The sequence below is a fragment of the Roseibium sp. genome, assembly GCF_965233565.1.
Classification (GTDB): Bacteria; Pseudomonadota; Alphaproteobacteria; order Rhizobiales; family Stappiaceae; genus Roseibium.
Map to the genome: position 1 here is coordinate 623482 of NZ_OZ247494.1, position 57452 is coordinate 680933.

At 58.0% G+C, this 57452-nt stretch carries 52 protein-coding genes and 1 tRNA gene (2 of these 53 only partly in view); 25 read left to right on the forward strand and 28 right to left on the reverse strand.

Features of this window, described 5'->3' with window-relative positions; all coding sequences use genetic code 11:
* Positions 1-641 carry the 3' portion of a hypothetical protein gene (locus ACO6TG_RS02955; protein WP_422376788.1) on the forward strand. It extends 64 nt beyond the left edge of the window, so 641 of the gene's 705 nt are visible here — the last part of the coding sequence; its start codon lies beyond the left edge, outside the window; its stop codon occupies positions 639-641.
* Positions 642-738: 97 nt separating this feature from the next.
* On the opposite strand, the gene ACO6TG_RS02960 is transcribed toward ACO6TG_RS02955, so the two are convergent.
* Entirely contained in the window at positions 739-954 is a 216-nt protein-coding gene (locus tag ACO6TG_RS02960) for a DUF3126 family protein (RefSeq protein ID WP_094071162.1), read from the reverse strand.
* A gap of 86 nt (positions 955-1040) precedes the next feature.
* Positions 1041-1874 (reverse strand): serine O-acetyltransferase, encoded by an 834-nt coding sequence (cysE, locus tag ACO6TG_RS02965; protein WP_422376789.1) that lies wholly within the window; start codon positions 1872-1874, stop codon positions 1041-1043.
* Between the two features lie 165 nt (positions 1875-2039).
* Here cysE and ACO6TG_RS02970 point away from each other — a divergent pair, with 165 nt between their 5' ends.
* Positions 2040-2852 carry an enoyl-CoA hydratase gene (locus ACO6TG_RS02970; protein WP_422376790.1) on the forward strand — a complete coding sequence of 271 codons (813 nt, stop codon included), beginning with the start codon at positions 2040-2042 and terminating at the stop codon, positions 2850-2852.
* Between the two features lie 70 nt (positions 2853-2922).
* On the opposite strand, the gene ACO6TG_RS02975 is transcribed toward ACO6TG_RS02970, so the two are convergent.
* Both ACO6TG_RS02975 and ACO6TG_RS02980 read right to left on the reverse strand, forming a co-directional pair.
* Entirely contained in the window at positions 2923-3807 is an 885-nt protein-coding gene (locus ACO6TG_RS02975; RefSeq protein WP_422376791.1) for an alpha/beta fold hydrolase, read from the reverse strand.
* Between the two features lie 58 nt (positions 3808-3865).
* Positions 3866-4621: an alpha/beta fold hydrolase gene (locus ACO6TG_RS02980; RefSeq protein ID WP_422376792.1), complete on the reverse strand. Its 756-nt coding sequence runs from the start codon at positions 4619-4621 to the stop codon at positions 3866-3868.
* A gap of 220 nt (positions 4622-4841) precedes the next feature.
* On the opposite strand from ACO6TG_RS02980, the gene ACO6TG_RS02985 reads away from it, so the two are divergent.
* From ACO6TG_RS02985 to ACO6TG_RS03005, 5 genes are all read left to right on the forward strand, one after another.
* On the forward strand, positions 4842-5087 hold the full coding sequence (locus ACO6TG_RS02985) for a zinc-finger domain-containing protein (RefSeq protein ID WP_422376793.1): 246 nt from the start codon (positions 4842-4844) through the stop codon (positions 5085-5087).
* A 15-nt stretch (positions 5088-5102) separates the two neighbouring features.
* Positions 5103-6305, forward strand: coding sequence for an FAD-dependent monooxygenase (locus tag ACO6TG_RS02990; protein ID WP_422376794.1), 1203 nt, complete (start codon positions 5103-5105; stop codon positions 6303-6305).
* Positions 6306-6379: 74 nt separating this feature from the next.
* Positions 6380-7123 carry a competence/damage-inducible protein A gene (locus tag ACO6TG_RS02995; RefSeq protein WP_422376795.1) on the forward strand — a complete coding sequence of 248 codons (744 nt, stop codon included), beginning with the start codon at positions 6380-6382 and terminating at the stop codon, positions 7121-7123.
* A 27-nt stretch (positions 7124-7150) separates the two neighbouring features.
* Positions 7151-7660 (forward strand): xanthine phosphoribosyltransferase, encoded by a 510-nt coding sequence (gpt, locus tag ACO6TG_RS03000; RefSeq protein ID WP_094071170.1) that lies wholly within the window; start codon positions 7151-7153, stop codon positions 7658-7660.
* A 274-nt stretch (positions 7661-7934) separates the two neighbouring features.
* On the forward strand, positions 7935-8609 hold the full coding sequence (locus ACO6TG_RS03005; protein WP_422376796.1) for a L,D-transpeptidase: 675 nt from the start codon (positions 7935-7937) through the stop codon (positions 8607-8609).
* Positions 8610-8625: 16 nt separating this feature from the next.
* On the opposite strand, the gene sfsA is transcribed toward ACO6TG_RS03005, so the two are convergent.
* Both sfsA and ACO6TG_RS03015 read right to left on the reverse strand, forming a co-directional pair.
* A complete protein-coding gene (gene sfsA / locus ACO6TG_RS03010; RefSeq protein ID WP_422376797.1) occupies positions 8626-9330 on the reverse strand; it encodes a DNA/RNA nuclease SfsA in 705 nt (234 codons plus the stop codon).
* Between the two features lie 43 nt (positions 9331-9373).
* On the reverse strand, positions 9374-10798 hold the full coding sequence (locus tag ACO6TG_RS03015) for a TrkH family potassium uptake protein (RefSeq protein ID WP_422378831.1): 1425 nt from the start codon (positions 10796-10798) through the stop codon (positions 9374-9376).
* Positions 10799-11147: 349 nt separating this feature from the next.
* On the opposite strand from ACO6TG_RS03015, the gene ACO6TG_RS03020 reads away from it, so the two are divergent.
* On the forward strand, positions 11148-13283 hold the full coding sequence (locus tag ACO6TG_RS03020; RefSeq protein WP_422376798.1) for an EAL domain-containing protein: 2136 nt from the start codon (positions 11148-11150) through the stop codon (positions 13281-13283).
* 38 nt (positions 13284-13321) lie between these two features.
* Here ACO6TG_RS03020 and ACO6TG_RS03025 read toward each other — a convergent pair whose 3' ends face one another.
* Entirely contained in the window at positions 13322-13789 is a 468-nt protein-coding gene (locus ACO6TG_RS03025) for a MarR family winged helix-turn-helix transcriptional regulator (protein ID WP_422376799.1), read from the reverse strand.
* A 93-nt stretch (positions 13790-13882) separates the two neighbouring features.
* Here ACO6TG_RS03025 and ACO6TG_RS03030 point away from each other — a divergent pair, with 93 nt between their 5' ends.
* The 3 genes from ACO6TG_RS03030 to ACO6TG_RS03040 are packed head-to-tail and all read left to right on the forward strand — an operon-like array spanning position 13883 to position 18615.
* Complete coding sequence (locus ACO6TG_RS03030) at positions 13883-15658, forward strand: N-acetylglutaminylglutamine amidotransferase (protein ID WP_422376800.1); 1776 nt, start codon at positions 13883-13885, stop codon at positions 15656-15658.
* A gap of 60 nt (positions 15659-15718) precedes the next feature.
* Positions 15719-17446 carry an N-acetylglutaminylglutamine synthetase gene (ngg, locus tag ACO6TG_RS03035; protein ID WP_422378832.1) on the forward strand — a complete coding sequence of 576 codons (1728 nt, stop codon included), beginning with the start codon at positions 15719-15721 and terminating at the stop codon, positions 17444-17446.
* On the forward strand, positions 17443-18615 hold the full coding sequence (locus ACO6TG_RS03040) for an osmoprotectant NAGGN system M42 family peptidase (protein ID WP_422376801.1): 1173 nt from the start codon (positions 17443-17445) through the stop codon (positions 18613-18615). Before ngg ends, ACO6TG_RS03040 begins: the two co-directional genes overlap by 4 nt.
* 50 nt (positions 18616-18665) lie before the next feature.
* Here ACO6TG_RS03040 and ACO6TG_RS03045 read toward each other — a convergent pair whose 3' ends face one another.
* From ACO6TG_RS03045 to ACO6TG_RS03060, 4 genes are read right to left on the reverse strand one after another with little or no spacing between them, the layout of a single operon-like run.
* Complete coding sequence (locus ACO6TG_RS03045; protein WP_422376802.1) at positions 18666-19340, reverse strand: class I SAM-dependent methyltransferase; 675 nt, start codon at positions 19338-19340, stop codon at positions 18666-18668.
* Positions 19337-20170, reverse strand: coding sequence for a phosphonate ABC transporter, permease protein PhnE (gene phnE / locus ACO6TG_RS03050; RefSeq protein WP_422376803.1), 834 nt, complete (start codon positions 20168-20170; stop codon positions 19337-19339). Before phnE (ACO6TG_RS03050) ends, ACO6TG_RS03045 begins: the two co-directional genes overlap by 4 nt.
* Positions 20163-20978, reverse strand: a complete 816-nt coding sequence (locus ACO6TG_RS03055) for a phosphonate ABC transporter ATP-binding protein (protein ID WP_422376804.1) — start codon at positions 20976-20978, stop codon at positions 20163-20165. The genes phnE (ACO6TG_RS03050) and ACO6TG_RS03055 overlap by 8 nt, the downstream gene beginning before the upstream one ends.
* Complete coding sequence (locus ACO6TG_RS03060; protein ID WP_422376805.1) at positions 20978-21850, reverse strand: phosphate/phosphite/phosphonate ABC transporter substrate-binding protein; 873 nt, start codon at positions 21848-21850, stop codon at positions 20978-20980. Before ACO6TG_RS03060 ends, ACO6TG_RS03055 begins: the two co-directional genes overlap by 1 nt.
* Before the next feature lie 298 nt (positions 21851-22148).
* Between ACO6TG_RS03060 and phnC the strand changes: the two genes are divergently transcribed.
* From phnC to ACO6TG_RS03085, 5 genes are all read left to right on the forward strand, one after another.
* Positions 22149-22970 (forward strand): phosphonate ABC transporter ATP-binding protein, encoded by an 822-nt coding sequence (gene phnC, locus ACO6TG_RS03065; RefSeq protein WP_422376806.1) that lies wholly within the window; start codon positions 22149-22151, stop codon positions 22968-22970.
* An 88-nt stretch (positions 22971-23058) separates the two neighbouring features.
* Positions 23059-23970, forward strand: coding sequence for a phosphonate ABC transporter substrate-binding protein (phnD, locus tag ACO6TG_RS03070; RefSeq protein WP_422376807.1), 912 nt, complete (start codon positions 23059-23061; stop codon positions 23968-23970).
* A gap of 67 nt (positions 23971-24037) precedes the next feature.
* On the forward strand, positions 24038-24952 hold the full coding sequence (phnE, locus tag ACO6TG_RS03075; RefSeq protein ID WP_422376808.1) for a phosphonate ABC transporter, permease protein PhnE: 915 nt from the start codon (positions 24038-24040) through the stop codon (positions 24950-24952).
* Between the two features lie 2 nt (positions 24953-24954).
* Positions 24955-25818, forward strand: coding sequence for a phosphonate ABC transporter, permease protein PhnE (gene phnE / locus ACO6TG_RS03080; protein ID WP_422376809.1), 864 nt, complete (start codon positions 24955-24957; stop codon positions 25816-25818).
* A gap of 180 nt (positions 25819-25998) precedes the next feature.
* The gene (locus ACO6TG_RS03085; protein ID WP_422376810.1) at positions 25999-26289 is read left to right on the forward strand and encodes a GIY-YIG nuclease family protein; all 291 of its coding nucleotides are present in this window, start codon (positions 25999-26001) and stop codon (positions 26287-26289) included.
* A gap of 182 nt (positions 26290-26471) precedes the next feature.
* Here the strand turns inward: ACO6TG_RS03085 and ACO6TG_RS03090 are convergent, their stop codons facing one another.
* The 8 genes from ACO6TG_RS03090 to ACO6TG_RS03125 form a co-directional block, all read right to left on the reverse strand.
* On the reverse strand, positions 26472-27647 hold the full coding sequence (locus ACO6TG_RS03090; RefSeq protein ID WP_422376811.1) for an alpha-D-ribose 1-methylphosphonate 5-triphosphate diphosphatase: 1176 nt from the start codon (positions 27645-27647) through the stop codon (positions 26472-26474).
* A gap of 206 nt (positions 27648-27853) precedes the next feature.
* A complete protein-coding gene (locus tag ACO6TG_RS03095) occupies positions 27854-28984 on the reverse strand; it encodes a hypothetical protein (protein ID WP_422376812.1) in 1131 nt (376 codons plus the stop codon).
* 99 nt (positions 28985-29083) lie between these two features.
* Positions 29084-29377, reverse strand: a complete 294-nt coding sequence (locus ACO6TG_RS03100) for a hypothetical protein (protein ID WP_422376813.1) — start codon at positions 29375-29377, stop codon at positions 29084-29086.
* A gap of 90 nt (positions 29378-29467) precedes the next feature.
* Positions 29468-30292, reverse strand: a complete 825-nt coding sequence (locus tag ACO6TG_RS03105; protein WP_422376814.1) for a phosphodiesterase — start codon at positions 30290-30292, stop codon at positions 29468-29470.
* A gap of 72 nt (positions 30293-30364) precedes the next feature.
* Entirely contained in the window at positions 30365-31630 is a 1266-nt protein-coding gene (locus tag ACO6TG_RS03110; protein WP_422376815.1) for an extracellular solute-binding protein, read from the reverse strand.
* Between the two features lie 127 nt (positions 31631-31757).
* Positions 31758-32693: a carbohydrate ABC transporter permease gene (locus tag ACO6TG_RS03115; protein ID WP_422376816.1), complete on the reverse strand. Its 936-nt coding sequence runs from the start codon at positions 32691-32693 to the stop codon at positions 31758-31760.
* Complete coding sequence (locus ACO6TG_RS03120) at positions 32690-33610, reverse strand: carbohydrate ABC transporter permease (RefSeq protein WP_422376817.1); 921 nt, start codon at positions 33608-33610, stop codon at positions 32690-32692. Before ACO6TG_RS03120 ends, ACO6TG_RS03115 begins: the two co-directional genes overlap by 4 nt.
* Positions 33610-34764, reverse strand: coding sequence for an ABC transporter ATP-binding protein (locus tag ACO6TG_RS03125; RefSeq protein ID WP_422376818.1), 1155 nt, complete (start codon positions 34762-34764; stop codon positions 33610-33612). Before ACO6TG_RS03125 ends, ACO6TG_RS03120 begins: the two co-directional genes overlap by 1 nt.
* A gap of 116 nt (positions 34765-34880) precedes the next feature.
* Here ACO6TG_RS03125 and ACO6TG_RS03130 point away from each other — a divergent pair, with 116 nt between their 5' ends.
* The gene (locus ACO6TG_RS03130; RefSeq protein ID WP_422376819.1) at positions 34881-35771 is read left to right on the forward strand and encodes a LysR family transcriptional regulator; all 891 of its coding nucleotides are present in this window, start codon (positions 34881-34883) and stop codon (positions 35769-35771) included.
* A 94-nt stretch (positions 35772-35865) separates the two neighbouring features.
* Here the strand turns inward: ACO6TG_RS03130 and ACO6TG_RS03135 are convergent, their stop codons facing one another.
* The gene (locus tag ACO6TG_RS03135) at positions 35866-36738 is read right to left on the reverse strand and encodes an N-acetylmuramoyl-L-alanine amidase (RefSeq protein WP_422376820.1); all 873 of its coding nucleotides are present in this window, start codon (positions 36736-36738) and stop codon (positions 35866-35868) included.
* Between the two features lie 352 nt (positions 36739-37090).
* On the opposite strand from ACO6TG_RS03135, the gene ACO6TG_RS03140 reads away from it, so the two are divergent.
* A complete protein-coding gene (locus ACO6TG_RS03140; RefSeq protein ID WP_422376821.1) occupies positions 37091-37837 on the forward strand; it encodes a hypothetical protein in 747 nt (248 codons plus the stop codon).
* Positions 37838-38299: 462 nt separating this feature from the next.
* On the opposite strand, the gene ACO6TG_RS03145 is transcribed toward ACO6TG_RS03140, so the two are convergent.
* The gene (locus tag ACO6TG_RS03145) at positions 38300-38770 is read right to left on the reverse strand and encodes a GNAT family N-acetyltransferase (protein ID WP_422376822.1); all 471 of its coding nucleotides are present in this window, start codon (positions 38768-38770) and stop codon (positions 38300-38302) included.
* 1138 nt (positions 38771-39908) lie between these two features.
* Here ACO6TG_RS03145 and ACO6TG_RS03150 point away from each other — a divergent pair.
* Together ACO6TG_RS03150 and ACO6TG_RS03155 are read left to right on the forward strand one after the other, a co-directional pair.
* On the forward strand, positions 39909-41963 hold the full coding sequence (locus tag ACO6TG_RS03150) for a sensor histidine kinase (RefSeq protein WP_422378833.1): 2055 nt from the start codon (positions 39909-39911) through the stop codon (positions 41961-41963).
* Positions 41963-43102: a hypothetical protein gene (locus ACO6TG_RS03155; RefSeq protein WP_422376823.1), complete on the forward strand. Its 1140-nt coding sequence runs from the start codon at positions 41963-41965 to the stop codon at positions 43100-43102. Before ACO6TG_RS03150 ends, ACO6TG_RS03155 begins: the two co-directional genes overlap by 1 nt.
* Positions 43103-43111: 9 nt before the next feature.
* On the opposite strand, the gene ACO6TG_RS03160 is transcribed toward ACO6TG_RS03155, so the two are convergent.
* From ACO6TG_RS03160 to ACO6TG_RS03175, 4 genes are all read right to left on the reverse strand, one after another.
* Complete coding sequence (locus ACO6TG_RS03160) at positions 43112-44335, reverse strand: type II restriction endonuclease (protein ID WP_422376824.1); 1224 nt, start codon at positions 44333-44335, stop codon at positions 43112-43114.
* Complete coding sequence (locus ACO6TG_RS03165) at positions 44332-44790, reverse strand: very short patch repair endonuclease (protein ID WP_422376825.1); 459 nt, start codon at positions 44788-44790, stop codon at positions 44332-44334. Before ACO6TG_RS03165 ends, ACO6TG_RS03160 begins: the two co-directional genes overlap by 4 nt.
* Positions 44783-46045, reverse strand: coding sequence for a DNA (cytosine-5-)-methyltransferase (dcm, locus tag ACO6TG_RS03170; protein WP_422376826.1), 1263 nt, complete (start codon positions 46043-46045; stop codon positions 44783-44785). Before dcm ends, ACO6TG_RS03165 begins: the two co-directional genes overlap by 8 nt.
* A gap of 250 nt (positions 46046-46295) precedes the next feature.
* A tRNA-Leu gene (locus ACO6TG_RS03175) sits at positions 46296-46381 on the reverse strand.
* 223 nt (positions 46382-46604) lie between these two features.
* On the opposite strand from ACO6TG_RS03175, the gene map reads away from it, so the two are divergent.
* From map to ACO6TG_RS03190, 3 genes are all read left to right on the forward strand, one after another.
* Complete coding sequence (gene map, locus ACO6TG_RS03180; protein WP_422376827.1) at positions 46605-47435, forward strand: type I methionyl aminopeptidase; 831 nt, start codon at positions 46605-46607, stop codon at positions 47433-47435.
* 9 nt (positions 47436-47444) lie between these two features.
* On the forward strand, positions 47445-48155 hold the full coding sequence (radC, locus tag ACO6TG_RS03185; protein WP_422376828.1) for a RadC family protein: 711 nt from the start codon (positions 47445-47447) through the stop codon (positions 48153-48155).
* 163 nt (positions 48156-48318) lie between these two features.
* On the forward strand, positions 48319-50601 hold the full coding sequence (locus ACO6TG_RS03190; RefSeq protein WP_422376829.1) for a bifunctional diguanylate cyclase/phosphodiesterase: 2283 nt from the start codon (positions 48319-48321) through the stop codon (positions 50599-50601).
* A gap of 7 nt (positions 50602-50608) precedes the next feature.
* Here the strand turns inward: ACO6TG_RS03190 and meaB are convergent, their stop codons facing one another.
* Complete coding sequence (gene meaB / locus ACO6TG_RS03195; protein ID WP_422376830.1) at positions 50609-51565, reverse strand: methylmalonyl Co-A mutase-associated GTPase MeaB; 957 nt, start codon at positions 51563-51565, stop codon at positions 50609-50611.
* Positions 51566-51606: 41 nt separating this feature from the next.
* The gene (gene ppdK, locus ACO6TG_RS03200; protein ID WP_422376831.1) at positions 51607-54279 is read right to left on the reverse strand and encodes a pyruvate, phosphate dikinase; all 2673 of its coding nucleotides are present in this window, start codon (positions 54277-54279) and stop codon (positions 51607-51609) included.
* 369 nt (positions 54280-54648) lie between these two features.
* Here ppdK and ACO6TG_RS03205 point away from each other — a divergent pair, with 369 nt between their 5' ends.
* Entirely contained in the window at positions 54649-56436 is a 1788-nt protein-coding gene (locus ACO6TG_RS03205; protein ID WP_422376832.1) for a tetratricopeptide repeat protein, read from the forward strand.
* A gap of 13 nt (positions 56437-56449) precedes the next feature.
* Positions 56450-57331, forward strand: a complete 882-nt coding sequence (locus ACO6TG_RS03210; RefSeq protein ID WP_422376833.1) for a 4-(cytidine 5'-diphospho)-2-C-methyl-D-erythritol kinase — start codon at positions 56450-56452, stop codon at positions 57329-57331.
* A gap of 115 nt (positions 57332-57446) precedes the next feature.
* Here the strand turns inward: ACO6TG_RS03210 and ACO6TG_RS03215 are convergent, their stop codons facing one another.
* Positions 57447-57452 carry the end of a hypothetical protein gene (locus ACO6TG_RS03215; RefSeq protein WP_422376834.1) on the reverse strand. Its footprint extends 828 nt past the window's final position, so the window shows 6 of its 834 coding nt (coding positions 829-834); its start codon lies beyond the right edge, outside the window; the stop codon is at positions 57447-57449.

Below are 57452 nucleotides of genomic sequence, written 5' to 3' on the forward strand. Positions count from 1 at the left end.
TGGCACTCTTCATTCTCGGCACTGCGCATTTGGCACAGAAGACGCTGAAATTTACTGGAACCTGGGCTCCCTCTTCCCCTGCTCAGATGGCGGAACCGGTCACGGTTTCGATCGGCCCGGCGCATTTTCGCCTGACCGGAGATCTGGTTGCGCCCGGCCACCAACGGTCGCTGTCACGGTCTGAGGTAACCCGCCTGAGCGCACTGCGACTAATTCTGCAGTGGCCAGGCCTCACGGCTGAAGAGGGGCAACTTGACAGGACGGACCAGGGACTCATCGTGATCGACCTGGACAGCAATCCGGGACGGGAGAGCTTGAGGGCACGTCTCGAACCCTTTTTCAGGCGCCTTGCCAGAGGCGGAGAACTGACAGGCCCGGCCGGATTGAAAATCCTCAATCTGTCGTCCCGGGGTGCCCCGGTGACCGATCTTGTTGCTTTTGATCCTGCAAGGCAGGACGGGTTCATTGCAAGGTGCCGGCTCGAAGCACCAACCCAATCCGCCCGGTGTCATCGCGCGCTCAGGCTCGAGGCCGGTCTGGAACTCAGGTACCGGTTCGATCAGTCCCTGTTGCCGGACTGGCGCCGGCTGGACCGAGACATCCTCAAGCGAGTTTCGGACTTGCGCATCGCGATAAATTGACTTCGCCGAACGAGTTTCCCACCTGCAAGTCAATAGTGAAAAAAAGGCGGCCTCCTGGGAGACCGCCTAACACATCCAATTGATCAAACCGCGCCGTTCAGACGTCTTCCAGGTCGATTTCCAGGATCGCCATCTGGAAATTCCAGCTCAGATCCTCATCTTCGTCATCCCGGAATATCACGCCGATAAACTCTTCGCCGATATAGACTTCGGCAGAGTCATCCTTGCGCGGGCGAGCGCGGACCTGAAGGCTCTGCAACTCGAATTTCGAACGCAGATACGCTTCGATCTTGCGGATTTCATCAGGCTTCACGGCGATCTCCTGTTGTAGCCATTGTGACTGGGGCTTTGACTGGCCGGGACCCTACAGGACCGCGCCGCTTTGCCAAAGCCTTTCCGTCAGCTATCCCCGTCTTCCTCGCCAAGAAGCTGGTTCATGCTTCGTGCGGGTTCCGGACACCCTGCTTCCCCGACGATTTTCGCCGGAACACCTGCCACGGTCGTGTTCGCCGGCACATCCTTCAGCACGACAGAGCCGGAGGCAATCCGCGAGCAATGGCCGATTTCCAGGTTGCCGAGCACCTTGGCGCCCGCACCGAGCAGCACGCCGTGGCGGATCTTGGGATGACGATCGCCACCGACCTTACCCGTACCACCGAGCGTAACGCCCTGCAGAATGGAGACTTCATCCTCGATCACCGCGGTGCCACCGACAACAATGCCGGTGCCGTGGTCGATGAAGATACCCCGACCGACCGGAACGGCCGGATGGATGTCGATCTGGAACACTTCAGACGCGCGGCTCTGCAGGTAAAGCGCAAAATCCTTACGCCCCTTGCGCCAGAGCCAGTTTGCCAGACGGTGCGTCTGCAAACCGTGGAAGCCCTTGAAATAGAGAACCGGTTCCAGATACCGGAAGCAGGCCGGATCGCGGTCGAACACCGCCACGATATCAACCCGGAAGATCTTGGCGAGCTCCGGTTCGTCGGCCAAGGCCTCAAGATAGGTCTGGCGGATCAGCGATGCGGAAACGACGTCCCGTCCAAGACGGTCGCCCAGGCGGTGCAGAACAGCCTCTTCCAGGCTGTCATGATTGAGCACCGTCTCATAGACAAAGGACGACAGGGCGGGCTCATCCGCCACCATTGCCTGCGCTTCTTCCCGCAATTGCCGCCAGACCGGATCATGGGTCGGAACTTGTTTCAAGTCGGACTTGCTGATCGGTGCCGACATGGCCTGTCTCCTTTTCAAGCCGTCACAACAGTCTAAACATAGGACTGTCGTCTGATTTTCCAAAATCAAACATGCTGATATCAGATATGAAACCCTTAAATGAACCCGCAAGATTCAAGAATTCCTATCTGTTGCATTTATGATTTCCCAAATCGAGGCTCATACATGACCCTGCTCTCGTCTGATGGTCCATCACCGGACAACCCGCGGCTGACAGTGCGGGGCACCGTAGCGGAACTGATGCTCAATGCGCCTTCGAAGAAAAATGCGCTTCCCCTGGCCGCCTGGCAGGCGCTACCCACCAGACTTGTAGCGCTGCGAGAAGATAAAGACGTCCGTGTTTGTGTGGTGCGCGGCGCGGGTGGCAAGAGCTTCTGCGCAGGTGCCGACATCTCCGAATTCGAAGCCATCCGCTCCACACCCGAAGCAGCAAAACGGTATGACGACATCAATGTCGCAGCCTTCAAGGCCCTGAAAAGCCTGCCGGTGCCCGTCATTGCCGCCATTGAGGGCCCCTGCCTTGGCGGCGGGCTCGGGCTAGCGCTCGCCTGCGATCTCAGGGTCGCCGCACAATCGGCCTTTTTCGCCATACCAGCGGCCAGACTGGGGCTTGCCTATCCGCCGGAAGCACTTGGCGATCTGCTTGAAGCCGTATCACCGTCTGAAGCGAAGAAACTGCTTTTTACGGCTGATAGGCTTTCGGCGCATCAAGCGCTCGCCATCGGCCTGATCAACGAAGTCGTGCCGGATGACAAGCTGGACGAGCGGATCGACACCCTGACGGCCACGCTGTGCGCCAACGCTCCGCTGTCGCTGAAAGCTGCGAAGCAGGCGATCAACCAGTTGGCGGCAACAGGGACTGACGGCAAGTTTGCCGAGCTCCGCCGTGACGCGGAGCGCTGTATCGACAGTGAGGATTACAGGGAAGGCTGCCGGGCCTTCCTGGAGAAGAGACAGCCCCGTTTCAATGGGCTCTAGTGTCTGCAGCCGATTGGATTCACTTTGTCAGGGTATGCCCGCATCCCTTTGAAAAGAATCGCCTTTGACCTCATGCGGGCTCGGCATCAGCCTTCAACGCAATCAGGAAATCTTCCACAGCTCCGGCAAACACGTCGTTCTTGTCACCAGCCACCATATGACCGGCATCGTGGATGTCGGTGAACCTGGCATGTGGCACCAGCGCCTGGAACTCCTTCACGTGGTCCATGGACACAAGTTCGGAGTTCCGGCCACGAATGAGCAGGACAGGAAGTTTCAGATTGCCGGCCGCAACAATCATTTCATCTTGGGCAGCCGCTGCCTGATCCGGATTGCTGTGACGGTCCGTCTTCAGGAAAGCCGGGTCCCAGTGCCAGCGATACCGGCCATCTTCATGAAGACGCAGGTTCTTGGACAGACCCGACAGATCCTTCGGCCGGGCCCGGTTGGGCAGATAACGGGCGATGGCGTCGGCGGCCTCTTCCACCGTGTCAAACCCGACATCCACCCGATCGCCCATGAAGCCCAGGATCTTGCTGACGCCGTCCATGTCGATCCGCGGGGTGATGTCGACCAGCACCAGAGCCGCAAGTCCACCCGGATTTTCGCGGCCTTCCGCCAGCATGCCGGCAAAGCCACCCAGCGACGCGCCGACCACCACCGGCTTCTGGCGATGTAGAGCGCCAACCTGGCGGGTGACGGCCACAAGGTCGCGGGCAAAATCGTCAAATGCATAATTGCCGGACGACACCCAGCCGCTTTGTCCGTGTCCCCGCTGGTCCAGCGAATAGACCGGATGGCCAAGATCGGCGATGCGTCTTGAGGCTGCATCCCAGGAGTGACGCGTCTGACCGCCGCCATGCAGCATGATGACCGGCTGCTCTCCCGCACCATAGCGGTCTGCGATCAGACTGTTTTTCTCCGCTCCCTGGAATTCAACGCGTTTCGGACCCATAAAACCTCCCACAGATCAATGGCTTTGGCAGGTGCTCCTCCGGCACCAGGACCAGCTTCTAAGCGTCTACGTTGTTCAAGAAGGCCAGCACTCCCTGCTTGTGAACCTTGTCGCCAACGGCGACCATATGGTCACGTCCCGGGATTTCCAGAACATCCGAATGCGGGATCAAGGCCGCCAGTTTTTGCGGAGATCCGGCCACGTCGTCTTTGGTTCCGACGGCAACCAGCACCGGCCGCTCGATCCGGGCGACATCCTCTTCGCTGATCTTCTGGCGCGACGACCGCATACAGGCCGCCAGCGCGCGTCGGTCCGACCCCGTCTGCTCGGCAAAGGCACGGAAGGCCCGCCCGGTCCGGTCACTGATGTCCTGCAGTCGTTCGGTCTCAAGGGCGGTCGCAATCGGCTCCGGGTCCCCGATCCCGGTGATCATGCCGTAGCCCAGCCCGGAAAAGACTGCCCGGCGCACCCGGCCTGGATGGTTCAACGTCAGAAACGCTGAAATCCGGGCTCCCATGGAGTAGCCCATCACATCCGCCTGTTCGATCTTGAGGTGATCCAGCAACCGGCGGGCATCTTCCGCCATCACGGGGGCCCCATAGGCGGCAGGATCATAGAATTTCTGACTGTCCCCATGACCGCGATTGTCAATCGCAATGACCCGGCGACCGTCCTTCACCAGGAGGTCAACCCAGCCCGGATACTGCCAGTTTACCTGTTTGTTGGATGCAAAGCCGTGGATCAGAAGGATCGGGTCACCTTCGCCCTCGTCCAAATAGGCGATCCTGACTCCGTCATACTCAAACTGCGGCATGTATAAGCTAACCCTTACGTAAACGGAAAATGCAATTGTTCCCTACCCTAGGCGGTTTACCTCCACTTGGCAAAGCCCAAATCAAAAAGCATCGCCCCCTCGCCTGTGAACCGCGGCACTTAGCCCCTACACAGACCGGGAAGGAGTGGATATGGTCCGGTAGATTTGGTATCGGGGTCCAGATTTGAGTATTGACCCTTGAGAATAGAGGAACGTGACAATGGCGGATCAGGTCATCCCGCACTTTCAGAATTCAAGCGGACATGACTCCGTAGCCATCGGTGCACGAGAATTCATGTGCATCGGTGCGAAACCGCCATTTGACCACCCTCACATCTTTCTGGACATGGGAAGCGAGAACGAAGTGGTCTGCCCCTATTGCTCCACGCTTTACAAGTTCGATGCAACTTTGCAGGCAACCGAGTCCTCGCCTGCTGATTGCAGCTGGGCGCCGGTCGCCGCTTAAGCTATAAGCGATGACATGAGCACGAATGGTGAGGCTGACCACCCGATCGTCATTGCTGGCGCTGGCATAGGCGGCCTTGCGGCCGCTCTCGCGCTGCAGGCGCGCGGTCATTCCATCATCGTGATGGACAAGGCCAAAGCGCTCAGGGAAGTCGGTGCAGGTCTTCAACTATCTCCGAATGCCTGTTCGGTTCTCGACCAGCTCGGTATCCTGGAAGACCTCGCACCTCACGCTTATGCCCCGGACAATTTACGCATCTGGTCAGGGGCGTCGGGACGCCAACTGGCAACAGTGCGCCTTGGAAGTTTCCTGAAAGAACGTCACGGCCACCCGTTCTGGCAGATCCACCGTGCCGACCTTCAACAGGTGTTGCTCAGAAAAGCAAAGTCGGTGACGGGCATTGAGCTCAGACTTGGCTGTGAGATCGTGGACCTGACGGCCTCCCCCTATGACCACTTGTCGTGCATCTTCCAGGACGATCAGGTCACAGGTCATCAGAACTGCAAGGCCCTGATCGGCGCGGATGGTGTCTGGTCAAAGGTTCGACAGCTCGTACCGGGGCATGAGAATGCTCACTTCAGCGGGCAAGTCGCCTATCGCACGACCTTGCCTGTCGACGCTGTTCCCAAACGCTGGCTCGGCGATGCGGGCCTGTGGCTCAATGAAGAGTCGCATCTTGTCCACTATCCGGTCAAAGGCGGCAGGGAACTCAACATTGTCGCGCTGACTTCAGAGCCCTGGCAGGATGAAACCTGGTCCGCACCGGCGGACAAGGAAGCCCTGTTGCACCAGTTCGCCAACTGGCCGACGGATGTCCGCAATCTTTTGAGGTCCTCGGATCACTGGCTCAAATGGGCCCTGTGCAGCGTCAAGGCCACCGCCCCCTGGTCGCACGGTCACATCGCACTCCTCGGCGACGCCGCTCATGCGATGCTGCCATACATGGCGCAGGGTGCTGCAATGGCCATTGAAGATGCTGCGGTTCTTGCCAGTCACCTGCCTGCTGACACGAACAATATCCCGGCCGCCTTGAGAGCCTTTGAGCGCGAACGGAAATCACGCGTGGCACATGTGCAGGACATTTCCTTCGGCAACGCCCGTACGTTCCACTATTCCGGCGCCATGGCCTTTGCGCGCGACATGGTGTTGCGCCTGTCCAAACCCACGTCCCTGGCAAGCCGGTATGACGATATTTATGGCTGGACGCTGGACCAGTAGGCAGCGCTTTTGCTTGAGCCGTACGGTAAGCTGGGCTAAAGCCAATCCCCAATCAGATGTCAGGGAGTTTGAAGATGACCGGTCAGAACGCAGATAACGTTGTAACCGCAGCGTTTCTGGTCATCGGCGACGAGATCCTGTCAGGCCGTACCAAGGACAAGAACATTGGTTTTCTGGCCGACTACCTGACTTCCCTTGGCATCGACCTCAAGGAAGTCAGGATCGTGCCGGACGAAAAGCCCGAGATTGTCGGCGCGGTGAACAGCCTCCGGCAGAAATACGATTACGTGTTCACCTCCGGCGGCATCGGTCCGACCCACGACGACATCACCGCCGAGAGCATTGCGGACGCCTTCGACGTGCCGCTGAATCTTGACCCGCGTGCCGTCGCCATTCTTGAAAAGCACTATCTGCCGGGCCAGTTCACCCCGGCGCGCCAGCGCATGGCACGCATCCCGGAAGGCGCTGACCTGATCGAGAACAAGGTCTCCAAGGCCCCCGGGTTCAGGATCGGCAACGTCCATGTGATGGCGGGTGTGCCGTCCATCATGCAGGCCATGATGGACGCGCTGGCTCCGACACTTTCAACCGGCACCAAGATGCTGTCGGAAACCGTTGCGGCAGATATGCCGGAGAGCCGGATCGCCGAACGCCTGGCCGCAATCCAGGATGCGCATCCCGAAACGCTGATCGGGTCCTACCCGCGGGCCAGCGACGGAAAATTCACCACCCAGATCGTCATACGCTCGCGCAATGAGGCCGTATTGCAGGCGGCTGTAGGCGATGTCGCCGCCGCCGTTGCCGAGCTCACCGGATAATTTGCCGGATAATTTGAAGGAAGAGATATGGAAAACCCCGCCCAAAACAAAGCTTTCCCGGTATCCTGGGACATGTTCCACAGGGACTCGCGGGCCCTCGCCTGGCGACTGTCGAGCGAAGGTGAGTGGAAAGCCATCGTCTGCATCACCCGCGGCGGCCTGGTGCCGGCCGGCATCGTCGCCCGTGAGCTGGGTATCCGAACGATCGAGACCGTTTGTATTGCCTCCTATCATGATTATGACAACCAGGGCTCGCTTCAGGTCATCAAGCCGATCGACCCGAAAGTCGTTGATCTGGAAGGCGGCGAAGGCAGCGGTGTTCTGGTGATCGACGATCTCGTCGACACCGGCAAGACGCTCAAGGTGGTTCGGGAAATGCTGCCCAAGGCCCATTACGCCACCGTCTATGCAAAGCCGGTTGGCGTGCCCATGGTGGATACCTTTATCACCGAAGTCTCCCAGGACACCTGGATCTATTTCCCATGGGACATGGGCTGGCAGTTCCAGCCGCCGCTTTCCAAGGACACGGCCGGCTGATCCCGCCGAACGGGAAAAACCGGCTGCGATCCAAGATGCGGATGTCACCTTGAGGTGACGCAAGCGCTGCGCTTCCGCAGAAAATATCCTGAACAAGCATCCATCGACCGGTCGGACACATGTTTGACCGGCCGATTTGCATCTGCGACACCGAATCGCTGCAAACTGACACGAAACAAGCCAAGGTCAATCGGGTGACACAGGCATACAGTCGCCTATCCTGTGCCTGGACTTCCGCGTGACACTGTGTGTCAGCACGTGAATGGAAATGGGAATGCTGAACCGACGCCAGTTTCTTGCTTCTGCCACAGCGGCATTTGCAGCAGGCTGCCAGAACCAGGCGCAGCTGCCGCCCCGGCCCGCGCGTCCGGGCACCCCTGGCGCCGATGGCGTAAAAGTCTCTTCGGATTTTGCACAGATGTACCGGGCCATGCCCGGGGAGCGTTTCCCGCTTCCGGCGATCGACCTGAGCAAGATTGATCCGGTCTACTACCGCCAGCTGGTGGATTATGCCGCGCCTGAACCTGCCGGGACCATCATCGTCGACACGCCGAACCGGTTCCTTTACCTGACCATGGCGGGCGGCAAGGCGATGCGCTATGGCGTCGGCATCGGCCGCGCCGGATTCGCCTGGGGTGGCCGTGCCAAGATCCAGCACAAGAGGGCCTGGCCGACCTGGACGCCGCCGGCAGAGATGATCGCGCGCCAGCCCGACCTTGAAAAATACCGGGAAGGCATGCCGCCCGGCCTCGACAATCCGCTTGGAGCACGCGCGCTCTACATTTTTGAAGGCAATCGCGACACGCTTTACCGTCTTCATGGCACTGCAGATACTTGGTCGATCGGGAAAGCCGTTTCGTCCGGCTGCGTGCGCCTGCTGCAGCAGGATGTGATCGATCTATATAATCGCGTCCCGAACGGCACCCCGATCGTGGTCCGTCAGGCCTGAACTCTCAGAAGAACACTCAGGCAATCTCGAGCGTCACCGGCCTGATCGCGTCGATCCCGTCAAGCCGGACATCGCAACCGATCGCATAGACCTCCACGCCTGCAGCTCGGGCGGCTGCAAAAGCCGCCGCATAGGTCGGATCGATGTCGCTTGCAAGGCTCAGGCGATCGCAATCGGGCCGCTGGACCAGGAAGACCATGGCAGCGCGATGTCCCTCGGCAACCATGTCCGCCAGCTCGCCCAGATGCTTGGCCCCTCTCGCCGTCACGCTGTCCGGAAACTCCGCAAGCCCCGGCCGGCGCATGAGGTGTACATTCTTGACCTCGACATAGGTCTTTGCCCCGGTATCGCTTTCCAGCAGAATATCGATGCGGGAATTCTTGCCGTATTTGACTTCCCGGCGCAGGGAGGCATAGCCGGACAGTCCGTCGATCCGGCCCGCCTCCAGGGCTTCTTCCACCAGCTTGTTGGGATGCGCGGTGTTGATGCCGACCAGCGCGCCGTCCGCCTCGATCACCTCCCAGGAGTATTTGAGCTTCCGCTTGGGATTGTCCGAAAGCGACAACCAGACCCGGGACCCCGGTTCCTTCAGCCCCAGCATGGAGCCCGGGTTGGCGCAGTGGGCCGTTACTGCACTGCCGTCCTCAAGGACAACATCGGCAAGGAATCGCTTGTAACGTTTCTCGAGCCGGCCGCCGACCAGTGGCGCGGTGAACTTCATGCTGGGCAATCCTCATGCAGGAAGGTGGAAAGACGCTTCAGGCCTATTTGGACCAGAAATCCGGGTCAAGCAGCACCAGAACAGTGAACAGTTCAAGTCGGCCCAGCAGCATGGCAAAGGACAACAACCACTTTGCACCGTCCGGAAGCGGAGCGAAATGACCAGCCGGTCCGATCATGGGCCCGAGCCCGGGCCCGACATTTCCGACGGACGTCGCTGCGGCGGAGACGGCCGTGACCAGGTCGAGATCAAAAAACGACAGCGCAACCGTAATGATGCCGACGGACCCCAGATAGACCACCAGGAACGCCAGGACCGAAAACGACAGTTCCGGTGTCAGCCGCGTGCCGCCATATTCTTCCGACATGATCCGGTGTGGCCGCACCATGCGCCGCAGATGCGCCCTGACCGTGCCGAAGAAGACAAGAAAGCGGAAGATCTTGATACCACCCGTCGTCGATCCGGTGCAGCCACCGACGAACATCAGCAGCAAGGTGATGCCGACAACCGGCGCGCCCCATTGCGAAAAATCGCCGAGCGCATAGCCCGTCCCGGTGACCACCGACACCACGTTGAAAGTGGCACGCAGCAGCGCCTCATCGAAGGGAAATTGCATGTTGATGCCGAGATAGACCGTCAGCGTCAGCGAGACGAGCGCCAGAAAGCCGAGCAGCGCCCGAACCTGGGGGTCGCGCCACAGCAACAGCGGATGGCCGCGCAAGGCCTGCACGATCAATACGAAGGGCAAGGCGCCAACCACCATGAAAAACACCGCCACCCAGCCGGACGCCGGGTTGGTGAAATACCCGAAGGACAGGTCATGGGTGGAAAATCCACCCGTCGCAATCGTGGTCAGCGCATGGTTGAACGCGTCAAACAGCTCCATCCCCGTCGCCAGATAGGAGGCAATGCAGGAGACCGTCAGAAAAAGATAGGCCAGGCCGATCAGGCGGATAAGCTCCACGGAGCGGCTGACGATCTTTTCCGACCGGTCAGAACTTTCACTCTGAAACAGCTGCATTCCGCCGATCCTGAGGAACGGCAAGAGCACGATCGCCATAACGACGATCCCGATACCGCCCATCCACTGCATCAGGGACCGCCAGACCAGAAGACCTGGCGGCAGACCATCAAGGCCCGTCAGAACGGTTGACCCTGTGGTGGTAAAGCCGGACACGGCCTCAAAAACGGCATCGGCATACCCAACGCCCAGCCACAAGAACGGCAAGGCTCCGAAGGCCGGCAGGGTCGTCCAGGCAAGTGTCGTCAGAATGAAGGTCTGCCGTGTGTCCAGCCCTTCACGCAGAGCACCACCCACGGCAATGGACAAGAGCATGCCCACCATGCCCGTCAGCAGCGCCGAAAACACAAAGGCCTGCCAGTCCGCGTTTTTCTGTGCAACGTCGACAATCGCCGGAATCAGCATGGCGGTGGCAAGCCCGACATACAGGAAGCCAAGGACGTTCAATACGGGTCGCAAAGAAATCAAGCGGCACTCATCCCAAAAACCGATGCGGACGGTTTGCGATCAATGGCCCGCTTCAGACCCCGTCCTACCCGTTTTCGGTCGATTTTCCAATGGGGCGCGCGCGCCTTCCCCGACAGAACACAGGCAGAGAGAAGAGACCTGCACAAAAAACCACAAGCTGACCCAGAGTAAGATTGATTTTATTACCGCGCGTTCAGAATTTCGTAGCGATTGGAATTTACTTTTACGTGTCTACCTAAAAACAACGATCTATACGTGAAAATGACAAGGAATTGGTGAGATAAAAAGATTGGGTCTACATACGCTTGTATTCCGGATCAGCTCCATTTTGGTCATATTGGTCCTCTGCAGCATCGGCCTTGTCTCCGGCCTGAGCTATTTTGAGCTCTCCAGAACGACCAAGGAAAACGCCTCAATCCGGATCGACCGCGCCGCGCGGAGCGCCGCCGCGATTCTTTGTTTCGGCACAGACTTTGTTTTCCACCCCGAGTTCGACAGCAACAACAACCCGGTGTCGCTGAGGATTGCAGCCGACGCCACTCCGTTCCTGCTTCAACCGAGCGATCAGCTGAATCAATTGGTCACGGCGATCGGCCGAACCAATCAGGGGGCAGCCAATCTGTTCAAATGGTCCGAGGAAACGGCCACCTTCGACCGGTTCGCAACCACCTTCAAGGCTCCTGACGGTGGCCCGGCGCCCGCTTTTTCGCTTGGCAAGGGCCATCCGGCTTATGCCAGCCTGGAAGCAGGCCATCCCTATATCGGCAATGTGCCCGTGCAGGGCCGCCTCCGGCTTGCCTATCTGACGCCCATCCTGACGGCGGCCGGAAAGGTGGCCGGAGCAGTCGCGGTCGATGTCGGTTGGGTCGATGATCTCACCCATGCGGAGAACCGGTTGAAGACGCGGATCCTGTCGGCGGCGATTGTCATCCTGACGGCGGTTATTCTGATTGGCGGTCTCCTTTTGCGGTTCGAGCTATTGCCCCTGCGCCAGCTTGCCGGTGTCGCCAACGACCTGGCAGGTGGCACCAAGACCAAGAACATTCCGCATACGGAACGCCGCGACGAAATTGGCGACCTTGCACACGGCCTGGAGAAAGTCACGGATCTGCAGGACAAGCTTCACAAGCTTGCCTATACCGACCCTGTCACGACAGCCGGCAATCGCGCTCAGTATTTTTCGGATCTTCGCAAGGCCCTGCTGCGCGCAAAACAGAACAAGGCCTCAGCCTCCCTGATCCATCTCGATTTCAACGGCTTTGCCAAGGTCAACGACACATTCGGCCAGCAGGTCGGCAACCGGATCCTGCTTCAGGCCTATGCCCGCCTGGCCAACATATTTGGCCCCAGGGCCCAGATCGCCCGGATTTCGGCCGATGATTTCTGCATCCTGTTGCCCTTTGACAGCCGTGGAGCCATCGCCGAGGACTACGCCGTCAAGGCGATCGAACTGCTCTCCTCCCCCTTTCACCTGGAAGAAGGGGAAATTCGGGTAGAGCCGAGCATCGGAATTGCGCTCCTTCCAAGGGATGCCGAGGATGTTGAAACGGCCCACCGCGTCGCCGGCCTCGCGCTTCGGGCGGCCAAAAAGAAGGAAGGTCCGCGTTACGAGTTTTTCGCGCCGCCACTCAACGAACGCATCCAGAGGGAAATGCTGACGGAAACGCTGTTGCGTGCCGCATTGAAAACAGACCAGCTGCTTTTGCATTACCAACCGCAAATCCGGCCTGCGGACGGACAGTTGGTCGGCGTGGAAGCACTGATCCGCTGGCCAAGCGAAAAGCGCGGCTTTATCCCACCGGGAGAATTCATCCCGATTGCCGAAAAAACCGGCCTTGTGCTGGAACTGGGTCAGTATGTGCTGGAAGCGGCCTGCAAACAGGCAGCGGCCTGGCGCCAGGAAGGCTTTGAATTCCGCCAGGTGTCGGTCAACGTTTCACCCCTTCAGTTCCGTCAGCCAAGCTTCGCCGATACGGTCCGCAATGTACTCGACACTTACGAGCTGCCACCGCATGTTCTGTGCCTGGAAGTCACCGAGAATGTCTTTTTCGATACCAGCGAGCTGACGGTTCTCGACATCCTGTCTGAGCTGCAGCAGATCGGTGTTCAGCTGTCCCTCGACGATTTCGGTTCCGGCTATTCCTCCCTGATTTATCTTCACAGGCTCCCCTTCCAGGAACTGAAGATCGACCGGGCGTTCCTCACAAAAGCCGACGAGAATTCTCAGAAGCGACAGTTGTTTGAAGCCATTGTCGGCCTCAGCCGCAGCCTCGGCCTCCGGGTGATCGCCGAAGGCGCGGAAACTGCCGGAGAATATGCCCTGACCGCCACACTCGGCTGCGACGGCCTGCAGGGCTTTTACTGCTCGCCGGCCGTTCCAGCCGAAGAAATCCAGGATCGCGTCTCGGCCTTTCAGAAAGCCCTTGCAGGTGATGGCGGGATCTCTCAAAGAAAGCGGGCCTGAGCGACGGATCTCAATTCTTTCCGCGGATCCACGGACCGTCAGTCAGGCAGCTTGCCCGTTACCAGAATAGCGGCGGCATCCAGCTTGTGCGCATTCATCATTTCGGCAATCTGCTCAATGGAGGAAACCAGCTGCGCACGATCGTCCGGATCGAGGGCATCGAACTTTTTTTCGAATTCTTCATGCAGCAGGCCCGGCAGGTCACCCGCAATCGTTTCCCCGTCAGAGGTCAGCCTCGCATGCACGATTCGCCTGTCGGAGACCGACCTGTAGCGTTCGATAAGACCTTTTTCCTCCAGCTTGTCGAGAATTGTCACCACGGTCGCGGAGCTCAGGTCGGAATTTTCGGACAGGGCTTTCGTTGTGACTTCACCAAGGTCACGAACGCCTTGCAAAACAACAATTTGCGGGATCGTCAGACCTGTCTGCCTGGACACTTCCCGAGAGCGCAAGTCAATGGCCCGAACGATTTTCCGGATGGCCTTGACCACTTGCGATGACTCCATCGCCTGCATCGTTACACCTCTACTCATTTGAACTCTAACGATCAGAGTTCTATATAGTCTCCGTCTTCTCAAGGAACGGAGTTATTTGTCAATATGTGCGGCATTTGCGGCGAAGTGGTTTTTGGTGGCGAACAGGCGGATGTTGTCCGGGTTTCCCGGATGGCCGATGCAATGGAAGCCCGCGGTCCCGATGGCATGGGTGTTACCCAGCGTGGCCGGGTCGCTTTCGGCCACCGCCGTCTCAGAATTATCGATCTGAGTGAACGCGGCGCACAGCCGATGACCGACATGGCCCTGGGCCTGTCACTGGTCTTTAATGGCTGCATCTACAATTACCAGGAGCTGCGCGAAGACCTGACGGCCAAAGGTTATGCCTTTTTTTCGACCAGTGACACCGAAGTCATTCTCAAGGCCTGGGCGGAATGGGGCAAGGATTGTTTTGCACGCTTTCACGGCATGTTTGCCATTGCCATTCACGAACATGAAAGCGGCCGCATCCACCTGGCCCGTGACCGCTTTGGTATCAAACCGTTTTACCTGAGCGAAGCCGGCAACCGCCTCGCGTTTGCTTCCTCCCTGCCAGCGCTCCTGGCGGGCGGCGGGATCGATACGTCGATCGACCGTGTCGCTCTGCACCACTACATGAGCTGGCACGCAGTTGTTCCTGCTCCGCGCACCATCTTGAACGGTGTGCGCAAGCTGCCCGCGGCCACGGTCCGCAGCATCGAGGCCGACGGGTCTGCAAGCGACTACACCTATTGGTCGCCGGACTTCGAGAAATCGACAGAAGATCTGACACGCAGTGCCGACGACTGGCGCGATGCAGTTCTGGAAAGCCTGCGCACCGCCGTCCGCCGCCGAATGGTGGCTGATGTTTCGGTGGGTGTGCTCCTGTCGGGCGGTGTCGATTCAAGCCTGATCGTCGGCCTTCTTGCCGAAGAAGGCCAGAAGGGGCTGGCCACCTTCTCGATCGGCTTCGAGGAAGCCCACGGCGAGAAGGGGGATGAATTCCAGTATTCGGACCTGATTGCCGAGCACTACGGCACCAGTCACAACCAGATTTTCATCCCTTCCTCGCATTTGCAGGAAAACCTGCCAGGCGCGATCCGCGCGATGTCGGAACCAATGGTTTCTTATGACAATATCGGCTTCTACCTGCTTTCCAGGGAAGTCTCGAGACACATCAAGGTGGTCCAGTCTGGCCAGGGCGCGGATGAGGTTTTTGCTGGCTACCACTGGTATCCGAAGCTGTCCGGCTCCAATCGGCCCGTCCAGGACTATCGCGCCGCCTTTTTCGACCGGACGGAGGCGCAGATGGCCGAGGCCGTTGCCCCTGACTATCGTTGCGAACGGGACGAAAGCCTTGCATTCGTGGAGGCCCATTTTGCAGGAGCCGGCGCCGAAGACCCGGTCGACAAGGCTCTTCGTCTCGACACCAATATCATGCTGGTGGACGACCCGGTCAAACGCGTCGACAATCACTCCATGGCCTGGGGGCTTGAGGCACGTGTGCCATTCCTGGACCACGAACTCGTCGAGCTTGCCGGACGCATTCCAGCCAAATTCAAGCTCGCTCAAGACGGCAAAGGCGTTTTGAAGGAAGCGGCTCGTCAGGTGATCCCGAGCGCAGTGATTGACCGGCCCAAGGGCTATTTTCCGGTGCCCGCACTCAAGTACATTCAAGGCGACTACCTGGACATGGTCCGCGACACGCTTTCAAGCCGTGCCGCCCGCGACCGTGGCCTGTTCAACCAGGCCTATCTCGACAAGCTCTATGCCGATCCGACCAAATACATCACGCCGCTGCGTGGCTCGGAACTCTGGCAGGTCGCCCTTCTGGAAATGTGGCTGCAGGCACAGGAGGTCTGACCGTTGGCTGAGAACGATCCCACACGCCCCAAGGGCGCCTTTGACCACCGGCTGAAACGCATGCGCGAACATGGCCTGAAACCCGAGTTCAGACTGGAGGAAGAAACGGAAGCCCAGAAAAACCGCTATATCAATTGCGGTTGGGGCCGCCTCGTTTTTGCCAACACCTACCAGGACATGGACAAGCTGGTCGAGGTCCTGCGCAATGAGCGCCCGGACCGGCGCGACATCGCTTTTTACGTCCGCGACCCGCATGTCCTGGTCGGGTCCGCCCCGCAGGAGCTTTTCCTGGATCCGTCCCACACGTTCCGACTCAATCTGGCGACCTACCGCCCTGCCCGCAGCCGGCGCAAGGGCTTCACGGTCCGGCGGCTGTCCTCGCGCAGCGATGCGGAGGCCATCAACGAGCTCTATATCCGCCGCGGCATGGTGCCGGTGCCCCCGGAGTTCTTCTGGTCGGAACTCGACCCCCGGACCACGACGATCCTGGTTGCCGAAGAGGACGACACCGGCAGCATCGTCGGCACAGCCATGGGCATCGATCACAGCCGGGCGACCAGTGGCGCCGATCTGGGCAGTTCGCTCTGGTGTCTCGCCGTGTCACCACAAGCCCGCTTTCCCGGTGTTGGAGAAGCGCTGGTGCGCCGCCTTGCGGAAGTCTTCAAGGGCAAGGGCCTGCCCCATTTGGATCTCTCGGTTCTCCACGACAACGACCTTGCCATTGGCCTTTACGAAAAACTCGGCTTCGAACGGGTGCCCTTTTTTACAGTCAAACGCAAGAACACCATCAACGAGGCTTTGTTTGCCGGACCTGCCCTGGAGGACAAGCTCAATCCCTATGCCACGATCATCGTCAATGAGGCGCGGCGGCGGGGAATCCAGACGGAGATCGTCGATGCGGAAGGCGGCTTCTTCCGCCTGTCCTACGGTGGCCGGTCGGTGGCATGCCGGGAATCCTTGAGCGAGTTTACCAGCGCCGTTGCCATGTCCATCTGCGACGACAAGGCAACCACCCGTCGCATTGTCGAGCGCGCCGGTGTCGAGGTCCCCGACCAGATCCTGGCCGGTAGCGCCGACGACATTGCGCTGTTCCTGGAAAAACACGGATCCGTAGTGGTCAAACCGGCGCGTGGTGAACAGGGCAAGGGCATTGCCATCGGCCTGACCTCTGTCAGCCAGATCATGGACGCCATTGATGTGGCGCGGACCTTTTCCAACGATGTCTTGGTGGAAGAATGTGTTTCCGGGCAAGACCTCAGGCTTGTCGTCATCGACTACAAGGTCGTTGCGGCAGCCTTGCGCAAGCCGGCGGAAGTCACCGGCAATGGCAAGGCCACCATCCGGGAACTCATTGAGACCCAGTCCAGAAGACGGTCGGCGGCAACCGGCGGCGAATCCACGATCGTTATTGACGATGAAGTGGATCGCTGCCTCGACGCTCATGATGTGGCTTTGGACGATATTCTCCCTCAAGGCCAGGTGCTGGCCGTTCGGCGCACCGCCAATCTTCATACCGGCGGCACCATCCACGATGTCACCGGAGAAACCCATCACACGCTGATAGATGCCGCCATTCGGGCCGCGCGCGCGATCGAAATTCCGGTCACCGGCATTGACTTGATGGTCAAGGACCCCCGACAACCGGATTATCGTTTTATCGAGGCGAATGAGCGGCCGGGGCTGGCAAATCACGAACCGCAGCCCACAGCCGAGCGCTTCGTAGATTTCCTCTTCCCCCTGTCGGTGCCCCAGCCCGTCAGGACGACATTGAGCCGGGCCGGATCATGACGCTCTTGAACATCGATATCTCCTATCTGACGGACAAACTGAACGAGCTTTTGCAGATACCCAGCCCAACCGGCTATACCGATGAAATCGTACGGCATGTCTGCAAGGAACTTGAATCCCTCGACGTGTTTTTCGAGATCACGCGGCGCGGTGCCGTCAGGGCGCGGATTGAGGGCAAGAGCCGCAAACCAGCCCGGGCCTTTGTCTCGCACCTCGACACGCTCGGTGCACAGGTCAAGTCGCTGAAGGAAAATGGCCGGCTTGAACTTGTGCCGATCGGGCACTGGTCGGCCCGCTTTGCCGAAGGTGCCCGGACCACGCTCTTCTCCGAGAACGGCGCCTATTCCGGCACCATCCTGCCCCTGAAGGCTTCAGGTCACACCTTTAACGAAGAGGTCGACAAGTTGCCGGTGGGCTGGGACTATGTCGAGCTCCGGGTTGACGCCTATTCAAAGACCCGTGACGATTTGCACCGGCTCGGCATTGATGTCGGTGACTTTGTCGCCATTGATCCGGCACCGGAGTTTCTGGAAAACGGATTCATTGTCTCACGTCACCTCGACAACAAGGCCGGCGTTGCCGTGATGCTGGCGGCCTTGAAGGCCCTGGTTGAAACGGAGATCGAACCGACGGTCGATATCTACTGGCTGTTCACAATTGCCGAGGAGACGGGTCACGGCGCCCAGTCGATCCTGACACCGGAAATCGCCTCGCTTGTGGCCATCGACAATGGCACCACTGCGCCCGGTCAGAACTCCGACGAATTCGGCGTCACGATCGCGATGGGAGACCAGACCGGCCCGTTCGACTACCACCTGACCCGCAAGATGGCGCAGCTCTGCCGCGACAACGATATCAAGTTTCAAAAGGATATCTTCCGGTATTACCGCTCCGACGCTGCGACCGCGATCGAGGCAGGTGCGGATGTGCGCACGGCCCTGATCACCTTTGGTGTCGATGCCAGCCACGGCTATGAGCGTATTCACATGCATGCGCTGCGCTCGCTTGCTGAACTTGCAACGGGGTATGCGCTCAGCCCGGTCGAAATCCAGCGCGACGCGCGCGAGTTCGGCGGTCTGAAGGGCTTTACGAGCCAGCCCACGGCAGATGCCGACCAGACGCTGGCGCCGGAAACGGACGAACCGCTCCCGGAGCCGGCTGTCGACTAGGCGCCTGGACAGGTCCGACGCGGACCTGTCCAGGCCAAGCCCGTTTCGGGTCAGGCGAGCCGTTCCGCCACCAGGTGCCAGTGCCAGGAGCCCGGCTTGCTGTGCAGCTTGTCTTCCAACGAGCGCAGTTCAAAGCCGTCAAAAAGCGCCACCAGTTCAGCCGCGTTGCAATAGAAATGCGGGTGGTCCTTGTCGTCGTCACCTTCGCGCACATAGGTGTCGGGTGCGACTTCGGTTCCCAGTCCGAAATTGCCGTTCCGCTTGGACAGCATGGTGCCCTGGTAGACGCCCCCCGGCTTCAGAACGCGGGTAATTTCCGAAATGGCCTTTTTCACGATATCCGGGTCACCGTGATAGATCACGTTGAAGGATAGAACATAGTCGAACGTGTTGTCTTCAAACGGCAATTCGGTCATCGGCGCCAGTTGCGCCGCAACTTCCACGCCGCCAGCCTTCGCGCTTTTTTCAAGCTCCTGCAAGCCCGCCTCGGACAGGTCGACCGCGTGGGTCTCGAAGCCCGCACGCGCAAAGGCAAGCGCATGACGACCGACACCGCAGCCGAGATCCAGCGCCTTGACCGGTCCGTCCTGCTGCAGGGAAGCGATCAGCATGGCCACATCGTCGGCCGGCTTGAGCCAGTCCGCACGGCCCGCTTCGGTCTGCCAGCGTTTGTCCCAGGCAAAATGCGCCGTATCCGTGCGCTCCAGGGTCTGTGTGTCACTCATTGTGAAGTTCCTTCCAAAATCCGGCTTCGGGCGATGCTGCCGAGCCGTTCAACAAGAAGCACCAGCACGAAGATCATCAGGATGATGGTCATGGCGAGCTGGTAGTCGAAGAAATCCATCGCCACCTTCAGTTCGATGCCGATCCCGCCTGCCCCGACAAGGCCGAGCACGACAGAGGACCGCGTTGCCTTTTCCAGGGCAAACAGCGAGGTGGTGATGAACGAGGGCATGGCCGCAGGGATGACGGCACAGAAGATGGTGTCGGTCCGGCTGGCTCCGGCTGCAGTCAGAGCCTCGCTCGGCCCCTTTTCGACATCCTCCATGGCTTCGGCGAAGAAACGGCCGCAGAAACCGATCGTGTCGACCGCAATCGCCAGCGTGCCGGCAAAGGGGCCGAGACCGACCGAAATGACAAACACCAGGGCCCAGACCAGGTCCGGAACCGTCCGGAACAGGGCAATCAGGAGACGCGACGCCGTATAGACCGATCTGGACAGGATCCCCTGCCGCGTCAGTCCCTTGGCGGCCAATATGGCGAGCGGCACGCTGACCACGACGCCGATGATTGTGCCGGCCAGCGCCATCTGAAAGGTTTCGACCAGCGCACCGGAGAGCTGAGGCAACCGCTCCAGGGAGGGAGGCCAGGCCCGTGACAGGAAGTCGGCCATTGCCGGACCACCGGAGACGAGCGCGGAAAAGGACCAGCCCGCACCTTGAAACGACCAGATCACAAACGCGGCGAGCGCCACATAAGCCGTGAACTTGAAGACACCAGGCCGCTCGAACCGGTCGGGCACCTGGCGGGATTTGATATTTGCTATCTCAGCCATAGTGCTTGCCCATATCGGCTGCGCTCAGCGCACCGCTCGTCTCGTCCAGCACGATCGCGCCCTGCTTGATGGCCAGAACACGGTCCGAATAGTCGAGCGCCTGCTGCACATTGTGCGAGGTGAACAGGAGCGTAATGCCTTCTTCACGGGTCAGCTGGTGAAAGAGATCCATCACCTCTTGCCCGGCGACCGGGTCGAGACTGGCGACAGGCTCGTCCGCCACGATCATCTTTGGCTGCTGCATGAGAGCCCGTGCAATCGCGACGCGCTGAGACTGGCCACCGGACAGCTGATCCGCGCGCTTCAGCGCGTGTTCAGCCAGGCCAACGCGTTCCAGGCAGGCCATGGCCCGGTCTCTCAGGCCGGAGGAGGCCAGAAAATGCGTCCAGCCGCGCACCCCGCCCCTGCGGCCGAGATTGCCGTGAATCACATTTGTCAAAGCCGACACACGCGGCACGAGATTGTGTTTCTGGAAAACAAAGCCGACATCGGCCCGGACGGTCCGGAGCTGACGAAGCCCGGCGCTTGTAATGTCCTGGTCAAAAAGCGAGATGGATCCGGTCTCCGGCTCCAGGAGGCGCAAGGCACACCGCAGGGCGGTTGACTTGCCTGCCCCGTTCGACCCGATCAGGGCGACGGATTCCCGTTGATGAACGGCAAAGGAAACGCCGCGCAACACCGGCCGGTTCTTTCCGAAACTCTTGCAAAGCCCCGTCACTGACAGCTCGCAGGCGCGCGAGGCGATCTCTTTGGCAACGGGAACCACCGGCGCCGGAGCGCCGATGGTCTGAAACTGGGCCTGGGCCATTATTCGCCGATGAAGTTGTCGTATTGCGGGAAGCCGGCGGTGGTATACATGGAACGAACCAGGTCATAAGCACCATCTTCGATGGCAACCAGGTCCATGCCGCCATACTTGTCATTCTCTTCATGCGCGAGAATGCCGGCGATGATCGCATCCTTGTTGTCCAGGATGGCCTTGCGCACGCCTTCGGCCTTGGCCGGGTCGACATGGGCGGCAACCATCAGCATGTCGTTCGGCAGATCGCCGGACCGTGCGATCACGCGGAAGAAACCGTTCGGCACGCTCTCGTCCTTGTTGCGCACGCGCAGCCAGGAATTGTGGTTGGTGCCGATCGCAGCGACGTCGCCCTTCTTGAGGGCTTCATGCGCAATGTTGCGGGACGTGTGCAGCTTGTTGACGTCCTTGACCGGATCAACGCCATAGTCGGCCATCAGCTGCATCGGGCACAGCATGTTGGATGTGGAACCGATGTCACCGAAGGCAACCTTCTGGCCTTTCAGGTCGGCCGGGCGGGTGATGCCGCTGTCGGCACGAACGACGATCGCACAGAAATAGTCCGGACGGCCAAGACCGATCAACGGCGTGGCTTCCGTAAGTTTGTTGATGACGATGTATTCAGCCGGGCCCGTGACGACAAAATCGACGCGCTTGGCACGCAACGCTTCGGCGGCTGCCGTACGGCTGGTGACCGGAAAGAACTCGAATGTGTGGTCGGTGGCATTTTCCAGCGCCTGCTTGAACGGACCCCATTCCAGCTGGAGGCGCTCAAGGCCTTCAACGTCGGTGACGGCAAGTTTGAATGTGTCGGCAAAAGAAGACGTAAGCGATACAGCGAGCGCTGCAGCCGCGATGGCGGCGGTTTTCAAAAAACGCATGTCGGAAGCTCCTGTTGTTGCCGGGTCAGGTCCGGCAAGGCGCGTGGAGCGTAACGATAAGAGCGGCGTCGAAAATGAACTTATTATGTAGAAATGACGACAATTACGACAGTAAAACTGATCTGATTTCCAGCGACACAAAATACAATTTGATATTACGCTTCAGATTCATGATTTTATTTTTTCACCGGCAAACAAATACATCGAGACTGTCGTAAAACTTCATAAAAGTATAATCATATAGACATCTGCCAAGCGCAGATTTTTGCTAGGTCGCACTCCGGTTTTGGAGGGCGTAATGCTTGTCATTGAGCAATTATCGAAGAAATTCGGGGACCTGACCGCAGTGGACGCAGTGTCCCTGGCAATCCCCAAGGGACAGATGGTAGGCGTCATCGGACGCTCGGGCGCAGGCAAGTCGACCTTGCTGCGCATGATCAACCGGCTGACAGATCCGAGCACCGGCACGATCGTCAATGACGGCCAGGATATCACCGCCTTGAAAGGCCGTGACCTGCGCCTTTGGCGGGCCTCCTGTGCCATGATCTTCCAGCAATTCAATCTGGTGGAACGGATGGATGTGCTGACCAATGTCATGGTCGGCCGCATTGCCCATACGGGTTTCCTGCGCTCCATGAGCCGCAGCTTTACCGACGAGGATCGGACACGGGCCATTGAGGCGCTGGATCGGCTGGATCTCGCCCCCCAGGCCCTGCAGAGGGCCGGAACGCTTTCCGGCGGCCAGCAACAGCGTGTCGCCATTGCCAAGGCACTGGTTCAGAACCCGCGCATCATGCTGGCAGATGAGCCCATCGCTTCGCTCGATCCGGCCAATGCCACCCGTGTGATGGACGCGCTGCGTGAAATCAACCGCACAGACGGTCTCACGGTGCTGGTCAATCTGCACACGCTGGATACGGCCCGCGCCTATTGTGAACGCATCATCGCCATGCGCGATGGCCGGGTGCATTTTGACGGCACTCCGGACGCACTCACGACCGAACGGGTCCGTCAGATCTATGGCACCGACACGCTTGGCGCCGACATCGACGAGAGCGTGACTTCTACCTCAATCACAGACGTTTCGTCCCAGCCCGCCAGGCAGGCGGTTGGGGCCTGACCGCGCCAGGCCGGGCTTCCCGATCAAGCGCAACAGGGCGGCATTTGCCGCCGATGAGCCGGATATCCGGCGCAACAGGAGCATCACCATGAAGGCTATCTTCGCAGCAGCAGTTTCCGCAGTCGTTCTGGCCGCCTCCCCGGCCCTGGCTGACAGCTGGAAAGACCAGTACAAAACCCTCAAATTCGGCATTCTGTCCGGCGAAAACGAGAAAGACCGGATCGCCCGCTACAAGCCGTTTGAAGAATACCTTGAAAAGGAACTCGGCGTTGAAGTCGAGATCTTCACCGCAGGTTCCTATGACGGCGTGATCCAGGCGATTGCCGCCGACCAGATCGAATTCGCGTTCCTAGGCTCGTCTTCCTATGCAGCTGCCTACACCGAAACCAATGGCGGTGTCGTTCCGCTGCTGACCCGTCTCAACAAGGACGGTTCCACCGGTTACTACTCCGTCGTGATGGTTCGTTGCGACAGCGGCTATACCTCCCTGGACGATCTCAAAGGCAAGGTCCACGCGTTTGCCGATCCGGATTCCACGTCGGGTTTCGCCGTGCCCTACTTCAACATGGTTCAGCAGGGCTATGACCCGAAAACCCATTTTGCCGCCATCCCGTTCTCCGGTGGCCACGAGACCGGCGTGCTCGGTGTTGTCAACAAACAGTATGATAGTGCCGCCACCTGGCAGAACAACGCCACCGACGGCCGCTGGCAGCGCATGATCACCAAGGGCATGATCGAAGAAGGCGTCGTCTGCCCGATCTGGGAAAGCCCGGAAATCACGAGCGGCCCGTTCACCGCCCGCGTCAATCTGCCGGCCGAGCTGATCGCAGACATGACCGTTGCCGTTGAAACCATCCCGGAAAAAGATCCGGCGGCCTTCAACTCCATGCGCGGCGGCGACGACAGCCCGCAAAAGGGTTGGAAGCGCGTCGACCATGAGCGCTATCAGTGGATCGTCGACATGCGCGACTGGCTGAAAAAGCAGCGCCGCGGCGGCTAAGCCAACCATACGAGAAAGGCGCCCGTCGGCGCCTTTCTTACCCCTTATCCCCTTTTACGGCATTCCCATGACGGCTCTTTCTCCGGCGATCGACCAGTTCGAACGCGACTATGCTGCCGCGCGTAAGTCCGCGCTGCGCGTCAACACGGTCTCGACAGCGCTCTTTGCGGTCTGTTTCGTGGCCGCCGCCTGGATCGGCGGATTTTTCGACATGACCGATGTGACGCTCTCCAATGGCGACCGGGTCTCCATGTGGAAAATCTGGGCCGGTTTGCCGCGTCTTGGGGAATATCTCTACAAGACCTTGCCGGTCCTCCATTGGGAGACGCTCGGATCCGACATTGCCAACTGGTTCTGGCGCTGGAAGGTCTGGCTGCAGCTTCTTCTCGAAACGATCCTGATTGCCTATATGGCAACGCTCTTCGGTGTGGTTGGAGCTTTTCTTCTCAGTTTTCCGGCCTCCCGGAACCTTGCACCCAATCGCTTTGTGCTCAATCTGACCCGGCGCTATCTGGAAATAATTCGCACGGTTCCGGAACTCGTCTGGGCCCTGATTTTCGTTTTCTGTTTTGGCGTCGGTCCACTCGCGGGCGTACTTGCCATTGGCCTGCATGCCACCGGCGCGCTCGGCAAGCTCTATTCCGAAGCCAATGAAAATGCAGACATGCGGCCGCTGGAAGGCATCAAGGCTTCCGGCGGATCCTGGTTCGACCAGATCAGATACGGCATCGTCCCCCAGGTCGTTCCGAACATCATCAGCTACACGTTGCTGCGGTTCGAAATCAACGTCCGGGCGTCTTCCATTATCGGCTTCGTCGGCGCAGGCGGCCTCGGCCAGGAAATCCGGGTCGCCATGTCCTTGCAGGAATACACGGACCTCTCCGCGCTCTTCCTGATCATCTTCGTCACCGTGATCGTGATTGACACGGTCAGTGAAAAAGTTCGCCATCGCATCATCGGCCTGACCGGCAAGGGAGTATGATCATGAACAAGACACCTCTCTCCCTTGACGCTGCCAGGGACCTGGTACCCGGTGCTTTTGGAATGCCGCTTCGGGCGAAACTTGTCAGGATCGCCGCCTGGTCCGTTTTCGCCGCCCTGACCGGCTGGTGCCTGTGGGCGTTCGACTTCTCACCTGGGCGTATCCTGGAAGGTCTGACACGCTTTGGCAACGTGCTCTCCTTCATGTTCCCGCCCCATATCTGGACCACGTGGCAGGACTGGAGCGAAATTCTCAAGGGTCTCGGCGAAACAGTGGCCATGGCTTTCATGGGCACGATTCTGGGGGCCATCATCGCCTTCCCGCTCGCCTTCCTGGGCGCCAAGAACATCATGCCCTTCAGCTGGCTGCGCCTGAGCGCCCGGCGCGGCTTCGACGCCCTGCGCGCTGTTGAGCAGATCATCCTGGCGCTGATTTTCATCCGCGCCTTCGGTCTTGGTCCGCTGGCCGGCATCCTCGCCATTGCGGTCTCGGAAATCGGCACCTTTTCAAAGCTGTTTTCGGAAGCAATCGAGAACACGTCCAAGAAACCGGTCGATGGTGTCAAGGCTTCTGGCGGCGGCAACCTCCAGACCATCCGCTTCGCCATTCTGCCTCAGGCCTTGCCGGTGATCCTGTCGATCATTCTCTACAACTTCGAATCCAACACCCGCTCAGGCACGATCCTGGGCATCGTCGGTGCCGGCGGCATCGGCTTCCTGCTCGCCGACCGCATCAGCGCCTACAAGTGGCCGGAGGCCTGGACAATCATCTTCCTGATCATCCTGACGGTTTACGTGATCGACGGCTTCTCCGGGTTCCTGAGAAAACGGATCATTGGTGGTCAGGAAAACGGACGGCAGGGGTGAGTTCGGAGCAGCCGCTACGGAGAGTTGTAGCTAAGTCCTGAACTAGCCCAAAGGTCACGGCATGGATCCCATGGTCAAGCCATGGGATGACGAAGGTGGGGGCAAGGCCTCAGCCACTATACACTTAGCTACGTCATTGCAGGGCTTGACCCTGCAATCCAGGCCGTTTTCTATCCACTGATGAGACGGTTCTGGGTCTATATGCTCGCCAGCCGGAAAAACGGGACGCTTTACACGGGCGTGACCAACAACTTGGCCATCAGAATTTACCAGCACGAAACAGGACAGGGCTCTCGCTTCGCGGCCCGTTACGGAGCCACACGCCTTGTCTGGTATGAAGAGCACCCTTACGCACCGCAAGCGATTGCGCGGGAGAAAGCGATCAAAAGCTGGCCGCGCAAATGGAAGATTGAACTCATTGAGGGAATGAACCCGGAGTGGTTCGATCTGAAACGCTTTTTGAATTCCTAGGCAAAGACTGATCAGGATTTGAAAAGCAATGTCCTGGATTGCAGGGTCAAGCCCTGCAATGACGAAGTTAAAAAATAACGGCTTCAGGCTTTCACCCTACCATCGTCATCCCATGGCTTGACCATGGGATCCATGCCGTGCCCTCACCTCGGAAACACCACCAGAAAGGTGCCACAGCGTTCCTAAAGCACCCGCTGTCCGGCCCGCCAGGCCTGCTTGACGAAGGGATGACCGTCATGCAGGCCGACATGCAGCAGATCGGCGCGCTGGCCCTGGGCAATCTCACCCCGGTCCGTCAGGCCGGCCACACGTGCGGGCGTCTTTGACACCATGCGCACGGCCGTCGGCAAATCGACGTCGAGGGCCTCTTCGGCTGCGATCATGAAGGCGCTGTCCAGAAGCGAACGCGGAACATAGTCAGACGCCAGAATGTCGACCAGGCTCTCCGCCATCAGATCGCTGACAGCGACATTGCCCGATTGGGACCCGCCGCGGATGATGTTCGGCGCGCCACCGACGACATGCATGTCATGGCGTTTTGCCTTGCGTGCCGCGTCCTGCGTGCAAGGGAATTCCGAAACAGAGATGCCCTCGGCCAGTGCCTCATCGATGTGTTCCAGCTCGGTATCGTCGTGGCTCAGCAGAGGCAGTTTGTGCGTATGAGCGAGGGCGACGACCGCCGGGCGTACCTTTGCACTGATATCGTCTGAGAAGTTCAGCAGTTCCTGTGTCGCCAATTCGACCGCCTTGCGGCTGTCGCCCGTTTCGGCCATCCGCCGCTCGATGTAGCCTTCGATATTCTTGCTCTGACGCCGGCCCGGCAGGTGCTCCATCACCGAGACCATGCGGACAATGTCCTTGCCGATATTTTCTTCTGTCAGGGCGGTTGTTTCTTCATCCGTGATCTCGCAGCGCAGATGCACCAGATGCTCGGATTTGAGCATACCGGCCGCCTGGGCCTTTTCCAGAGCATCGATCATCGGTGCCAGGATCTCTCGCCGTTCCGGGTTCTTGATGGTTGCGCCCACGCACAAACTGTCGAAAACGGTGGTGATGCCACTGCCGATGATCTGGGCGTCATGCGCCATGGCAGCCCGCAACGGGTCCCAGCGTACATGGGCGCGCGGAAAGACGTGTTTTTCAAAATGGTCGGTGTGAATGTCCACCAGACCCGGCACCAGGTAGTCACCCTCCAGATCAAGACCGGATTGCGGCGCTACGCCCGTATCAACGGCAATGATCCTGCCGTCGGCAACGGACAAGTGGCCCTTTACAACTTCATTGCCCAGAACGATTCTCGCGTTCTTCAGAACGGTCACTTCGCTGCCCGTCGGCGCGTGTTTATCGGCAAAGGTCATCAGCTCTTCTCTTGGCGGCGGCATGCCAGGCAGATATCAATCCCGGCACGCAGAATTCAGGTGGAACAGCCTTCTACTCCGTTTCCCGGCCGTCATTGTGACAGTTACACCACGAGACCGTGACAAACTGCGTCGCACTGTTTGTCCGGTCACTTCAATAAGAGCCGCCAACCGGAAAACAGGGCTCTATTCCTGCGGCATTCGTCTTATTTGAGCGCTTTTTGCGTCTGCAGCCAGCTCATGAGGCTGTATTCGACATCCGAGGTCCAGCCGGCATCAAGGATCGAATGGAGAAGATCCAAAAGCGCCTTGCCGTTCTTTGATTTCAAACCGTTTGCCAGGGCTCCGCTCGGATGCTTGCGCAGCACCTTCTGAGCAACTTGAATATAGGCGACAGCCACGTCGTCGGAATCACTGCTCCGCTTCTCGTTCAGATGGAAGAACAGCACATAGACAGATCCGAGATCGCCAAGAAACTCCGTGTGCGCGTCATAGGCAAGCCCTTCTTCATCATTCCAGGTCCAGCCAAAGTGTTTCTGCACCAACTGATTTATCTTGGGATTGACGTTAATCCCACGGGCCTGGAAGTGAATTTCCTCACCCGCATAACTCCCGACAAGACCGCCTACGACCAGACCGATGGCCCCACCGATCGGCCCCCCGAAGGCAAGGCCTGCTGCCGCGAGCGCCCAGGCGCCACCGGCTCCGCCGGCAATTGCAGACACATTTTTGGTCGTTGCAAAAGACTTGTCTTCCGACACGTAGATATCGAGACCTGCAAGGGCGACCGTTAGGATCAGCAGTCCAGCCCCCTGCAATTTCATCTTGGTCGGAGTTATGGAGCCTCTGCTCCCCCCGCCCTTGTCGATAGCCTTGAGCAGAACATCATCAAAATCATCGCTCGCCATGATCTTCTTCAAGGCATCGGCATCCGACATGCCATCCGAAATCTGGATCGAAATCCTGCCCTTCTTTGACAGGTCCTTGGCTGCCTTGACAATTAGCTCGGCTTTGGTGCGTTTCTTTGTCAGCAACTTGGAAATTATGTTCGTCGTCGCGGTCGCCCTGTCTTGCTGCGCATTCCTGAGGGCGATGCGGCGCTCAAAAATATAGTCGAAGAATTCCTTGGCAGCGCTCTTGTTGGCGCACGCCTGTTCCAGAACCGTGTCGGCTTCGGCACGGATCATCCGCATGTATTCGATACGCGTTGGCACGTCCCGGATAAGGTTCGCGCCAATAATCCCGGCTTCGGACACGAAACCGCTCACCTGGGTTTGCACGGTCCTGTAGGTGCCTTCAAGTTCGGACCATGCATCAATTGCCTGTGCTTCCCCCATTTCAAGTCCCCCCAAGACTTTCCGAACAGGCACGACGCGTCATGGGTCAATCAAACAATCAAAACAGCAAAACAACGCGGCGAACGCAATTCGATCGGCTCAAGCCTCTTTCAACCAGAGATAGTCACCCCGGGAAAACATAAGGTGAAAGATTGCAACAAGCAACTTCATGCCGTCAAAGTTGTTGCCACCGACGAACCGGGCGGTCTTGCCGTCCAAATCAAACAGGACCGTGTTGCTGCGGCACCAGTCGATCTGGAGCTGAATGGCGTGCCTGCCTTCCTCAAGCTCGATTTCGACGGTACCGCCACGTTTGACCTCTCCGACACGTTCCCCGTCAATCACGACCTGATAAGCGCGGAACATGTCGATGAGGCCCGTTGTGCGCGACACAATGATTTTTCCCATGCCAACGCAGCCCTTCCAAAGTGCACCACCTTTGCTTGTAGTGAAGAACGGTCGGGCCTGCAATTCAGGCTTTTGTCAGCGCACCATGGTCAGCCGGTCCCAGTCGGCATAATCCGGCGAACCTTCCCGGCGGATCTCGCCCTGGTAGCCAAATTCGACCATATGCACCATGACCGAATTGTCACCGGCAAGGATCACGGCATAGGCCTCCGGCAGGTCTGACGCGCTCAGGTTCCGGTCATTGCCGAAATCTGGCCAGCCCGCATGGTTCGTGCCTCGCGGCGCGCTGAACGGTACCCCGTGAAGCGACCCGCAGAGCGGCAGGTGGCAATGACCGTGAAAGATGTGCCGGATCTTGTCGGCATGCCGGGCAACAAGCTGGCCAAAGGCTTCTGCTTCCTGCAACATGATCTGGTCCATCGGTGCAATGCCGATCGGCACAGGATTGTGATGCATGAACAGGAACACCGGTCCTTCCAGACGCTCCAGCTGCGTTGCCAGCCAGGCTCTGCGCGTTTCGCAATAAAAGCCGGCATGGCTGTTCGGTCCCCAGCTGTCGAGGACAATCCCTGTCCCGACAGGAAGGTCAAAGACCGATTGCACGAAGCCATTGTCGTCTGATGTTTCGGGAAAGACCGACAGGAACACATCCCGCTCATCGTGATTGCCGATGCACAGGTGAACCGGGAACGGAACCGGCGCCAACATCTCCTTGAGCCGAATATAGTCTTCCCGATCGCCCCAGTCAGACAGATCACCCGTGATGACGAGGGCATCTGCGTCGCCATGCAGATGAATGGCATGCGCAAGGGCTTTCTGGAAATTCGCGTTCGGATCCCGGTCGCCGATGGTCTCACCCGGTTTGGTCAGGTGAATGTCAGTGAGTTGAAGAAGTTTCACCGCTTTCTCCAGATTGTTGTTGTGATTGAAAAACGCCGCCCGAAACCGGGCGGCGTTTCCTGGAAGTCCGGATCAGTTGGCGGACGGCAGCAGGTCCTGAACTTCCTCGTGAAGCTCTTCCTGCAGCTCGCTCATGTCTTCATATTCACCGGTCACGACGCCTTCGATGCCGTCATAGATTACCTGGGTGATGGCAAGGCCGTTGTCACCCGGATAGGCCTGCCAGTCGCGCAGCAGCGGCAGCTGGCGAACGGCGGTTTCCTTGTTCGGGTTGTCTTTGTAGAAGTCGGCCAGGATCACCTCGTTGGCAGCCTTGTTCGGCGGCATGTAGCCGGTGGTGCGGGCAACTTCGGCAGCGCCCTGACCGGAAGTGATGAATTTCAGCCACTTCCAGGCAGCTTCCAGCTCCTTCGGATCATCGGAAGTCGAGACCAGCAGAGCGGCGTTGCCACCAGCCGGAAGGCCCTTCGGACCGGTTGCTTCCAGACCCGGGAATTCGTTGGTTTTCAGAACGAAATCACCCTTGGCGCGTTCAACAGCACCCAGAGCGGATGTCGACCAGAACATCATGCCGATTTCGCCGGCGGAGAAGGACGCCAGAGCGGCTTTCCACTCGATGTTCTGCATGTCGCAGCCACGGAACAGGGACTGCATGGTTTCCAGCGACTTCAGGCCTTCCGGAGACGAAATCTGGAAGTCGTTGCCTTCCATGGTCGGCTTGTCCTGGGACCACATCAGTGCCTGCAGGAACCAGTTGCCCGTGATGTTCCAGCCCCAGAACATCGGGTTCTTGACGCCGGCTTCGCGCAGCTTTCCGCAAGTGGCAACAACCTCTTCCCAGGTCTTCGGCAGCTGGTCCGTGGAGGTGATACCGGCCTTGGCCATCACGTCCATATTGTAGTAGCCGACCGGCAGCGAGACGGAGAACGGCAGGCCGTAAATGTCGTCGTTGAACGTGCCCAGCGCCAGCATGGCATCATGGTAGCCGTCCTTGGCGAAGTCTTCTTCCTTCAGGATGAACGGCTCCAGCGACTTGGCAATACCTTTGTCGACCAAGATCGCCTGGCGGTTCAGACCCTGCATGGTCACATCCGGCAGCGTGCCGGCAACGGCTTCGCGCAGGATCGTGTTGGTGCCGTCTTCGTAGGATTCGTAAGCGGCGCGGATTTTCACCTCGATGTTCGGATACTGCTCGTTGAACATCGGCAGGATCTTTTCATAGGTCACATCGAAGAGATGCGAATAGGGATAGGCGAATTCGATGGTGATCTTCTCGTCCTGAGCCTGGGCAGAGCCGGCGGCCAGAAGAAAAGCAATTGCAGTGAGACACTTTTTCATGAAACTCTCCGTGGTGTTGCCACGGGTGCGGCCCGGTCGCCAAACTGTCCGCACCCGGATGATCCCTTGCAGGATCAGGTAACGGGGCCGCCTCCAACGGGCGGTCCCGCCTCAAAACCTCTTGCGGTCATTTCATCCCGCTCAAGGTAATTCCCTCGATGAAGCGCCGCTGCGCGACCAGAAAGGCCACGATCAGCGGCAGGACGATGATGGTCGCTGTCGCCATCATCGGACCGAAATTGTCGCCATCCGCGTCGCCCTTGAACTCGCGCAGACCCAGCGGCGGCGTGAACAGGCTGCGGTCGCCGGTGATGACGATGCGCGGCCAGAAATAGTCGTTCCAGTGCGCCACGACCGAGAAGATGGCAAAGGCCAGGAGTGCGGGGATCGCGGTCGGAAGCATGACGTTCCAGATGATCGAGAATTCACTCATCCCGTCCATGCGCGCCGCGTCGATCAGGTCGTCCGGCACAGTCATGAAAAACTGGCGCATCAGGAAGATGCCGAAGACCGAGATGGTCCAGGGGATGACCAGCGCCGCATAGGAATTGGTGAGACCCAGTTTCGCCAACATGATGTAGAGCGGCAGGGCAATCGCATGCACCGGGATCAGCAGGCAGAACAGCACCAGGCCGAAGACCGCCTCCCTGCCCCAGAAGCGCAGTTTTGCAAGCGCATAGGCGCAAGGGAGTGCAACGAGGACCTGGATGAAGAAGATCGATGCGGTCACAACGACGCCGTTGAAGAGGTAACGCAGCAGCGGCGCCTTCTCGAAGGCCGTTGTGTAGTTGTAGATGACCGGCGTCACCATGCAGTCGGCAACATCCCTGCCGAGCTTGATGCAATAGTCGTCCCGGAACAGCTCCTGAGCCCCGAAGAACCCCCCGGTGTTCTGCATGATTTCCGCAGGGCTTTTGAAGCTGTAGCTGACCATCACATAAAAGGGCAGCAGCACAATGAGGCTGCCGAGGATCAGCACCACATGTTTCAGTGTTTCAGCAGCGGAAAACCGGAAGCTCGGCACGCTCACCGCACTGGGTTGCGAAAGGGCTGTGTCGCTCATGAATAATGCACCCGGCGTTCGACCAGCCAGCGCTGGATCAGGGTCAGGAACATGACGAAGCCAAGGAAGACCACGGTAATGGCTGCTCCAATGCCCATCAGGTTCTGCTGAATGGCCTTTTCGTAGATGGCGAACATCATGACATAGACCGATTTGGAAGGTCCGCCGCCTTGCGGATAGAAGGCCTCGACCGTGTCGAACACCTGGAAGGAGCGGATGAAGGAGATCGTCACCACGAAAACCGTGGTCGGGCCGAGCATCGGCCAGGTCACCAGCCGGAACCGGTCCCACGCCGTCTTGGCACCGTCCATCTCGGCAGCGTGATAGAGTTCACGCGGGACCGATGTCAGTCCGGCAAGATAGAGCACCATGTTGAACCCGAAGCCTTGCCAGACCCCGATAAAGGCCACCGTCCAGATCGCATAGTCGCGGTCGGTGAGCCAGAGCGGGAAGCCCCGTTCGCAGCCATGGGCGAACCAGCCCCAGGCTTCCAGAAATGAGCCGCAGCCGCGTTCCAGCGTGGAATTGACAATGCCGATGGTCGGATGAAACGCGAATTCCCAGACAATCGCCATTGCGATCAGGGCCGCCATCACCGGCAGGAAGTAGATTGTCTTGTAGAGATCGCCGAAGCGTTTTGTGGAGTTGATCAGCAACGCGGCCCCGAGTCCCAGCCCGACGGACAGCGGCACCACCACGAAGACATAGCGAAAAGTGGCGCCGAACATCTTCTCATAGGTCGAACGGGTGAAGATCTTTTCGTAATTCTCCAGCCCAACGAAATCCGCCCCCGGATTGCCGAGGCTGTAGCTGGTGAAACTGAGCGCCGCCGCCACGAGAATGGGCAGCAGAAGGATCAGCACCATCAACGTGAGGGCCGGGCCGACAAACCACAGATGGGCCCTGCTATCCGGCATCAGGCCACCTCCGCCACTTCGTTGGCCGGCTCCGACAGGTCGAGGCGCTTGCCATCCTTGCCGAAGACCATCGCCTGCCCGTGCAATCTGTGAAAGGACCGGGTTTCCCCGATGGAAATCTCTGCACCTTCAACCGGGGAGACACGCACCACCAGCCGCTGCGCGCCATCCAGAACGGAGACATGCAGGTAGATGTCAGCGCCAAGATTTTCCTTGTGCACCACGCGGCCACTCAAGGATTCTGGAGCGCCCATGTCACAGAGCGCGAGATGTTCAGGTCTCAATCCGATGGTAACAGAACCGACAACCCCATTTGCGGCGACACGGGCAAGAACCATCTCCCCGCATCGGGCGTGACCGGCTTCATCGAGCGTGCCGGGCAGCAGATTGATTTTCGGGGCACCGACAAATTCCGCGACACGCATGTCGTTCGGATTGTTGTAGATCTCGTCTGGCGCACCAAGCTGGAGGATGTTGCCGTCCATCATCACGGCCATCCGGTCCGACATTGTCAGGGCTTCGGCCTGATCATGGGTGACATAAACGAATGTGGTCTTGAGCGTGCGGTGCAGCTCGGCAAGCTCCGATCGCATGTGAATGCGCAGCGCGGCATCCAGATTGGAGAGCGGCTCATCCATCAGGAAGGCCAACGGCTTGCGCACCATGGCCCGGCCCAGCGCCGCACGTTGGCGCTGCCCGCCAGAAAGCTGCCCCGGCTTGCGATCAAGCAGATGATCTATCTTCAGGATCTTCGCGGTGTCTTCGACCTGGCTGAGAATGGCGCGATAGGCGCCCCGTGCCATCAGGGGACCGGCAAACGGCAATCGCTGAACCGTCGACAGGTCCCGCAGTTTCAACGGGGTCATCATGTTTTGCGCGACAGTCAGATGCGGGTAAAGCGCATAGGACTGGAACACCATGGCCAGGTTCCGGTCGGCCGGACGCACGCTTGTGACATCCCTGCCCCCGATCTCCACGCGTCCAGAAGTCGGCGCCTCAAGGCCAGCCAGAATGCGAAGAAGGGTCGACTTGCCGCAACCCGACGGTCCGACCAGCGTCAGGAATTCACCATCGGCGATGTCGAGATTGATCCCCTCCAGGACCCTGGTCGTGCCGAAGCTCTTTTCGATTGCCGATAAGGATATGGCTGTCATCTATGCCCCCAATGTCTGGCGGGCACACTAGGGGCACCGGTTGAACCGTCTGTGACGTAATATTAGCGTCGCTAATAGGAGCTACGGTTCGGCAGCGCAGATATTATGGAACTGTCATGAACACCCCTCCAAGCCCCTACCAGGTCAAGGCCTTTACCTTCGCCGCGCGCGAAGGCTCGATCTCAGCTGCCGCGAAGGCACTCGGCGTCACGCAGTCGTCGGTGACGCAACATATCGCCAAGCTGGAAACCCGGATGGGCACACAGCTCTTCATCCGCCGCCGCTCCGGCCTTGAGCTGACCCGTGCAGGAAAGGAGCTGTTTTCCGTGTCAGACCGGCTGGCGACCGTGGAGCAGCTGGTCACCGAAAAAATCAGCGACTACAGCGCCCTCACTGACGGACACATTCGCCTGATCGCCAATGCCCCACGTCCGGCGATGCCGATCATCGCCCAATACGGGCGGCTTTATCCGCAGATCCAGATCGACTTCACGCTCTACAACTGGACCACGGCGATGACCTTGTTGGCCGAACGACAGGTAGATATCGCCATAGTGACCGACCCCGAAGAGAGCCCTGCCCTGTTCACGCATGAGCTCAGACGGTCCAGCTACAAGGCCCATATGCTGAAAAGCCATCCCCTGGCGAAACGCAAAAAGATCTCGCTCGCCGATCTCCAGAACGAGACCCTGGTACTTCCTGAAGATGGCTCTCTCACTCAGAAAGTCGTCCGAAGAAAGTTCCAGGCGCACCAGCTGAACCTGCCTCGAATTCTGCGAACAACGACATTCCCCATGGTCAAGGAAGCCATCCTGCACAATCTCGGTATTGGTCTTCTGTTGGAAAACAGTCTTTTCCCGTCTGAAAAGCTGACAGCTGTTTCCGTTACCGAAATGCCGGAAGGCTATCGCGACTGCATCGCCATCCCTGCCGACAAGCGTGAACTACGCCTGATCAGGAGTTTTCTGGACGTGGCGGTTGAAGTCCGGGCCGGCGGCGGAATGTGAAGATCGAAAGTCAGACAGCTATCGGGCCGTTCGTCCGAACCACCACCCCGATCGCTTCGGCACGCGCTCGCCGACCGGGCTCGCTACCACGCGATCAGGCAGGTGTCTTGGCGACGGTGTCGAGGTCCTTGCCCTTCGCCTTCAAGGCGGCATAAGCATCCTGGCAGGTAAATGTCGTCCAGTAGGGAACAACTACAGCGTCACTGTCTTTCTGAAAATCCCGCAAGGCAGCCTGGCTGAAATTTCCCCAATGCCCGTCATCTTTCCAGCTGCCCAGATCGTATCCGAGCGCAATCAGAACGCGTTGCCGCGCCACAGTGGTCCAGAGCGGAGACCAGATCTCTGGAATGGAATTGTCATCATAGATGGCGCGAAGAAGATCGGCAAAACGCATACCGATGACATCCTGCTTGTAACCCGGGCAGATATCGTGATGACCGTGATGGTGCTGCCAGGGAATGTGCGGCCATTTTCCAAGGATTTCCTTGCCGACGGCAACCATCATTTCAAACTGCTCAGACGGCCAGTCCGGAATGGTCCAGATTGACCTGCAATTTGTGTCGACATAGTCCTTCCAGCCCGGTTGCGCCGGGTGCCCAGGACGCGCATAGCCGATATGGGCCGTTTCAATTCCGATACAGGCACGCGAGCCTTTTGTCGTGTTGGTTGATTTCTTCCCGTCCCAGCGGATTTTCTGCTCAATTCCGGCATGCCAGGAACGATCCGTCAGCCGCACGTAACGATCGACGCCTTCCTTGAAATTCTGACCAACGCAGTAGTGCGCTGAAACTCTGCTTTTGACACCTCCGGCGCCGCCCTGGAGCACACCGCGACTGTCTTTCAAAGTACGCATGGCCGTCCAGTGCCATGTCACGCCCATGGGCTTGTGGTTTGTTGCGGAGGTCCAGTCAGGGCTGACGGCATGCCCCTTGTAGAGCGGAATATAGTAATCTTGATATTTGAACATGAAAATCTCCAACAAAGTAGATATTTGAATAAAGCAAACAAATCCCGGCCCACAGATTCATTTTCCTCGAAATACATTGAATCTGTTTCTCAATTTCCGGTCACGACACACCATTCAGTTTAAGAAAAATCTATTTTCGCCGCACTCGGACCAAGCAATATTTTAAAACTTAACACAAATTAGGAATATGATACAATAACGCTCTCATTTTGATTGCAATTTTCATTGTGCTGGGTCTGAGACCTTCATTTCATAGGGACTGAAATTACACCTCCTTCACCGTCAATGCGCGCCCCTGCCCCGACAAGGGCCCGTAAAACCAGTTTTTACCTCGCCGAGGAGAGCCAACGCTATGCTGAACGTTAAGGCACTTGACCAGATCAAACCCAACTCGGAATTGATATCGCTGACAAAATCCCGTTTGCAGGCCGTCCAGCGCGGTTTGGCCGTTTGCGCTTATCCGGTTGGCGAGGCAGACGGGCTGCATGGCCCCAAGACCCGGAATGCCTTTGCCGAATTTGTCGCGGACAAAAAGCTCGGTGATCCCCGACTGGTGTCAGGAGAAGCCGTCGATTTCCTGAAGGACAAAGTCGCCGAGGTCCTGAAAATTCTCAACGCGCCCGCAAATTCATCGGACCAGGTGATCGAGCGTATCGGTGAAGCCTTCCGGTTTATTGGCCTGCCTCACAAGGCACAGATTGCCTACGGTCTTGCAACGGCGCGTTGGGAAACCAACCATACGTTCGAACCTGTCAAGGAGGCCTATTGGCTGTCGGAATCCTGGCGCCGCAAGAACCTGAAATACTATCCCTATTATGGACGTGGCTATGTTCAGCTCACCTGGGAAAACAACTATGAGCTTTATGAGAGCATACTGGGCTTGGATCTGAAGGACGACCCGGACATCGCACTTCGCCACGATGTCGCTTTGTTCGTGATTGCGCATGGCATGAAAATGGGCAGCTTTACATCCAGAAAACTTGAACAATACATCACCAAAAACAGCACCGATTTCATCAATGCCCGACGAGTCATCAATGGCACTGACAAGGCATCTGAGATTGCCGCTTTAGCAGAACAATATCTCGACGAGATCTGAGCTGGATTTCTCCGTCCGGCAATACGTGGAATGAGACCTTGCCCCGCGTGCACCTGCCTCAAATGGCAGGACATGCGGATCCTGATGGCGCATTCCTTGCAGCTTCCGCGTGGCCACACCCTGGCATCGTTCAAAACCCTGGCATCGTTCAAACCAAATAACCCGCAAAGGCGCCAGGTCGACCGTGGGTGCTTCACGATCAGTCTTCTGAAGGGAAACCTCAAGACACCGTTGAAAAAACCGTCATTTAAACGGCTTCTACGTTTGGAATGGCCGGCACCAGGCCGTAAAGCCCTCCTGGGCTGACGGCAATCGTCGAGGCATGTCAGGACGGCTAGCCCTTCAACAAACGGTCGGTCGATATCGAAGGACGTGCGGATATACTGGAAGTTAGGGGCCGGCCAATCCGGACTGCGAGCCGCCACGGGCGTCAACTTCAAGAACGCCTCCGCGAACAGGCCCTCATGGTGAGGTCTGCGACGGTGGCGCCAATTCCGCAATCATTTCGCCATCTTCGTCGAGACCGACTTCGACAAATCCGAAGCTTGCATAAAAGTCTTTTGCCACAGGGTTTTGCGGGTGGTAGCAGATCTTGATCTTCTTGCAGCCGGGTGCTGACGAAATGTGGGCAATCGTCCGATCCAGCGCCTTTCGCCCGTAGCCCTTTTTCTGATGCCGCTTGTCGGTCATCAGTCTGCAGATCATGTATTCGCCCGCCAGGCCTTCGGCCGCCAGCGACGCAAACATCACAAAACCGACGATCTCGTCTCCGGCATAAACCGCAAAGGGAGTGCAAGCCGTTTCGTAAGCAGCCTCCGCCAGCGAATAGGCATTGGAGGCAACGAAGTGCTCCTGCGCTTCTTCCAGCTCAAGATCGACAACCGTCTCCCAGTTGGTCTTGTCGATTGGTGCCAAACGGATTGCGGGTTTCATGGCATCACCTGAGTAAAAGATCTGAGTTGAAACGCTCTTGATCAGCGTTTGCCGTCAGCCTTGGAAACCGAAAGAATGAGCACCGCATACGCAGAGGAACACCGCCCGGCCGAGGAACAGGATCGATGTGGGCTCGGCAATCAGGGTTTGCAAGCCGATTGGCAAAACAACCCGCCGCAATTCCGGGCGCATGGTCCCGATTTGCGCAAGCGCTCTGCGCTCAAGTAGCTCCAAGCGTGGTCGCGCAAACATTATTTATAGGTTAGCGGAGTGCCGCATCCCGCGCTCAAGAAGGCCAAAGGCCGTTAGCGCAACAAGGGTTGGTGCAGGTGAGCGGAGCGAGCTGGAACCGCGCTCAAGTAGGCCGAAGGCCGATAGCGCAAAAAAGGATGGTGCGGGCGACGGGACTCGAACCCGTACAGCCTAGGGCCGAGGGATTTTAAGTCCTAGATGAAAACTCATAACCATCTGTTTTTGTTTATTTTATTTTAGCAAGTTGTGTGTATGTGTAAGATACTGTGTAATAGTTTTTTCATGAAATTCAGAATGTTGCCGCAAAAAGCGCACGCGGCGCGCGCGCCGCTACTTATCCATTTGCCCTTCCCAAGCCAATCACAGGCACCGGCAGGCAGGGTCAAGGCTTTACCGCGTCAGCGGGGCCGAACGGCCGCCTTGAGGCTGACAACGGGCCCGTCACTTAAAAATCAGGCAAATGACCTCAAACGCTGATGAAGGCGGACGAACCGCATAGCGCGGTTCGGATCGCTTACGTTGGCCGACGCAGCACACCGGAAGCGGTGTGCATTGCCTCTTAGTGAAGAGGTTCGACCAAAAGGGCACACTGGTCCAGACATCTCTGATACTTTTAATCACAATGTGTTAGATACATATCAAGTTCGAAGATCTGACTAATTGCTGTTCTTCTAACCTTCAAAAAGGACTGGAAATTTCTAGCGCTTGCCTGTCACCATGTTACAATCCGGCAACTTATACGGGAGGCGAAATAATAGATAAAACACTAAAATTCAATCCACGTGCGAGAATTATTCGGACGATCGGCGACCAACTGATTAGCGGCCCCGAAGCTGCAATCGTTGAACTGGTTAAGAACGCATACGATGCCGACGCATCGCGTGTAATCGTAAGGTTTACTCCTCCCCTTCACCCAAATGCAGGGACAATCACCGTCTCTGATGACGGGCACGGTATGCCACTGTCTGTAATCCATGAAAAATGGATGGAACCGGCCACAACTTCGAAGCTTCTCAACCGAAAGTCTCCTAGGGGCCGCACGATGATGGGCTCCAAGGGAATTGGTCGATTTGCCGCAGCAAAGCTCGGCAAGAAAATGGCATTGAATTCAATTGTTGAAACTGAAGGTACCAATACCGAAGTCCTTATCCCCGAGATTGATTGGGATGATTTTACCGGAGATCGCTACCTTTCAGATATCGAAATCGAATACCTAGAGCAAAAAACTCAGAGTGGGACCGGAACGCTTATTGAGATCCGCGAACTTCACGACTTTTGGAACAAGCAATCTCTAAGCAGGCTACTTCTTGAACTACGAAGACTAATTTCCCCTTTCGGAACAAGAGAAGAAGACAGAGACTTCCGGATTTACCTGGATTTGTCGGATTGCACAAAAGAAACAACGACGTTCGATGGCAGGGAGCTGGTACAAAGCGCATTTGGCACAGAACCTGAAGAATCTGCGGATCCTCTCGACGCATTCGAGGTCAAACCCTACCCCTTATTGACGGCCTGCGATTATGAACTCGCCGGGCATTTTGACGAAAACGGCAAGTTTCAGGGGACATTTCAGATCCGGAGAGGAGATCAATCGCCTCAGGACATCGAGCTTGAAATATCGGGCAGTGACGATGACCCGCAGCCAGGCCCCTTCGATGTTCATTTCTATATTTTTGACCGTGAGGCTGAGCCACTCAAAAAGAATATGCGCGAAGCCGGTCTCGGGGATTTGTCAGTCGCAGAGGCACGCAGGATTCTCAACGAGGTTGCCGGAGTTGCGATCTACCGGAACAGCTTCCGGGTTCGCCCCTATGGAGATGAAGAAAACGACTGGCTGACGCTTGACACACGGCGCGTTCAAGACCCGTCACTCCGCATCGGTCACAACCAGGTCGCCGGCTACATTACGGTCCAGGATACCGATAAATCGGAATTGGTCGAAAAGAGCAGCCGCGAAGGCTTCGAGGACAACGCAGCATTTCGGCGGCTACGCGAACTTTCTCTCGCATTGCTGTCGAGGGTGGCCGAACCTCGCCGTCAGAAGTTTCGTGAAAAGGCAGGCCTTTCACGTAAACGCAAAGGTTCCTTCAACGATGTTCGTCGCGAGGCTGAACTCGGAAGAATAAGGCAGGCTGTTCTTCGTCTGGTACCGCCGGAGAAACAGGCAGAAGCAGAAAAGATAATCAGCTCTGAAGCAGCCAGTCTGCAGGTACAGATTGACCAGCTCGAAGAACGGCAACGCGTACTGGAGGCAAAGTCATCTCTCGGTGCCATTATCGGGGAAGTCTTGCATGAAGGTGCTCCAAGGGCAGCCTACATCGCCGGAACCTCTCCCAAGATATCCGGCCTCATTGAAAACCTGCTCGCCGATCCATCGCGTACCGAAGTTAAGTCGGACCTGCTTGGAAAACTCAAACACCTTCGCGACAATGCAAGTGGATTGGCAGATCTTTTCCGCCTCCTCAGACCTCTTGCGGGAGGAAAACGCGGCAAACCGGAAAATTTCAATCCTCACGCCCTGATCAGTTCGACAATCGAGATTTTCGAAACGCACGATCCGCAAATCCAGATCGAAAACACCGACAAGGTCCATTTGGTTACGGGGTATCCGGGAGATCTCTCGACTGCGATTATCAATCTTGTTGGAAACGCAATCCATTGGCTGGAGGGGTCCCGGATCGAAGACCCCAGGATCAACATCACCCTGAAACGAGCTTCCGATGGAGTGCGTATTTTCATTACAGACAACGGACCAGGTATTGATGAAGAATTCCACGAGTTGATCTTTGACGTGGGCTTCAGCCTAAAGGAAGGCGGAACTGGACTTGGTCTCAATATCGCGAGGGAAGCTCTTGCCAGATCTGGTGCAAAACTTTTATTTCATCCGGAAACGGAGGAAGGAACCATATTCGAGATCTTTTATCCAAGGGAATTAAAGTAATGTCGAAAGTGCTCAGGATTTTGTTGGTCGAGGATGATGAAGCCCAGATCGATTCTTTCAATGACGCTGTGAATGCATGGAATGTGGCGAACGCGGCGAACGAAAGGAAATTCAATTATCAGGTTGCCGGGAATGTGACAGAGGCCGAAAGTCTCATACAGGGCAGCAGGATAGATTGTGCCCTGATCGACATTCGGATCCCTGCAAGCAAGGAAGAAAAGCCCAAGCACCTCAACGGCAACCAGATTATCAATTCCTTACTCCTCGAACGCGGCCTTCCGATCGGGGTCATTAGTGCAAACATGAGTGAACTGGAGCCCGAAATTGCAGACAAGCAGCACGTTCGCCAGTTTGACAAAGGCGATGAAAATACAGCTGAAAACGCCGTTTGCTGGCTTGCAGAAAACTGGTCAATGATGGAAGTGCTGGATCTGGTACGTCACAGGATGGAGCAAGCCGGAGCCGAAATTTTTGGCAAGAGACTTTGGCCTCAATGGAACAGTCTTCCCGTTACAGATCCGAAACAGACTGCGGAAATCGTCGCCCGGCAATACGCATCCCATCTCGTTGACAAGCTTGGACTTGAGCATCCCGAAAACATCGAGTGGCATCCGTATGAAGCCTATGTATCACCTTCCTTCCATGAAATGCGCGCACATACCGGCGATATTTTCCAACTGGAGGAAGGGCATTTATGGATTGTGGTCAGCCCGCAATGCGATATGGCAACCCAGAAAATCCCCAACGCAATCCTGTGCATCTGTGAGCCAGGGATTGACGGCTGGGACGGACAGTTGAACAAAGCTCAGGATGTGGCAAAGGAAGAGAAGAGAAACAAGGCCCTTGATTGGATCAGAAAAAAAACCAATCAGGAAATGCCGGTATCAAAGCATTTTCTTCCACCGCTTCCAGGTAACTTCGATCCTCTCGTCGTGAACTTTTCTGCGGTTCGCACCATGTCTCTGGAAGACTTGAACAAGGCAGAAAACCTGAATAGAAGAAAAGCCTCCGTTTCTTCGCCATTTCTTGCAAACGTTGCACAGAGATTTGGTGCTTACATCAGTCGAACCGGTCAACCCAATATCGATCCGGCAACATTTTCTCCCACTCCGAAAGAGGAGCCTGCCGAAGGCAAATAATGCCGCCAATCAATTGATTTGGCGCTTGCGAACAAGATCGATGAAATCTGAAATCGCCATCAACCATTCTCGCTGACTTTCCCGATAACTCTGATGAAGACGTCGCGGCAGAACAAGCTGCAAGTTGACTCCTTTCATTTGCTCGGTCTGGTGCTCGGAAATAGCCGGTTCGAGAGTGAGAAGGTGTTTCCGGTCAATCCGTTCGGCTTCGGCAAGCACCTGACGCCATCGGTCTTTCAGGGTTGACTTGGCACCGAGCATTGTCAGCCGTTCCGCAGGAAAGTCGGCATCGTGATAGCGCTCCGCTCCGGGAAACAGGAAATCAGGTTTGTTGCGATTTTCTGTCAGGGCACCGCGTGAGTATCTGACACCGTTTCCCTCAAAAATTGCCTCCAGATGATTTTCCAATGACTGACCGGCACGTGCCTTCCGCCTGTTCTGGACACTCAGCGAGAAAGCGAGAAATCCGTCAACATCGGCGTCCCCGGCTGAATAAAACCCGTTCTGTAACCGTTCTGACACGATGTGGCGCTCAAGTCTGCGGAACATGGCCTCTTCACGTTCAAGCCATGCGACCAGCGCATCGTCGGAATTGTCGCGGACGGAGATTTCAGGCAGGGAGGAACGGGCAAGCGCCGAAAACTCCCGCGTTGTGGGAAATTTCATACCAAACCGTTCGATCAGGCTATCCAGCTTGTCGGACTCCGGCTCTTCGGGCTCGATCCCAAGTTCATCCAGAATGTAACGAACGGTGAAGTCCAGTTCCGCGTCCTGGTTCCCGCCAATCTCGTGGGCGGAAAATTCAAGTTCCGGTTCTTCTTCCAGACCAAACAACCAGAGTAGCTGGTTCTGCACCGTGCTTCCGGCAGGCGTGATAATCACCATAGCGGTATCGTCACGCCGCAATGCCAGAAAGAAGGTTTCTCCCTCTTCCATCATCGCTGTGACTTCATTGGCTGGATAATAGAGTCGATATTCCGTACGTGTGGGATGTTTGCGGCGTGCGTCGTACCAGCTGATCACGCTTTCGGCGGTCACACCGGCCTGTTCACCTCCAAGCCAGATAAAACGTGTTGGAATGTTTTTCCGGTCGTCGTCGCCGAAAAGGTCACGCAACGGCCTCGAACCATTGAACTCATGCTGATTGGAGCTGGTCGGACTTGTCTCAACCTTGCTCAGGCGCTTCACAGCCACGCCTTCGAAATAATCGGAGAGGAAACCCCGCGCGATCATAACGGGTCTCCGTGTAGTTCAAGTAAAGGTTCCGCAGATTTAAGCCATGAGATCAAACGTCTGATCACAAGATCTCCCGCGAGGCGCGTCTTGCCCTTCAAGGCACATTCCCAGACCGTGCCAATCCGCCATCCAAGGCTTTCCAAGGCCTTGACCGTGACCTTGTCCCTATTAACATTCGAGGCAATTTTCCGTTGCCAGAAATCGGTTCTTGTCGCTGGCAGCCTGAAAAGGTGACAGTCGTGCCCATGCCAGAAGCAGCCGTGAACAAAGATAATAGCCCGATATTTCGGGAAGACCAGATCTGGTTTGCCGGGAAGTTTCCTGTCATGCAATCGGTAACGAAATCCAGCCTTATGGAGCGCTTGCCGGATAATCAGCTCTGGCTTGGTATCCTTGCCACGGATACCGGACATCATCCGGCTGCGAACCTCTCTCGAAACAACGTCAGCCATTTACGACAGCAGCTTTCCGTTCATCCTTCTCTATCACTTCAATCGGAATGATCTCAGCTGGCTTCGTCGCTCGCAATAACCACGGACTCATCGCCTCCGCAACAGCCTCGACAACGGGTACGACCACCGCATTGCCGAATTGTTTGTAGGCTTGCGTATCCGAAACCTTAATGTCCCAGACCCGGTTGCCGCGTTCAAAACCCATCAGTCTCGCGCATTCCTTCGGTGTCAGACGACGGGGACGCTTCTGCTCCCCTTGATCAATCAGGATCTCGGAGCCATCCTTGTAATAACGGGCGGAAAGCGTTCTAGCCACATCATCGGGGCCAAAGAGGCCAAACCCGAACCCGTTGCCTTTTGCCTCGTGCTTTTTCTTGTATCCTTGCAAATAGTCCCAGAGTTTAGGGGTCAATGTGTACTTCTCGTCGACCTTCGGTAACAGGATACTCCCGAGTTTAGGCTCTGGACCGGTCGGCACAATGACATCATCAAACGAAAATCCGGCATTCCTGTCCCGGAAACCGACAATAAATATCCGCTCCCGACCTTGGGGCACCCAAGGTTTCGCGCTGATGATCCGCGTCTCGACCTTGTAACCAAGCTCCTCTTCGAGAACTTTCATAATGGTCGTGAACGTATTGCCACCATCATGACTTTTCAGGTTTTTGACATTTTCAAGCAGGAATGCGTCGGGCTTATGGTGTTGGATAATCTGCGCAACATCGAAGAAGAGTGTTCCTTGCGTTGCATCCATAAATCCGTGCGGACGTCCAAGCGCATTCTTTTTGGAAACACCGGCAATGGAAAACGGCTGGCAGGGAAATCCCGCAAGCAGGACATCATGGGCCGGTATGCGTGAAAGCGCCTCGCTACTTGTTGTGTATTCCCGGATATCACCTGCGAAAACATGCTCTGGATCTTCCGGAAAATTTCTCCGGTAGGTGTCTGCAGCGTATTTGTCCCATTCGCTGGTGAAAACACATTTTCCGCCGATATTCTCGAAGCCAATACGCAAACCTCCGATCCCGGCGAACAGATCGATAAACCGAAATCGGACGTCTTTCTGAACTGGACGGTTGTGCTTTGCAAGCAAACGCAACATATCCAGAGCGAGTGGCGTCGGAGAACAGTCGCCATTTTCATGACGGTAGGCTGACCTGAGTGAAACCTTGGTGACCCGCGCTGCTTCTTCAATTGTAAGACCAGCCAGTTCCCTTAGCTGGGCAAACTCCGTCTTGTCTTGCTGTTGCGCCACGCACCGAATCCTTTGCTGTGTCGATTTTTGACATGCTGGCACAAAGTTTCTCAGAAAACAATAAAATGTTCCCTTTTTGTTCTCACTTATCCTTAATCATGCACAGCTTCCAACAAACAAGGTAGCAAGCAACCGATAATCTAGATTGAGGTGCGAAGCCCAATCTCCTGACACTAAACAGCATGAAATGCTTTTGCTATATGCAAACTGCCGAGTTGCGGTCTGAATTCGTACCTAAGTAAAAACAAAATGGTGCGGGCGACGGGACTCGAACCCGTACAGCCTAGGGCCGAGGGATTTTAAGTCCCTTGTGTCTACCAATTCCACCACGCCCGCAGATCCCCTTCCCCTAACGGCCCTGCAAAAAAAGCGCAAGACGCAAGGCTTGCAATTGCGGTTTCCGGGTGCCGCTTTCCACGTTCGCGTGTTTTTGCGTCAAGTGACGCTGGAAATTGGCGGCTTTGAACGGTATGTGGAAGGGTAATCCAAGAACAATGCGCAGGCAGCGACCATGCCGGGTCCAGCAGCCACGCAGATAAGTGCGAGACACGGACACCCCATGGTCAGCTATATCGACGCCGCCGACGCTCCCCTGAAGAACACCGGACAGGTGCGCCTTTACGGGCCTGAGGATTTTGAAGGCATGATGCGCGCCGGGCAATTGACCGCCGCGTGCCTGGACGAGCTGGCCGCCCTCGTCAAACCGGGAACGACCACCCAGGAAATCGACGATTTCGTCTACCAGTATGGCCGCGATCACAACGCCCTGCCGGCGACGCTGAACTATCGTGGATACACCAAGTCCAGCTGCACCTCGATCAACCATGTTGTCTGTCACGGCATTCCGAATGACAAGGCGCTTCGCGACGGCGACATCGTCAATATCGACGTAACCTTCATTCTCGACGGCTGGCACGGTGATTCCAGCCGCATGTACCCGGTCGGACAGCTGAAGCGCGCCGCAGAACGCCTGATCGACGTCACCTACGAATCGCTGATGCGCGGCATCGAGGCCGCCAAGCCGGGCAACACCACTGGCGACATCGGCCATGCCATCCAGACCTATGTCGAGGCGCAGCGCTGCTCCGTGGTGCGCGATTTCTGCGGCCACGGTCTCGGCCTTCTGTTCCACGACACGCCGAACATCCTGCATTACGGCCGCCCGGGCGAAGGGGTTGAGCTCAAGCCCGGCATGATCTTCACCATCGAACCGATGGTCAATCTCGGCCGCCCGCATGTCAAAGTGCTGAGCGACGGCTGGACGGCGGTCACCCGCGACCGCTCGCTGTCGGCCCAGTTCGAACATTCCATCGGCATCACGCCCGACGGCTGCCAGATCTTCACCACCTCGCCAGGCGGCATTCACAAGCCGGGACGGCCGAACGACTGACAGGAGTAAATGGACCAGAAGTCTTTTGACGGCATTGCCGGCTCACCCGAGCCGAACCACAAGGGCCACCGCCAGCGACTGAGAGAGCGGTTCCGTAAAACCGGCGAGCAAGGGCTCGCCGACTATGAGCTTCTGGAATTCCTGTTATTTTCCGCCCTGCCCCGCCAGGACACCAAGCCGATCGCCAAAGCCCTACTGCAACGTTTCGGCTCCTTTCCCGCCGCGCTCGCCGCGCCGCGCGAACGGTTGAAGGAAATTCCGGGCCTGTCCGACATCAGCATCGACACGCTCCAGGCCGTCCATGCCGCAATCATCCGCTACCATCGCTCCGGTATCCCCGAAAAGACCGTGCTGGAAAGCTGGCAGGGCGTGATCGACTACCTGCAGGCCGCCATGGGCCAAAGCGATATCGAACAGTTCCGGGTGCTTTATCTGGACAAGAAAAACGCGCTGATCGCGGACGAGATCCAGCAGACCGGCACGGTCGATCATACACCGGTCTACCCGCGCGAGGTCATCCGGCGGGCGCTAGAACTTGCCGCTACAGCTATCATCCTGGTTCACAATCATCCGTCCGGCGACCCGACGCCCTCCCGTGCCGATATTCAGATGACCCAGAAAATCATCTCGATTGCCGACCCTCTGGGCATCACCGTGCATGATCACATTGTCGTCGGCCTACGTAAAAATGTCAGTTTTCGAAGTCTTCAGTTGATCTGAACTATAACCCGCACAGATCGCCTTCTGAAACATCCGAAAGTTCTTTAAGGCCTTGGAGAAAATGGATCGGAACTTTTTCTTGTTTACCGATATTTTACTATAGTTCTGCGGCATTCCTTAACCGAGTTCGACAATACTCTGCGCGTAGCAACTGGGCAGATGTATGTACAATTCGTCTAAAAACTCTGGCGGACAGATTGCAAACGCGATCATCATTCCGATGGTCGTGGTCGTCGTCATTTCGGTTTTTGGCATTTTTGGCCTGATGCACTGGTCTGCCAGATTGTCGGACGAAACCGCGGAACAGTCCCAGCACAAGCTCATTGCCGGCGCGCTGCAATTGACCAAGAACTACCTGGTCAAACTGCAGAACGGCGTGGTCATCTGGGACGAGGCTTATCACCGGATCAACCAGCCGGATCCCGATCAGAGCTGGATCTATGACAACATCATGCACTGGCTGTTCCAGAACCATGGTTTCACCAAATCCGTTCTGATCAACCGCGACTTCGAAGTCGCCTCCGTCTATGCCCAGAACCACACCAGCAAATGGATGGACGACCAGCTCTTCAGAGACCTGTCGCCGTCAGTTGCCAAGGTCAGGGCCCGCTATATCAACTCCTTCACGCGCACCCCGTCCGGCCTGTACAGTTTCGTGCCGCAGAGCAGCGACGCGCGCCGGTCAATCGCCGAAACGGGGGTTGTCGCTCTGGCCGGCGAACCGCATCTGTTCAGCGCGGCCGCGGTCATGCCGCAGATCCAGTCAATTGCAAAAGAGCGTTTTCCGCCTTCGGTTCTCGTCAGCCTGGTGCCATTGCGCGGCGAAAAGCTGAAGGACATTTCCGAAATGTCCCGGCTGGACGGCTTTGTCCTGACCAATTCCCAGACCGGCCGGGATGGTGTTGGCCGCTATCAGCTGCGGTCACCTCGCAATGCGGATATCGGTATGATCGCCTGGCAAACCACGCAGCCGGGCACCCTGATGCTGCAGCGGATCAACCCGTTTCTGGCGCTCGCAGCGTTCATGATCGCAGCCGTTGTTATCCTGGTGACGCTGTTCACGCGCCAGATGACCCGGCGCCTTGCTCACAGTGAAGCCAAGGCGGTTCATGCCGCCCGTCATGATGCGCTGTCCGGCCTTCCCAACAGGGCCCGCTTTCATGCGCTTCTGACCGACACGCTGGAAGAGAGCATTCACAGGCAAAGCAACACGGCCGTCGTCTATATCGACCTTGATCACTTCAAGGATATCAACGACACGCTGGGGCATTCGGCCGGCGACAAGGTCATTGTCGCGGTTGCGCAACGTCTGAAACGGGTTATCCCGGAATCCGGCATCGTTGCCCGCATCAGCGGCGACGAATTCGCCATGGTCATCAAGGACTGCGAAGATGATGTCTGGCTGGAATATGTTCTGGACCAGGTACAGGACGAAATCGCCCGCCCCATCATGATCGGACGCCGGGAACTTCACGCCAGCCTCTCGATGGGTGCTGCCATCGCCCCGCGCGACGGCAATGATCCTGACGAACTTCTGCGCAAGGCCGACATCGCCCTTTACGATGCCAAGGCCAATGGCCGCAATCGGCGTTCCTTCTTCGAAGCCAACATGGAACACCATGTCCAGTCCAAGGACAGGCTGTCCCGCGAACTGCGTCTTGCGCTTAAAAATGATGAGCTGGACCTGGCCTACCAGCCCCAGACCGACACCAGCGCCGAGCGGATCGTGAGTGTGGAGGCCCTCGCCCGCTGGACCAAGGAAGACGGCACCGTCGTCTCTCCCGCCCAGTTCATTCCGGTTGCCGAGGAAACCGGCCTGATCAACGATCTGGGCCTCTGGGTCCTGAACAAGGCCTGCGCCCAGGCCCATGAATGGCCCGGCATCGTCATGTCGGTCAATGTCTCGCCCAACCAGTTCAAGCATCCGCGCTTCGTGGAAAAGGTGATGGCGATCCTGGCTTCCAACAACCTGCCGCCGCAGCGGCTTGAAATCGAGGTCACGGAAACCGTCTTTGCCGGGCGCAATGACTCGGTTCTGAAGGCCTTGCGGCGCCTGAAAAACCTTGGTGTCAAAGTGGCACTGGATGATTTCGGCTCCGGCTATTCAAGCCTCAGCTATCTGCGCCGGTTCCCGTTCGACACGCTCAAGATCGACCGGGATTTCGTCTCCGACATGAATGGCAACGAGGAAGCGGAAGCCATTCTCGTGTCGATCATCCAGCTCGGCAAGGCGCTCGGCATGACCATCGTTGCCGAGGGTATCGAAACCCTGGAGCAGATCCGCTTCCTGCAGGCCCATGACTGCCACCGGATGCAGGGCTATTTCATCTCCAAGCCGCTGCCCGAAGCTGCCCTCACCAAATTCCTGGAAGATTTCAATGGCGATGGCGGCACGTCTGGTTTTGGCACTGATCTCAGCTACCAGGCACAGGTGGCGAAGGGTTGAACTGCGCCTACCTCTCCAGACGTAATTGCAACTCGGTCGAAAACGCAGCAAAGCTTCTGAAAGGCGCTGTTTCGGCGTGTTCAAGCCAGGCCGTTGTCTTCTCCGCAGCCATCACCCTAAGCCCGGCTGCCCCGAATTCTGCCCGCACCATATCCTTGAACCAGGCCGCATGCTGGGCCCGGCGCCGCTCGCTCAATCGGCCGCAGTCTTCCAGAAACACCCGGTGCCGGTTCAGCTGGCTGACCAACTCGTCAATGCCTGTCTGGTTTTGCGCCGAGACTTCGCAAACAGGTACCTGCCAGTCCTCTGCTGTTGATCGGCTCAGGGACAGCGCGCCCTTCACATCCGACGCGGCCCGGCGCGCCAGGACCTCCATATCCGCTTTGGTCACCGCGACGACATCCGGCAGTTCCATGATGCCGGCTTTCATGAATTGCAGGCTGTCACCGGAGCCCGGCTGAATGCACAGGACAACACTGTCGACGGCCTGTTTCAGATCCCCTTCCGACTGACCGATGCCGACGGTTTCAACGATCACCCGATCGCAAACCGCTCTTAAAAGCGCAATGGCAGCCACCGCTTCGTCGGAAAGACCGCCGAGCCTGTCGCGCGCAGCCATGGAGCGGACAAAAACGCCGTCATCATCCGGGTCTGTCTTCAGTCGTGTGCGATCCCCCAGAAGGGCGCCCCCCGTCAGCGCGGACGACGGGTCGACCGCAAGCACGCCAACCCGAAGCCCGTCAGCGCGGAATGCGCTGATCAAGGCATCGGTAAGACTGGACTTGCCGACACCAGGAGGTCCTGTCAGACCCAACACGTGGCCAAGGGGCCTGTTTGCGACGTCATCCAGAAAAGCCGCGGTTACCGGATCTGCGGCGTGCGTTTCCAGACGGGTAAGCACCCGCGACAGCAGACGTTTGCCTCCTGCGCGCAGCTCAACCAGATCCGGGAAGGAGCCGCTCACCTGCGCGGCTCCTCAAACAGGGCTCGGGTCAGCAAGACCACTCAGCCTGCAGTTTTCTTCTTGAGCGCCGCCTGAGCGGCGGCCAGGCGGGCGATCGGGACGCGGAACGGCGAGCACGAAACATAGTCCAGGCCCACCCCCTCGCAGAAGGTGATCGAGGCCGGGTCGCCGCCATGCTCACCGCAAATGCCAAGCTTGATGTCCGGGCGGGTCGACCGGCCGCGCTCCACGCCGATCTTGATCAGCTCACCGACGCCCTCCTGGTCGAGCGACACGAACGGGTCCTGCTCCATGATGCCACGGGTCTGGTAGGTGCCGAGGAACGATGCCGCGTCATCGCGCGAAATACCGAAGGTCGTCTGTGTCAGATCGTTGGTACCGAAGGAGAAGAACTCGGCGGACTGCGCGATCTCGGCCGCTTTCAGAGCCGCGCGCGGCAACTCGACCATGGTGCCGATCTGATAGGTCAGTTCCGCACCGCTCTCCTCCATGACGGCCTTGGCCATGGCCTCGATGCGCTGACGCACCAGATCGAGTTCGCCCTTCAGGCCAACCAAAGGCACCATGATTTCCGGAACAACCGGCGCTCCGGTGTCCTTGGCAGCCTGGACCGCGGCTTCAAAGATTGCTCGTGCCTGCATTTCCGCAATTTCCGGATAGGACACCAGCAGGCGGCAACCGCGATGGCCAAGCATCGGGTTGAATTCCTCCAGCGCCAGCGCCCGGTCTCGCAGGCGCTCCGGATCGGCCCCCATGGCCGTTGCGACTTCGGCAAGCTCCTCATCCGATTTCGGCAGGAACTCGTGAAGCGGCGGATCGAGAAGACGGATGGTGACCGGCAGACCGTGCATGATCTCGAACAGCTCGATGAAATCCTGCCGCTGCATCGGAAGCAGCTTGGCGAGCACCGCCCGGCGCCCCTCTTCCGTCTCCGCCAGGATCATCTCACGCACCGCAACGATACGCTCGCCTTCGAAGAACATATGTTCCGTGCGACAGAGACCGATGCCCTCCGCACCGAATTCACGCGCCACCTTGGCATCCTGAGGCGTTTCGGCATTGGTGCGCACGCGCATGCGCCGTCCCTTGTCAGCCCAGCCCATCAATGTGCCGAAATCACCGGAGAGCGTCGGCTGAAGCATCTTCACTTCGCCCAGAAGGACCTGGCCGGTTGCCCCGTCAATCGTGATCGTGTCGCCTTCCTTCAGCTGCCGTCCCGCAGCATTGATGACGCCATTGCGATAGTCGATGCGAAGCATACCGGCACCGGCCACGCAGGGCTTGCCCATACCGCGTGCCACGACGGCCGCGTGGCTGGTCATGCCGCCACGGCTGGTCAGGATGCCCTCGGCCGCATGCATGCCGTGAATGTCTTCCGGGCTCGTCTCCACCCGAACCAGAATGACCTTGCGTCCCTCGGCCTTGGCCTTTTCCGCTTCGTCGGAGGTAAAAACAATGGCGCCGGACGCAGCCCCCGGAGAGGCCGGCAGACCGGTCGTGATCACGTCGCGTTCAGCGTTCGGGTCAATGGTCGGGTGCAGCAACTGGTCGAGCGCGCCCGGCTCCACCCGGCCGATAGCGACATCTTCCGACAGCAGGCCTTCAGCGACCATGTCGACCGCGATCTTCAGGGCTGCCTTGGCCGTCCGCTTGCCATTGCGGGTCTGCAGCATCCAGAGCTTGCCCTTCTCGATGGTAAACTCCAGGTCCTGCATATCCCTGTAATGCGCTTCCAGCTTGTCGCAATAGCTCTGGAATTCCGCAAAGGCTGCCGGCATCAGGCTTTCCAGAGATGGATTGGAAGAGCCCGCCTCAATCCGTGCCTTTTCGGTGATGTCCTGCGGTGTGCGGATACCAGCAACCACATCCTCGCCCTGGGCATTGACCAGAAACTCACCGTAGAGCGCCTTTTCACCGGTGGACGGGTTGCGGGTGAATGCGACACCTGTTGCCGAATCCTCACCCATATTGCCGAACACCATGGCCTGGACATTGACGGCCGTGCCCCAGGACGCCGGCAGGTCATGGAGCCGGCGATAGGTTACCGCCCGCGGCACCATCCAGGAGCTGAAAACGGCTCCGACTGCGCCCCAGAGCTGCTCCTGGGGATCCTGCGGGAACGGCTTTTCCAGTTCCTCTTCCACCAGTGCCTTGAATTGCTCGATAATGCCGAGCCAGGCATCCGCGTCGATTTCCGTATCGAGCGTAAGCTCGTTGCGCTCCTTGTAATCTTCGAGGATCTCCTCGAATTCGTGATGGTCAAGCCCGAGCACCACGTCGGAATACATCTGGATGAAGCGCCGGTAGCTGTCATAGGCAAAACGCCGGTCGCCCGCCTCGACAGCCAGGGCCTCGACAGTCTCGTCGTTGAGGCCGAGATTGAGCACCGTGTCCATCATTCCGGGCATGGAAACCCTGGCGCCCGAGCGCACCGACAACAGCAACGGCCTGTCGGTGTCACCGAATTTCCGTCCCGTGATCCCACCGACTTTTTCAACGGCTTCCGCGACCTGGGCGGCCAGTTCGTCCGGATAGGATTTTTCGTGCGCATAGTACCAGGTGCAGACTTCGGTGGTGATCGTGAAACCCGGTGGGACCGGCAGTCCAAGACTGCTCATTTCGGCAAGGTTTGCGCCTTTGCCGCCGAGCAGGTTGCGCATTTCCGCAGCACCCTCGGCATCGCCATCACCGAAACTATAGACCCATTTGGTCATCTACCACTCTCCTCACCTGGGCATCCGGAGACCCGTTCGACTGCGATCAAGGCCCAATCCCGACCGCCGGCCAACAGGTGTCTACCCTATGTGCTTTCGCACATTCTCAGTTTGACCTGGGGCAAATTGTGCGCCCCCGGCTATATTGCACCGCACATTCCTGCGACAGCACTTGTTTGTCTTCAAGCCCTTTTTGCCGGAAAACCGTATCCTTGCGCCATTTGGCTGGGTAATTCCGACGATGTGCAAAATCAAAAGGATTTAAACCCTCAGAAAGTTACCCCGGCCTTCTTGCCGGTCAGCCTTAAAGACGCCATTGTCAAAGGCAATAAGCAACAATCGATGTGACGGGTAATCAAAGTGCGAGGAATGATGACAAACGTGACCGGCGCCGCTGTGAACACGGACCGCAGACCGCTGCGGCTGAAGCTCCTTGCGCTGGTCAGCGTGCTTGCCTTGTCACCGGCTCTGGCGTTTGCAGACACCAACGCCGGATCTCAGGTCTTCGGCACGCCTTCCGGGCTGCCCTTCACCTTGTCCGGCAGCTATCTGTCCGGACGCCTCGCCGGCTTCGAAAAAGACTATGGCCAGGCCGCCGCCTTCTACGAGGAAACGCTGGCCGCCGACCCGACCAACACCATGCTGCTGGAGCGGACCTTCCTGCTGAAACTCGCCAATGGCGATGTCGAGGAAGCTGTTCATTATGCCGGCGAACTGGAAAAGGCCGGTCTGCAGAATTTCCTGGCACAGCTTGCGCTTGGCGCATCCGACATGGTCGAGGGCCAGTACGCCAAGGCAGACGAGACTCTTTCCAAGGGCCGCAACGGCCCGCTTGCGCAGCTCTCCATCGGTATTGCCCGGGCCTGGGCACTTTATGGCAATGGCAAGATCGATGAGGCGCTGGACACAATCGACGCCCTGAGCGGACCGGACTGGTTCGAGGTTTTCAAGGCAACGCACAAAACCCACCTGCTCTTTGCCGCCGGCCGCAACCCGGAAGCTCTTGAAGCTGCGGAAGGCGCCTATGCGGTCGACCAGGGCGCCATTCGTGTTGTCGACGCCTATGCCCGTGTGCTTGCGGCAAACGGAAGGCAGAAGGAGGCTCTGGAAGCCCTCGACCTGTACGACGAGCAGTTCCGGGGTCATCCAAAGCTGGACCAGACCCGCGCCATCATCTCAAGCGGAGAAGTCATTCCGCCAATGGTCACCGACCCGTCGGAAGGGATGTCCGAAATCCTTTATGGCCTTGGAGCGGTGATTGGCCGGGACGGCGGCGAGGAACTGTCGACATCCTACCTGCAACTCGCCCTTTTCCTGGATCCCAAGGCCGAATTCGCTGCGATTGCGCTTGGCAGCATCTTTGAGCGCATGGAACAGCCAGAACGCGCCATCGAAGCGCTGATGATGGTTCCGGCGGACAGCGTCCTGAAGCGCGAGGCCGAAATCCAGGTTGGTATGAATTTCAACCAGCTTGAAAAACTCGACGACGCTCGCGAGCATCTCCAGGCGCTGATCGACGAAGACCCGTCGGACCTGGAAGCGGTGATCGCGCTCGGCAACGTTCTGCGCTCCCACGAGATCTATGACGATGCCGATGCCATCTACACCCAGGGCATCGACACGATCGAGGAACTGGAAAACCGGCACTGGCTGCTGCTCTATTTCCGCGGCATTGCCAGGGAACGCCTGGGCAAATGGGATCTGGCGGAAGCCGACTTCCGCAAGGCCCTGGAGCTCAACGAAAACCAGCCGCTTGTCTTGAACTACCTGGGCTACTCGCTGGTAGACCAGGGCCTGAAACTCGACGAGGCGCTTGAGATGATCAAGACGGCGGTCGAGTTGCGGCCGACCGATGGTTACATCGTTGACAGTCTCGGCTGGGTCTATTTCCGCCTGGGCCGCTACGAGGAAGCCGTCAAGGAACTGGAGCGGGCGATTGAGCTGCGCCCTGCGGATCCGGTCATCAACGATCATCTGGGCGATGCCTACTGGATGGTAGGCCGGCGGAACGAAGCCCGCTTTCAGTGGAATCATGCCCGCGATCTCGGACCGGAAGAGAAAGAACTTCCGAAAATTCTCGACAAGATCGCCAATGGACTGAAAGATCCGGAAGGAACCGACGCAGCCAAGGCCGAAACCGGCAACAACGGCGGCTGACCGGAAACGCGAAATGTCCCTTCAAACAGCCACGACTGCCCGGGTGGAACTTGCCCGGGCCAAGGTGAATCTGGCGCTGCATATCACTGGTCGGCGGTCAGACGGCTATCACCTGCTCGATTCGCTGGTGGCCTTTCCGCAGATCGGGGACCGGATTGCCGTCGAGCCGGCAGACAAGCCGGAGCTGAGGCTGGAAGGCCCGTTCGCCCGCGATCTGGACGGTCCGACAGAACACAATCTTGTCCTGAAAGCGGTCAGCGGCTTTGCCGCCAGAGCCAACATTACAATGCCTTCGGTCAGGCTGACGCTCACCAAACGCCTTCCGGTCGCCTCCGGCATCGGCGGCGGCTCCAGCGACGCGGCAACGACCTTACGGCTTCTGGAAGACTTCACCGGAACATACCTTTCCGAAGACGCCATGCACGCCCTGGCCCTGTCGCTGGGCGCCGACGTTCCGGTCTGCCTTTACCCCGAAGCGCAGCGCATGAGCGGCATCGGTGACGAACTCGCCCCCGGTCCTGTCCTGCCCAACTGCGGCATCGTGCTGGTCAATCCCAAGGTTGGTGTCTCGACCCCGGAGGTTTTCGCGGCCTTGAGCCATCGGGACAATGACGCCTTGCCGCTTGTGCCGGAGAAGTTCGAAACCCTGTCACAGCTCACTGCCTATCTCGTGAGCTGCCGCAATGATTTGCAGGGCCCGGCAGAGAGCCTGTGTCCGGACATCAGTGCGGTGCTTGCGGCCCTTCAGGAAGATACAAGGATCGAATTCAGCCGCATGTCGGGCTCGGGCGCGACCTGTTTTGGCCTGTGCGACCAAAAACACGCCATGGATCTTGAACGCAGCCTGAGGGCTGAACATCCAAACTGGTGGATTGCCTCCGGCCCGTTGACATGAAATTCGAACAATTCTGCCGATTAGTGACCCAAAAAGCTGTAACGGCACAGTACTTTTGAGTACAGCCATATTTTTTGCGACACCACTCAGCTAAATAGCCTCCTCCACCCTGCCATTATTG

Bases quoted from the DNA above. Each gene is read 5' to 3' on its own strand.
- ACO6TG_RS03095 (WP_422376812.1), bottom strand. From the start codon at position 28,984: ATGGGGGAAGCACAGGCAATTGATGCATGGTCCGAACTTGAAGGCACC.
- ACO6TG_RS03155 (WP_422376823.1), top strand. From the start codon at position 41,963: ATGTCGAAAGTGCTCAGGATTTTGTTGGTCGAGGATGATGAAGCCCAG.
- cysE (WP_422376789.1), bottom strand. From the start codon at position 1,874: ATGTCGGCACCGATCAGCAAGTCCGACTTGAAACAAGTTCCGACCCAT.
- ACO6TG_RS03160 (WP_422376824.1), bottom strand. From the start codon at position 44,335: ATGATCGCGCGGGGTTTCCTCTCCGATTATTTCGAAGGCGTGGCTGTG.
- phnE (WP_422376803.1), bottom strand. From the start codon at position 20,170: ATGGCTGAGATAGCAAATATCAAATCCCGCCAGGTGCCCGACCGGTTC.
- radC (WP_422376828.1), top strand. From the start codon at position 47,445: ATGGACCAGAAGTCTTTTGACGGCATTGCCGGCTCACCCGAGCCGAAC.
- ACO6TG_RS03060 (WP_422376805.1), bottom strand. From the start codon at position 21,850: ATGCGTTTTTTGAAAACCGCCGCCATCGCGGCTGCAGCGCTCGCTGTA.
- ACO6TG_RS03040 (WP_422376801.1), top strand. From the start codon at position 17,443: ATGACGCTCTTGAACATCGATATCTCCTATCTGACGGACAAACTGAAC.
- phnE (WP_422376808.1), top strand. From the start codon at position 24,038: ATGACGGCTCTTTCTCCGGCGATCGACCAGTTCGAACGCGACTATGCT.
- ACO6TG_RS03110 (WP_422376815.1), bottom strand. From the start codon at position 31,630: ATGAAAAAGTGTCTCACTGCAATTGCTTTTCTTCTGGCCGCCGGCTCT.
- ngg (WP_422378832.1), top strand. From the start codon at position 15,719: ATGCGCGAACATGGCCTGAAACCCGAGTTCAGACTGGAGGAAGAAACG.
- ACO6TG_RS03025 (WP_422376799.1), bottom strand. From the start codon at position 13,789: ATGGAGTCATCGCAAGTGGTCAAGGCCATCCGGAAAATCGTTCGGGCC.
- ACO6TG_RS03090 (WP_422376811.1), bottom strand. From the start codon at position 27,647: ATGACCTTTGCCGATAAACACGCGCCGACGGGCAGCGAAGTGACCGTT.
- ACO6TG_RS02970 (WP_422376790.1), top strand. From the start codon at position 2,040: ATGACCCTGCTCTCGTCTGATGGTCCATCACCGGACAACCCGCGGCTG.
- ACO6TG_RS03165 (WP_422376825.1), bottom strand. From the start codon at position 44,790: ATGGCTGACGTTGTTTCGAGAGAGGTTCGCAGCCGGATGATGTCCGGT.
- ACO6TG_RS02990 (WP_422376794.1), top strand. From the start codon at position 5,103: ATGAGCACGAATGGTGAGGCTGACCACCCGATCGTCATTGCTGGCGCT.
- phnD (WP_422376807.1), top strand. From the start codon at position 23,059: ATGAAGGCTATCTTCGCAGCAGCAGTTTCCGCAGTCGTTCTGGCCGCC.
- ACO6TG_RS03055 (WP_422376804.1), bottom strand. From the start codon at position 20,978: ATGGCCCAGGCCCAGTTTCAGACCATCGGCGCTCCGGCGCCGGTGGTT.
- ACO6TG_RS03145 (WP_422376822.1), bottom strand. From the start codon at position 38,770: ATGAAACCCGCAATCCGTTTGGCACCAATCGACAAGACCAACTGGGAG.
- ACO6TG_RS03130 (WP_422376819.1), top strand. From the start codon at position 34,881: ATGAACACCCCTCCAAGCCCCTACCAGGTCAAGGCCTTTACCTTCGCC.
- ACO6TG_RS03205 (WP_422376832.1), top strand. From the start codon at position 54,649: ATGATGACAAACGTGACCGGCGCCGCTGTGAACACGGACCGCAGACCG.
- phnE (WP_422376809.1), top strand. From the start codon at position 24,955: ATGAACAAGACACCTCTCTCCCTTGACGCTGCCAGGGACCTGGTACCC.
- ACO6TG_RS03045 (WP_422376802.1), bottom strand. From the start codon at position 19,340: ATGAGTGACACACAGACCCTGGAGCGCACGGATACGGCGCATTTTGCC.
- sfsA (WP_422376797.1), bottom strand. From the start codon at position 9,330: ATGAAGTTCACCGCGCCACTGGTCGGCGGCCGGCTCGAGAAACGTTAC.
- map (WP_422376827.1), top strand. From the start codon at position 46,605: ATGGTCAGCTATATCGACGCCGCCGACGCTCCCCTGAAGAACACCGGA.
- gpt (WP_094071170.1), top strand. From the start codon at position 7,151: ATGGAAAACCCCGCCCAAAACAAAGCTTTCCCGGTATCCTGGGACATG.
- ACO6TG_RS03030 (WP_422376800.1), top strand. From the start codon at position 13,883: ATGTGCGGCATTTGCGGCGAAGTGGTTTTTGGTGGCGAACAGGCGGAT.
- phnC (WP_422376806.1), top strand. From the start codon at position 22,149: ATGCTTGTCATTGAGCAATTATCGAAGAAATTCGGGGACCTGACCGCA.
- ACO6TG_RS03115 (WP_422376816.1), bottom strand. From the start codon at position 32,693: ATGAGCGACACAGCCCTTTCGCAACCCAGTGCGGTGAGCGTGCCGAGC.
- ACO6TG_RS03210 (WP_422376833.1), top strand. From the start codon at position 56,450: ATGTCCCTTCAAACAGCCACGACTGCCCGGGTGGAACTTGCCCGGGCC.
- ppdK (WP_422376831.1), bottom strand. From the start codon at position 54,279: ATGACCAAATGGGTCTATAGTTTCGGTGATGGCGATGCCGAGGGTGCT.
- ACO6TG_RS03120 (WP_422376817.1), bottom strand. From the start codon at position 33,610: ATGCCGGATAGCAGGGCCCATCTGTGGTTTGTCGGCCCGGCCCTCACG.
- ACO6TG_RS03140 (WP_422376821.1), top strand. From the start codon at position 37,091: ATGCTGAACGTTAAGGCACTTGACCAGATCAAACCCAACTCGGAATTG.
- ACO6TG_RS02980 (WP_422376792.1), bottom strand. From the start codon at position 4,621: ATGCCGCAGTTTGAGTATGACGGAGTCAGGATCGCCTATTTGGACGAG.
- ACO6TG_RS03190 (WP_422376829.1), top strand. From the start codon at position 48,319: ATGTACAATTCGTCTAAAAACTCTGGCGGACAGATTGCAAACGCGATC.
- ACO6TG_RS02985 (WP_422376793.1), top strand. From the start codon at position 4,842: ATGGCGGATCAGGTCATCCCGCACTTTCAGAATTCAAGCGGACATGAC.
- ACO6TG_RS02995 (WP_422376795.1), top strand. From the start codon at position 6,380: ATGACCGGTCAGAACGCAGATAACGTTGTAACCGCAGCGTTTCTGGTC.
- ACO6TG_RS03085 (WP_422376810.1), top strand. From the start codon at position 25,999: ATGAGACGGTTCTGGGTCTATATGCTCGCCAGCCGGAAAAACGGGACG.
- ACO6TG_RS03135 (WP_422376820.1), bottom strand. From the start codon at position 36,738: ATGTTCAAATATCAAGATTACTATATTCCGCTCTACAAGGGGCATGCC.
- ACO6TG_RS03125 (WP_422376818.1), bottom strand. From the start codon at position 34,764: ATGACAGCCATATCCTTATCGGCAATCGAAAAGAGCTTCGGCACGACC.
- ACO6TG_RS02975 (WP_422376791.1), bottom strand. From the start codon at position 3,807: ATGGGTCCGAAACGCGTTGAATTCCAGGGAGCGGAGAAAAACAGTCTG.
- ACO6TG_RS03005 (WP_422376796.1), top strand. From the start codon at position 7,935: ATGCTGAACCGACGCCAGTTTCTTGCTTCTGCCACAGCGGCATTTGCA.